Annotated in this window: 55 protein-coding genes (2 of these 55 cut by a window edge); 26 read left to right on the forward strand and 29 right to left on the reverse strand. The window is 73.6% G+C overall.

What is annotated here, in order from left to right; all coding sequences use genetic code 11:
- The 9 genes from ACLJTM_RS33400 to ACLJTM_RS33440 all read right to left on the reverse strand — a co-directional run.
- Positions 1–1,305, reverse strand: the 5' portion of a protein-coding gene (locus ACLJTM_RS33400; protein ID WP_411107569.1) for an FAD-dependent monooxygenase. It extends 174 nt beyond the left edge of the window; the window shows 1,305 of its 1,479 coding nt (coding positions 1–1,305); it begins with the start codon at positions 1,303–1,305; the stop codon falls past the left edge of the window.
- Between the two features lie 2 nt (positions 1,306–1,307).
- A complete protein-coding gene (locus ACLJTM_RS33405) occupies positions 1,308–2,249 on the reverse strand; it encodes an aromatase/cyclase (protein WP_411107570.1) in 942 nt (313 codons plus the stop codon).
- A 50-nt stretch (positions 2,250–2,299) separates the two neighbouring features.
- Positions 2,300–3,088: a 3-oxoacyl-ACP reductase FabG gene (gene fabG, locus ACLJTM_RS33410; protein ID WP_411107571.1), complete on the reverse strand. Its 789-nt coding sequence runs from the start codon at positions 3,086–3,088 to the stop codon at positions 2,300–2,302.
- A gap of 12 nt (positions 3,089–3,100) precedes the next feature.
- Complete coding sequence (locus ACLJTM_RS33415) at positions 3,101–3,370, reverse strand: acyl carrier protein (protein WP_411107572.1); 270 nt, start codon at positions 3,368–3,370, stop codon at positions 3,101–3,103.
- Between the two features lie 55 nt (positions 3,371–3,425).
- Entirely contained in the window at positions 3,426–4,640 is a 1,215-nt protein-coding gene (locus ACLJTM_RS33420; RefSeq protein WP_411107573.1) for a ketosynthase chain-length factor, read from the reverse strand.
- On the reverse strand, positions 4,637–5,908 hold the full coding sequence (locus ACLJTM_RS33425) for a beta-ketoacyl-[acyl-carrier-protein] synthase family protein (protein ID WP_411107574.1): 1,272 nt from the start codon (positions 5,906–5,908) through the stop codon (positions 4,637–4,639). The genes ACLJTM_RS33420 and ACLJTM_RS33425 overlap by 4 nt, the downstream gene beginning before the upstream one ends.
- The gene (locus ACLJTM_RS33430) at positions 5,905–6,234 is read right to left on the reverse strand and encodes a TcmI family type II polyketide cyclase (RefSeq protein ID WP_411107575.1); all 330 of its coding nucleotides are present in this window, start codon (positions 6,232–6,234) and stop codon (positions 5,905–5,907) included. Before ACLJTM_RS33430 ends, ACLJTM_RS33425 begins: the two co-directional genes overlap by 4 nt.
- Positions 6,235–6,512: 278 nt before the next feature.
- Entirely contained in the window at positions 6,513–7,205 is a 693-nt protein-coding gene (locus ACLJTM_RS33435) for an antibiotic biosynthesis monooxygenase (RefSeq protein WP_411107576.1), read from the reverse strand.
- Positions 7,206–7,253: 48 nt separating this feature from the next.
- On the reverse strand, positions 7,254–8,726 hold the full coding sequence (locus tag ACLJTM_RS33440; RefSeq protein ID WP_411107577.1) for an FAD-dependent monooxygenase: 1,473 nt from the start codon (positions 8,724–8,726) through the stop codon (positions 7,254–7,256).
- A gap of 166 nt (positions 8,727–8,892) precedes the next feature.
- Between ACLJTM_RS33440 and ACLJTM_RS33445 the strand changes: the two genes are divergently transcribed.
- Entirely contained in the window at positions 8,893–9,432 is a 540-nt protein-coding gene (locus ACLJTM_RS33445) for a nuclear transport factor 2 family protein (RefSeq protein WP_411107578.1), read from the forward strand.
- Between the two features lie 72 nt (positions 9,433–9,504).
- On the opposite strand, the gene ACLJTM_RS33450 is transcribed toward ACLJTM_RS33445, so the two are convergent.
- The 8 genes from ACLJTM_RS33450 to ACLJTM_RS33485 all read right to left on the reverse strand — a co-directional run bounded on the left by ACLJTM_RS33450 (position 9,505) and on the right by ACLJTM_RS33485 (position 18,331).
- The gene (locus ACLJTM_RS33450) at positions 9,505–10,266 is read right to left on the reverse strand and encodes a pyridoxamine 5'-phosphate oxidase family protein (protein WP_411107579.1); all 762 of its coding nucleotides are present in this window, start codon (positions 10,264–10,266) and stop codon (positions 9,505–9,507) included.
- A 2-nt stretch (positions 10,267–10,268) separates the two neighbouring features.
- On the reverse strand, positions 10,269–10,439 hold the full coding sequence (locus ACLJTM_RS33455; protein WP_411107580.1) for a hypothetical protein: 171 nt from the start codon (positions 10,437–10,439) through the stop codon (positions 10,269–10,271).
- Positions 10,440–10,443: 4 nt separating this feature from the next.
- Entirely contained in the window at positions 10,444–12,006 is a 1,563-nt protein-coding gene (locus tag ACLJTM_RS33460; protein ID WP_411107581.1) for a condensation domain-containing protein, read from the reverse strand.
- Between the two features lie 303 nt (positions 12,007–12,309).
- A complete protein-coding gene (locus tag ACLJTM_RS33465; protein WP_411107582.1) occupies positions 12,310–13,119 on the reverse strand; it encodes a 4'-phosphopantetheinyl transferase family protein in 810 nt (269 codons plus the stop codon).
- Between the two features lie 76 nt (positions 13,120–13,195).
- On the reverse strand, positions 13,196–15,112 hold the full coding sequence (locus tag ACLJTM_RS33470; protein ID WP_411107583.1) for an acyl-CoA dehydrogenase: 1,917 nt from the start codon (positions 15,110–15,112) through the stop codon (positions 13,196–13,198).
- Positions 15,109–16,053 carry an aromatase/cyclase gene (locus ACLJTM_RS33475; protein WP_411107584.1) on the reverse strand — a complete coding sequence of 315 codons (945 nt, stop codon included), beginning with the start codon at positions 16,051–16,053 and terminating at the stop codon, positions 15,109–15,111. Before ACLJTM_RS33475 ends, ACLJTM_RS33470 begins: the two co-directional genes overlap by 4 nt.
- 557 nt (positions 16,054–16,610) lie before the next feature.
- Positions 16,611–17,408: a thioesterase II family protein gene (locus tag ACLJTM_RS33480; RefSeq protein WP_411107585.1), complete on the reverse strand. Its 798-nt coding sequence runs from the start codon at positions 17,406–17,408 to the stop codon at positions 16,611–16,613.
- 101 nt (positions 17,409–17,509) lie between these two features.
- A complete protein-coding gene (locus ACLJTM_RS33485) occupies positions 17,510–18,331 on the reverse strand; it encodes an AfsR/SARP family transcriptional regulator (RefSeq protein WP_411107586.1) in 822 nt (273 codons plus the stop codon).
- A 343-nt stretch (positions 18,332–18,674) separates the two neighbouring features.
- Here ACLJTM_RS33485 and ACLJTM_RS33490 point away from each other — a divergent pair, with 343 nt between their 5' ends.
- A complete protein-coding gene (locus ACLJTM_RS33490; RefSeq protein WP_411107587.1) occupies positions 18,675–19,028 on the forward strand; it encodes a hypothetical protein in 354 nt (117 codons plus the stop codon).
- A 209-nt stretch (positions 19,029–19,237) separates the two neighbouring features.
- On the forward strand, positions 19,238–20,266 hold the full coding sequence (locus ACLJTM_RS33495) for an AfsR/SARP family transcriptional regulator (protein WP_411107588.1): 1,029 nt from the start codon (positions 19,238–19,240) through the stop codon (positions 20,264–20,266).
- A gap of 252 nt (positions 20,267–20,518) precedes the next feature.
- On the opposite strand, the gene ACLJTM_RS33500 is transcribed toward ACLJTM_RS33495, so the two are convergent.
- The 5 genes from ACLJTM_RS33500 to ACLJTM_RS33520 form a co-directional block, all read right to left on the reverse strand.
- Positions 20,519–21,379 carry an AfsR/SARP family transcriptional regulator gene (locus ACLJTM_RS33500; protein ID WP_411107589.1) on the reverse strand — a complete coding sequence of 287 codons (861 nt, stop codon included), beginning with the start codon at positions 21,377–21,379 and terminating at the stop codon, positions 20,519–20,521.
- 505 nt (positions 21,380–21,884) lie between these two features.
- Entirely contained in the window at positions 21,885–22,502 is a 618-nt protein-coding gene (locus ACLJTM_RS33505; protein WP_411107591.1) for a ScbR family autoregulator-binding transcription factor, read from the reverse strand.
- 11 nt (positions 22,503–22,513) lie between these two features.
- Positions 22,514–24,106: an acyl-CoA carboxylase subunit beta gene (locus ACLJTM_RS33510; RefSeq protein WP_411107592.1), complete on the reverse strand. Its 1,593-nt coding sequence runs from the start codon at positions 24,104–24,106 to the stop codon at positions 22,514–22,516.
- 126 nt (positions 24,107–24,232) lie between these two features.
- On the reverse strand, positions 24,233–24,439 hold the full coding sequence (locus tag ACLJTM_RS33515) for an acyl-CoA carboxylase subunit epsilon (protein WP_411107593.1): 207 nt from the start codon (positions 24,437–24,439) through the stop codon (positions 24,233–24,235).
- Positions 24,440–24,654: 215 nt separating this feature from the next.
- Positions 24,655–25,332, reverse strand: a complete 678-nt coding sequence (locus ACLJTM_RS33520) for a ScbR family autoregulator-binding transcription factor (RefSeq protein ID WP_411107594.1) — start codon at positions 25,330–25,332, stop codon at positions 24,655–24,657.
- A gap of 154 nt (positions 25,333–25,486) precedes the next feature.
- On the opposite strand from ACLJTM_RS33520, the gene ACLJTM_RS33525 reads away from it, so the two are divergent.
- Positions 25,487–26,413, forward strand: a complete 927-nt coding sequence (locus tag ACLJTM_RS33525; protein ID WP_411107595.1) for an NAD-dependent epimerase/dehydratase family protein — start codon at positions 25,487–25,489, stop codon at positions 26,411–26,413.
- On the opposite strand, the gene ACLJTM_RS33530 is transcribed toward ACLJTM_RS33525, so the two are convergent.
- Complete coding sequence (locus ACLJTM_RS33530) at positions 26,358–27,659, reverse strand: cytochrome P450 family protein (protein WP_411107596.1); 1,302 nt, start codon at positions 27,657–27,659, stop codon at positions 26,358–26,360. The two genes, ACLJTM_RS33525 and ACLJTM_RS33530, sit on opposite strands and share 56 nt — an antisense overlap.
- Positions 27,660–27,947: 288 nt before the next feature.
- Between ACLJTM_RS33530 and ACLJTM_RS33535 the strand changes: the two genes are divergently transcribed.
- The 4 genes from ACLJTM_RS33535 to ACLJTM_RS33550 all read left to right on the forward strand — a co-directional run bounded on the left by ACLJTM_RS33535 (position 27,948) and on the right by ACLJTM_RS33550 (position 31,617).
- On the forward strand, positions 27,948–28,970 hold the full coding sequence (locus ACLJTM_RS33535) for a ScbA/BarX family gamma-butyrolactone biosynthesis protein (protein ID WP_411107597.1): 1,023 nt from the start codon (positions 27,948–27,950) through the stop codon (positions 28,968–28,970).
- A gap of 111 nt (positions 28,971–29,081) precedes the next feature.
- Complete coding sequence (locus ACLJTM_RS33540) at positions 29,082–30,563, forward strand: multicopper oxidase family protein (protein ID WP_411107598.1); 1,482 nt, start codon at positions 29,082–29,084, stop codon at positions 30,561–30,563.
- A gap of 253 nt (positions 30,564–30,816) precedes the next feature.
- The gene (locus ACLJTM_RS33545) at positions 30,817–31,059 is read left to right on the forward strand and encodes a DUF6059 family protein (protein WP_411107599.1); all 243 of its coding nucleotides are present in this window, start codon (positions 30,817–30,819) and stop codon (positions 31,057–31,059) included.
- Between the two features lie 123 nt (positions 31,060–31,182).
- On the forward strand, positions 31,183–31,617 hold the full coding sequence (locus ACLJTM_RS33550) for a hypothetical protein (RefSeq protein ID WP_411107600.1): 435 nt from the start codon (positions 31,183–31,185) through the stop codon (positions 31,615–31,617).
- 201 nt (positions 31,618–31,818) lie between these two features.
- Here ACLJTM_RS33550 and ACLJTM_RS33555 read toward each other — a convergent pair whose 3' ends face one another.
- Complete coding sequence (locus ACLJTM_RS33555) at positions 31,819–32,166, reverse strand: hypothetical protein (RefSeq protein WP_411107601.1); 348 nt, start codon at positions 32,164–32,166, stop codon at positions 31,819–31,821.
- Between the two features lie 189 nt (positions 32,167–32,355).
- On the opposite strand from ACLJTM_RS33555, the gene ACLJTM_RS33560 reads away from it, so the two are divergent.
- Entirely contained in the window at positions 32,356–32,658 is a 303-nt protein-coding gene (locus ACLJTM_RS33560; protein ID WP_411107602.1) for a hypothetical protein, read from the forward strand.
- Between the two features lie 83 nt (positions 32,659–32,741).
- On the forward strand, positions 32,742–33,161 hold the full coding sequence (locus tag ACLJTM_RS33565) for a hypothetical protein (protein WP_411107603.1): 420 nt from the start codon (positions 32,742–32,744) through the stop codon (positions 33,159–33,161).
- Positions 33,162–33,227: 66 nt separating this feature from the next.
- Here ACLJTM_RS33565 and ACLJTM_RS33570 read toward each other — a convergent pair whose 3' ends face one another.
- Positions 33,228–34,838, reverse strand: a complete 1,611-nt coding sequence (locus ACLJTM_RS33570) for an alpha/beta hydrolase (RefSeq protein ID WP_411107604.1) — start codon at positions 34,836–34,838, stop codon at positions 33,228–33,230.
- Positions 34,839–35,245: 407 nt separating this feature from the next.
- Here ACLJTM_RS33570 and ACLJTM_RS33575 point away from each other — a divergent pair, with 407 nt between their 5' ends.
- Positions 35,246–35,701, forward strand: coding sequence for a GNAT family N-acetyltransferase (locus ACLJTM_RS33575; protein WP_411107605.1), 456 nt, complete (start codon positions 35,246–35,248; stop codon positions 35,699–35,701).
- A 9-nt stretch (positions 35,702–35,710) separates the two neighbouring features.
- Here ACLJTM_RS33575 and ACLJTM_RS33580 read toward each other — a convergent pair whose 3' ends face one another.
- Both ACLJTM_RS33580 and ACLJTM_RS33585 read right to left on the reverse strand, forming a co-directional pair.
- A complete protein-coding gene (locus ACLJTM_RS33580) occupies positions 35,711–36,160 on the reverse strand; it encodes an ATP-binding protein (RefSeq protein ID WP_411107606.1) in 450 nt (149 codons plus the stop codon).
- A 69-nt stretch (positions 36,161–36,229) separates the two neighbouring features.
- Entirely contained in the window at positions 36,230–36,577 is a 348-nt protein-coding gene (locus ACLJTM_RS33585) for an STAS domain-containing protein (RefSeq protein WP_411107607.1), read from the reverse strand.
- 334 nt (positions 36,578–36,911) lie between these two features.
- Between ACLJTM_RS33585 and ACLJTM_RS33590 the strand changes: the two genes are divergently transcribed.
- The 7 genes from ACLJTM_RS33590 (at position 36,912) to ACLJTM_RS33620 (ending at position 43,697) form a co-directional block, all read left to right on the forward strand.
- Entirely contained in the window at positions 36,912–38,489 is a 1,578-nt protein-coding gene (locus tag ACLJTM_RS33590) for a PP2C family protein-serine/threonine phosphatase (protein WP_411107626.1), read from the forward strand.
- Positions 38,486–39,565 (forward strand): B12-binding domain-containing protein, encoded by a 1,080-nt coding sequence (locus ACLJTM_RS33595; protein ID WP_411107608.1) that lies wholly within the window; start codon positions 38,486–38,488, stop codon positions 39,563–39,565. Before ACLJTM_RS33590 ends, ACLJTM_RS33595 begins: the two co-directional genes overlap by 4 nt.
- On the forward strand, positions 39,562–39,996 hold the full coding sequence (locus ACLJTM_RS33600; RefSeq protein WP_411107609.1) for an STAS domain-containing protein: 435 nt from the start codon (positions 39,562–39,564) through the stop codon (positions 39,994–39,996). Before ACLJTM_RS33595 ends, ACLJTM_RS33600 begins: the two co-directional genes overlap by 4 nt.
- A gap of 53 nt (positions 39,997–40,049) precedes the next feature.
- Positions 40,050–40,538: a MarR family winged helix-turn-helix transcriptional regulator gene (locus ACLJTM_RS33605; RefSeq protein ID WP_411107610.1), complete on the forward strand. Its 489-nt coding sequence runs from the start codon at positions 40,050–40,052 to the stop codon at positions 40,536–40,538.
- A gap of 466 nt (positions 40,539–41,004) precedes the next feature.
- A complete protein-coding gene (locus ACLJTM_RS33610) occupies positions 41,005–41,736 on the forward strand; it encodes a hypothetical protein (protein ID WP_411107611.1) in 732 nt (243 codons plus the stop codon).
- Positions 41,737–41,842: 106 nt separating this feature from the next.
- The gene (locus ACLJTM_RS33615) at positions 41,843–42,688 is read left to right on the forward strand and encodes a hypothetical protein (protein WP_411107612.1); all 846 of its coding nucleotides are present in this window, start codon (positions 41,843–41,845) and stop codon (positions 42,686–42,688) included.
- A 103-nt stretch (positions 42,689–42,791) separates the two neighbouring features.
- Complete coding sequence (locus tag ACLJTM_RS33620; protein WP_411107613.1) at positions 42,792–43,697, forward strand: YihY/virulence factor BrkB family protein; 906 nt, start codon at positions 42,792–42,794, stop codon at positions 43,695–43,697.
- On the opposite strand, the gene ACLJTM_RS33625 is transcribed toward ACLJTM_RS33620, so the two are convergent.
- Positions 43,694–43,981 carry an STAS domain-containing protein gene (locus ACLJTM_RS33625; RefSeq protein ID WP_411107614.1) on the reverse strand — a complete coding sequence of 96 codons (288 nt, stop codon included), beginning with the start codon at positions 43,979–43,981 and terminating at the stop codon, positions 43,694–43,696. The genes ACLJTM_RS33620 and ACLJTM_RS33625 overlap by 4 nt on opposite strands.
- Positions 43,981–48,309 (reverse strand): SpoIIE family protein phosphatase, encoded by a 4,329-nt coding sequence (locus ACLJTM_RS33630; protein WP_411107615.1) that lies wholly within the window; start codon positions 48,307–48,309, stop codon positions 43,981–43,983. The genes ACLJTM_RS33625 and ACLJTM_RS33630 overlap by 1 nt, the downstream gene beginning before the upstream one ends.
- Before the next feature lie 327 nt (positions 48,310–48,636).
- On the opposite strand from ACLJTM_RS33630, the gene ACLJTM_RS33635 reads away from it, so the two are divergent.
- The 8 genes from ACLJTM_RS33635 to ACLJTM_RS33670 all read left to right on the forward strand — a co-directional run.
- Positions 48,637–48,993 carry an STAS domain-containing protein gene (locus ACLJTM_RS33635; protein ID WP_411107616.1) on the forward strand — a complete coding sequence of 119 codons (357 nt, stop codon included), beginning with the start codon at positions 48,637–48,639 and terminating at the stop codon, positions 48,991–48,993.
- A gap of 236 nt (positions 48,994–49,229) precedes the next feature.
- Positions 49,230–49,745 carry a hypothetical protein gene (locus ACLJTM_RS33640; protein WP_411107617.1) on the forward strand — a complete coding sequence of 172 codons (516 nt, stop codon included), beginning with the start codon at positions 49,230–49,232 and terminating at the stop codon, positions 49,743–49,745.
- Positions 49,746–49,827: 82 nt separating this feature from the next.
- Entirely contained in the window at positions 49,828–50,673 is an 846-nt protein-coding gene (locus ACLJTM_RS33645) for a DUF4097 family beta strand repeat-containing protein (RefSeq protein ID WP_411107618.1), read from the forward strand.
- 97 nt (positions 50,674–50,770) lie between these two features.
- Positions 50,771–51,748, forward strand: coding sequence for an ATP-binding cassette domain-containing protein (locus ACLJTM_RS33650; protein WP_411107627.1), 978 nt, complete (start codon positions 50,771–50,773; stop codon positions 51,746–51,748).
- Positions 51,745–52,533 (forward strand): ABC transporter permease, encoded by a 789-nt coding sequence (locus ACLJTM_RS33655; protein ID WP_411107619.1) that lies wholly within the window; start codon positions 51,745–51,747, stop codon positions 52,531–52,533. The genes ACLJTM_RS33650 and ACLJTM_RS33655 overlap by 4 nt, the downstream gene beginning before the upstream one ends.
- 336 nt (positions 52,534–52,869) lie before the next feature.
- Positions 52,870–53,466, forward strand: a complete 597-nt coding sequence (locus ACLJTM_RS33660) for a TIGR03086 family metal-binding protein (RefSeq protein ID WP_411107620.1) — start codon at positions 52,870–52,872, stop codon at positions 53,464–53,466.
- A gap of 436 nt (positions 53,467–53,902) precedes the next feature.
- Positions 53,903–54,418 carry an XRE family transcriptional regulator gene (locus ACLJTM_RS33665; protein WP_411107621.1) on the forward strand — a complete coding sequence of 172 codons (516 nt, stop codon included), beginning with the start codon at positions 53,903–53,905 and terminating at the stop codon, positions 54,416–54,418.
- Positions 54,419–54,592: 174 nt separating this feature from the next.
- Positions 54,593–55,146 carry the 5' portion of a hypothetical protein gene (locus tag ACLJTM_RS33670; protein WP_411107622.1) on the forward strand. The gene runs 139 nt beyond the window's last position, so 554 of the gene's 693 nt are visible here — the first part of the coding sequence; it begins with the start codon at positions 54,593–54,595; its stop codon lies off the right edge, out of view.

Below are 55,146 nucleotides of genomic sequence, written 5' to 3' on the forward strand. Positions count from 1 at the left end.
GACGGCGAGCGGCTGCCCGGCCCCGCCGCGCAGGTCGAGCAGGACGCCCCGGCCCTCGCGCAGCAGCCGCGTGGTGCTGGTCGCACCCGCGTCGTCCTGCAGCGCCGTCTCCGGCAGCCGCAGCCCCGCCAGCGGGTGGCCGGGGCCGCCCACGTCGTAGCGGACGTCGAGGCCGCTGATCATCCCCGCCAGGTGGGCCCGTACGTCCTCCTCGGCGATCAGCTCGCCGAGTACGGTGCGCAGCGGCTCCACCTCGGGGCCGCCGAGCAGCATCAGGGCCTGCGCCCGGATGTTGGCCAGGACCCGGCGGCCGACGGCGTGCCGCTCGGAGTCGTAGGTGTCGAGCAGTTCGGCGGGGGCCGCGCCGCGCACGTGCAGGGCGAGCTTCCAGCCGAGGTTGAAGGCGTCCTGCAGACCCAGGTTGAGGGCCTGGCCGCCGATCGGCATCTGCCGGTGGGCGGCGTCCCCCGCGAACAGGACGCGGCCGTGGCGGTACCGGTCGAGCTGGCGCGAGGCGTCACCGAAGGAGTTCACCCACAGCGGGGTGCCGCCGCTGATGTCCTCCCCGGTGACCCGCTTCCAGACGACCGCGATCTCCTCGAACTGCGCCTCGCCGGTGCGCGGCTGCGCGGCCGAGCCGAACTCGTGGACCATCACGCGGGTCACCCCGGCGGGGTTGCGCCAGGCGATGGCCAGGCCCCGCTCCAGGCGCTGGAAGCGCCGGTTGGGGATGTCGATGCCCTCGACGTCGGCGCGCAGCAGCTCCCGGCCGGCGTCCTCACCGGGGAAGTCCGCGCCCAGCAGGGCCCGTACGGTGCTGTCCTCGCCGTCGCACGCCACCAGGTAGCGGGCGCGCAGGCGCAGCACCCCGTCGCGGCCGGCGGCTTCGGCCTCGACGGACCCGGACGCCCCGGGGGTCTGGGTGAGCGAGGTCAGCTCGTGGCCGCACCGGATGTCGGCGCCCAGCGAGATCGCCCACTCCTCCAGTACGCCCTCGGTCTTGGTCTGCGGGACCTTCCACTGGCCGGAGTGCGGGCTCGGACCGGTCAGGTCCAGGGGGATCCCGCCGAAGTGGCCGCGCGGCTCGACCGGCGGACGGCCGAGGTCGGGCAGCAGGCCGAGGACGTCGAGGATCTCCATCGTGCGGGCGTGCAGGGTGGAGGCCCTCGACTCCGTGCTGGGGGCGCGCCGCTTCTCCAGCACGACCACGTCGGCGCCGCCGCGGCACAGTTCGCCGGCGAGCAGCAGCCCGACGGGTCCGGCGCCGACGACGACGACATCGGCCTCCAGCAGGTCCGCGGTCATGGTCAGGCCTTCTGCTCGGCGTAGGCCTTGGCGTGCGCGAGCGTGGCGCTGCTGTTGGTGCTGAGCGCGGTGTGGACGTAGGCGCGGGCGTCGGCCACGGTGGCTTCGGGGCCCAGGATCCGCGCGATGTTGTCCGTGTTGAGGGTGACGGTGTGCTGCGAGGAGGCGGTGAAGCCCTCCGCGTTGTCCTCGAAGGTCCACTCGCCGGTGTGCAGGGTCATCAGCGCGGGAAGCGTGACCTGCTTGTAGGCGATCTTGTGGTGGGGGAAGACGACCCGGTACGACTTGGTGGTGTGCACCGAGCCGTCCTTGGCGCGGGTGTCCATCTCCAGCTCCTGCAGGCCGGGCGTGTCCTCGGCGAGGCGCACGACGGCGACGTGCGGGAGCCGCTCCGCCCACCGGTCCGCCTCGTTGATGAAGTCGAAGGCGTCCTTGGCGTTGCCCGCGATCTGCACCGTGTCCACGAAGGAGAAGGTCAGCTCCTCGGTCTCGGCGGCGTGGGCGAGCTCCACGTTCGTCTTGAGCGCCGCCAGCTCCGAGGTGCTGTTCTTGTCCACGGCCCGCTCGATCCACAGCAGGTCGTGCGGGTCGTCGTTGATGGCGCTGTAGTCGTGCAGCAGCCGGACCCGGGACTCGTCCGCACCGAGCTCCTCGATGATCCAGGTGCCGCCCATGTGCTTGACCGGCTCGGCCGGGACCTCCTGCCGGAAGGTGATGCGCAGCCCCTCGGGGTCCAGGGTGCGGCGCGAGGTCCAGTTCTTGGGCTGGCCGTTGGCCGTCGCCCAGATCCGGATCTTCTCCTCGTTGCCCTCGGCCTCGACCTGGTCGACGTGGATCGTCGGCGGGAAGATCCGCGGCCAGTTGGTGACGTCCGCGAGCAGCTGGTAGACCGCGGCGGCGGGGGCGCCGATGGTGATCTCGTGCTCGACCTCACGCGTCGTCATGACGACTTGACTCTCTTTCTCCTGGGGGAATGCGGTACTGCGCGGGGCGGCTAGAAGTTGCCCAGGCCACCGCAGACGTTGAGCGCCTGGGCGGTGATGGAGGCGGCCGTGTCGGAGGCCAGGTAGCCGACCAGGCCGGCGACCTCCTCGGGCGTGGAGTACCGGCCGAGCGGGATCTTCGACTGGAACTTCTCGAGGATGGCGTCCTCGGAGGTGTCGTACGCGGCCGCGTAGCCCTGGCGGACCCGCTGCGCCATCGGGGTCTCCACATAGCCCGGGCAGACCGCGTTGACGGTGATGCCGGTGGGGGCGAGCTCGTTGCCCAGCGCCTTGGTGAAGCCGACGACGCCGTGCTTGGAGGCCGAGTACGGGGCACCGAGGACGACGCCCTGCTTGCCCGCGGTGGAGGCGATGTTGATGATCCGGCCGCGGTCCTTGTGGCGCATGCCGCCGGTGGTCAGCGCGGCGCGGGTCACCCGGAAGACGCTGTTGAGGTTCGTCTCGATGACGTCCTCCCACAGCTCGTCCGCGATGTCCGCGGTGGGGCCGCCGCCGGACCGGCCGGCGTTGTTGACCACGACGTCGACGGTGCCGAAGCGGTCGACGGCGGACTGTACGAAGGCCTCGACGGACGCGGTGTCGCGGACGTCGACGACCGCGCCGTCCACCTCCAGGCCCTCGTCCTGGAGCTCCTTCACGGTCGCCGCGACGTTGTCGGCGTTGCGGGCGCCGATGAAGACCCGGTGGTTCTGCGAGGCGAGCAGCCGCGCCGAGGCGAGGCCGATGCCGCTGGTCGCGCCGGTGATGACGGCGACGCGGGGGGTGGTGTCCTGTGCCATGTCGGTTCCTCCTCAGGCAGCCGTGGCAGGCGCGAGCTGCGCGTTGACGACCTCGATGAAGGCGCGCGGGGTGTTCGCGTCGTTCACGGCCTCCTCGTCGAGGGAGATGCCGTACTCGCGCTCGATGAGGCTGCCCGCCTCCAGAAGCGCGAGGGACTCGTAGCCCAGCACGTCGAACTCGGTGTCGAGGATGTCGCCGTCCAGGTCGACGCCCTCGGCCACGCCCGCGGCTTCGCGCAGGGTGCGGCGCAGGTCGTCCGGGGTGAATTCCTTGGTGGCCATGGTGGAAGCCCTTTCCTTGCGTGGTGGGGTGTCAGGGGGGGCGTACGGCGCGGCGCTATCGGGCGGCGCGCACGACCATCGCGGAGTTGAAGCCGCCGTTGCCGCGGGCCAGGACCAGCGCGGAGCGCACCGGCGCCTGCCGCGGCTGGCCGACGACCAGGTCGAGCGGGTAGTCCGGGCACGGCTGGGTGTGCACGGTCGGCGGGATGACGCCGTCGCGGATCGACAGGAAGGCCGCCGCCAGGTCCAGCGACGCGGCCCCCGAGTAGAGGCGGCCCGTCATCGTCTTGGGGACGGTCACCGGTACGGCGCGGTCTCCGAAGACCCCGCTGATCGCGGCCGCCTCCTCGCGGTCCAGGGCAGGGTCCCCGGCGCCGTCGGCGAAGACCACGTCCACGTCGCCGGCTTCGGCGCCCGCGTCGGCGAGGGCGATCCGGATGGCCTTGCCCAGGCCCGGCTCACGGCCGCTGCCGGGACGCGGGTCCATCGTCGAGCCATAGCCGGCGATCTCGCCGTAGATGTGCGCACCGCGCGCCCGGGCCGCCTCCGCGTCCTCGACGATGAGGATCGCGCCGCCCTCGCCGGGCACGTAGCCCCGCGCGTCGCGGTCGAAGGGCAGGTAGGCGCGGGAGGGCTCGTCGCTGGTGCTGAGCTTCCCGGTCGACAGCTGCGCCACCCAGCCCCAGGGGCAGATGGAGGCGTCCACGCCGCCGGAGACGATCAGCGCGGTGCCCTTGCGGATCTGCCGGCGGGCGTGGGCGACGGCGTCGAGGCCGCCGGCCTGCTCGCTGACGACGACCCCGGCCGGGCCCTTCATGCCGTTGCGGATCGAGATCTGGCCGCTGTTGACGGCGTAGAACCAGGCGAAGGACTGGTACGCCGACACGTACTGGCTGCCGCGGCTCCACAGGCTCTGCAGCTCGCCCTGGCCGAACTCGAAGCCGCCCGCGGCGCTGGCCGTGATGACGCCCATGTCGAAGTCGGGCAGCTCCTTCGGGTCGACGCCCGCGTCCGCCAGCGCCCAGTCGGTCGCCACCAGCGCGAGCCGGGTGACCCGGTCGGTCTGCGGCAGCAGACGGCTGGGCAGGTGCTCCTCGGCCTGGAAGCCGGGCACCTCGCCCGCCAGGCGGGCCGGGTAGGCGGACGGGTCGAAGCGGGTGATCCGGCCGATGCCGTTCTTCCCGCCGACCGTCGCCGACCAGTAGTCCTCGGTGCCGAGCCCGTTGGGGGAGGCGACGCCGAGACCGGTGACCACCACCGACGTGGTCATACGAGGCTCCTTTCAGGGCTGGCCAGCACCATGGCGCTCTGGAAGCCGCCGAATCCGCTGCCGACCGTGAGGACCGCGTCGACCAGCTGGTCGCGTGCGGTGACGGGGACGTAGTCGAGGTCGCACTCCGGGTCGGGGGTGTGCAGGTTGGCCGTGGGGGGTACGACGTCGTACTCCATGGCCAGCGCCGACGCGGCGATCTCGATGGAGCCGATCGCGCCGAGCGAGTGCCCGACCATCGACTTGATGGAGCTGACCGGGGTGCGGTACGCGTGCTCGCCGAGGCTGCGCTTGAAGGCGGCCGTCTCGTGCCGGTCGTTCTGCTTGGTGCCCGAGCCGTGCGCGTTGATGTAGTCGATCGCCTCGGGGTTCAGGCGCGCCTCACCGAGGGCGAGGTTGATGGCCTCGGCCATCTCCAGGCCGTCGGGGCGCAGACCCGTCATGTGGTAGGCGTTGCTGCGCGTGGCGTAGCCGGCGATCTCGGCGTAGATGTGCGCGCCGCGCTTCTTCGCGCTCTCCAGCTCCTCCAGGACGAAGAAGGCGGTGCCCTCGCCGAGGACGAACCCGTTGCGGGTGCCGTCGAACGGGCGGGAGGCGTGCTCGGGGTCGTCGTAGCGCGGCGTGGTGGCCTTGATGGCGTCGAAGCAGGCCATCGTGATCGGCGAGATCGGGGCGTCCGAGGAGCCGGCGATGACGACGTCCGCCGAGCCCTCGCGGACGAGTTCGACGGCGTAGCCGACCGAGTCGATGCCGGAGGTGCAGCCGGTGGAGACCACGGTGCTGGGCCCTTCGGCGCCGACGGCCCAGGCGACCTCGGTGGCGAAAGAGCTGGGCACCATGTGGTTGTAGAGGTGCGGGACCGCGTAGGTGTGGTCGACCAGGTCCAGGCGGCCGCCGTCGCTGACGACCCGGTACTCCTCGTCGAGGCCCATCGTGGCGCCCACCGCACTGCCGACGGTGACGCCGATGCGGTGCGGGTCGATCCCGCCCAGCTCGATGCCGCTGTCGGCGACCGCGCCGCGCGAGGCGACCACGGCGAACTGCGCGGCCCGGTCCAGGCGGCGGACCTCCTGGGGGGTCAGGCCGTGCGCGTACGGGTCGAAGTCGACCTCGGCGGCGACCCGCGAGCGGAACTGCGTGGGATCGAAGAAGGTGATCCCGCGCGTGGCCGTACGGCCCTCGCTCAGCAGGTTCCAGAAGTTCTCCTTGCCGACCCCGCCGGGGGCGATCACCTCGATCCCGGTGATGACAACACGTCGCCGGGTCACGCGGAACCCTCCCAGTTGTAGAAGCGGGTGGCCATGGCATCGGCCGGGGACCGCCAGGTCTTCGGGTCGTAGGCCTCGATGAACGGCTTCAGGTCCTCGCTGATCCCGACGAAGCGGGGGTCGCCCTTGGCGGCCTCGATCAGTTCACCGCCGTTGTCCTCGTCGAAGTCCTGGAGGTGGAAGTACAGGCCCCGGTACGAGAACAGCTGGCGGCGCCGCGTTCCCATGCGCTGGGGCATGTCCGTCGCGTCGAATGCGGAGAACAGCTTGGCCACGTCATCGGCCTGAGTGGCTGCCATCCGGGCGACGATCAGGGTGCTGTGCATACGGTTGAGCTCCTCAGCGGTTGCGTGGGAGGGTTCGCGCAGCAGGCGTGGTCTGCGCGGCGGCTGGATTGGTGCGCCGTCGCCCTCGACGGTGCGGCCCGGCGATAGCGCCCCGCACGGGGGATGCCTGAGTTCCACCGGAGCCGTGTGTGCGCCCGCGGCAGCGGGCAGTGTTCGCGCCCGCGGCAGCGGGCAGTGCACCGGACGCCCGGTCCCCGCACGGGGAACCGGGCGTCCGGGGGGTGTGGAGCCGGCCGCGCCCTGGCGGGCGCGGCGGATCACTCGCCCGCAGCGCGCGTGTGCACCACGTTGTAGGTGTTGCCGTCCACGGAGGTGGCGACGGCGTCGATGCGGGCCTGGGCCTTCTGGCGGCCGATCGGCCAGGTCTGGGCGTCCTGGTCGCGGTGGGCCTCGTAGGCCTCCTTGGTGTCCCACTGGAAGTAGGAGACGACGAAGGAGCCCTCCAGGCCGCGGGCGCGCAGGCCCTTGAGGACGACGTGGGCGCGGAAAGCCGGCGCGTCCACGATGCCGGCCTGGCCGGCGCCGAGGGCGTCGATCAGCTCGTCCTGGTTCTCGGCCTCGACGCCGTACACGGTGATCGAGGTGTAGACGCCCAGGTGCGGGCCGATCTCGATGGTGTCGGAGCCCGGGCCGGGCAGGGCGTAGGCGACCTCGTTCTGCAGGAGGCGGATCGAGGTGGTGATCTCGCCGAAGACCGGGAGGGTGCGGTGCTTGAACTCGTCGGCGGAGTAGCGCTTTTCGAGGTCCTCGCCGCTGCGCCACTGGATGAAGTTGGCGGTGCCCGGGCTGTCGACGCCCGCGTGCACGGTGCTGGACATCCAGCCCTCGTAGGTCGCCGCGTCGACGATCTTGCGCATCTCCCGGATCAGGCTTTCCTGCTTCTCAGGAGCGTCGGTGGTGAAGAGGTTGAGGACGGTGAGGTGCTTGTCCTCGAGGGAGATGGTGGGCATGGTTCCTTCGCTTCCTTTGAGTACGGACGTGAGCGGGGCGGATCGCGCTCAGTTGGCGGGACCGAACCAGCGGGTGAGGGTGTCGTGCAGGCCTGCGGAACCGGAGCCGGCAGGGGCGACCCAGGCGACGTAGCCGTCGGGGCGCAGCAGGATGCCGTCCACGGGGGCGTCGCAGTCGACCTGGTCGGCGGTGACCACGTCGACGCGGTCGGACCAGCCGGCGGCCGCCTCGCGCAGGCCGTCGTCGCCGCCGAGGGCGAGGAGCACGGCGCGCCCGCCGTGCAGCAGCGCGAAGCTGGAGGTCTTCTCGCCGTCGACCACCAGGTCCCGGTCCGGCAGGCGCCGGCCCAGCAGCGGGTGGTCGCCCTCGCCGAGGTCGTGGCGGATGTCGAGGCCGGTGACCATGCCGACCAGGTGGCGGCGCACCGACTCGTGGTTCTCCACCAGCTCGGTGAAGACCTCGCGCATCGGGTTGAGCTCGTCGCCGCCCAGGTAGAGGGTGCGCTGGGCGAGGGTGTTGGTCAGGATGCGGGCGCCGACCGGGTGGCGTTCCGCGTGGTAGGTGTCGAGCAGTCCCTCGGGGGCCTGGCCCTTGATGTCCAGGGCCAGCTTCCAGCCGAGGTTGACCGCGTCCTGCACGCCCGCGCTCATGCCCTGCGCACCGATCGGCAGGTGGATGTGCGCGGCGTCGCCGGCCAGGAAGATCCGCCCCTTGCGGTACGCGGCGGCCTGGCGGCTGACGTCGGTGGTCGAGCTGACCCACAGCGGCGTGGCGCCGCTGATGTCCTCGCCCGACAGCCGCTGGAAGGCCTCGGCGACCTCCTCGAAGGTGATCGGGTCCGGGCTGGTCCGCAGGGGCTCGTTGCGGTCGAAGTAGATGATGCGGCTGCGCTCGGGGCCCATCGGGATGACCATGACCATGCCGCCGGGGACGCGCTCGCCGCTGAAGCGGGGGCGCAGCTGGATCCCGGTGACGTCGGCGAAGCGCAGTTCGAGGGTGGCCTCGGTACCGGGGAAGTCGATCCCGGCGATCTTGCGGACGGCGCTGCGGGCGCCGTCGGTGCCGACCACGTGGCGGGCACGCAGGCGCACCGGGCCGTCCGCGGTGTCGGCGAGGACCGTCACACCGTCCTCGTCCGGCTCCAGGCCGGTGACCTCGACGCCCCGGCGCACCTCGGCACCCAGCTCGCGGGCCCAGCCGCCGAGGATGCCCTCGGTGCGTGCCTGCGGAATGCCGCGGGCGCCGTAAGAGCCGCCCTCCAGCACCTGGTAGTCGAGCGGTACGCCCCCGAAGTGGCCGAACGGAATGACTCCGACCTCGCCGAACCGGGGGATCAGTCCGCGCTGCGAGAATTCCTCGATGGTGCGCGCCGAGAAACCGAGAGCACGGGACTGCTGAATGGGTTCGGTGAGTTTGTCAAGGACCGTCACCGAGACTCCATTGAGCCTCAATTCGCCTGCGAGCATAAGTCCGGTGGGACCGGCTCCCACGACGATGACGTCTGCATCAAAGGTGTCCATCTGCCCTCTTCCCGCTGGTGTTCGGCCAGTATTGCGAGGGCTTGCCCGGGTCGTAAATAGGGTTCAGTACAGGCCTTGGACAAGCAATGACAGAAAAGCGTCGGGTACGTCAGATCTTTGACAAGCGGACTTGCCCAGGCAGGGAGGCGCGACGGCATTATCAGTCATGAACTCCACCCGAATTACGGACGAATCCACCATCGAATCACAAGCTGCCGCCCCGACGGAATCCGCCGGCGGGTCCGGCGCGGAATCCGCCACCGAAGCACGGGCTCAGGTCGCGGACCTGCTCGCCCACTACCTCCTGTCCCTCGACAGCATCGATGCAGAGAAACTGGACGACGCCTGGGCGGCGGACCTGTTCACCCCGGACGCGGTGGTCGCGTTCCCGATGAGCCGGCACGAGGGCATCGAAGGCATGGTCGAGTACCACGACTCCGCCCTCGCGGCCTTCGCGCGCACCCAGCACCACGGCTCCGCGCCCCTGGTGACCCTCGACGGCGACCGCGCCGTGCTGCGCGCCAACCTGATCTCCACGCACGTGCACCACGCGCGGCACGCCCGCCCGCAGGGCGAACTGCCGCCGCTCTTCGCCACCGGCACCTTCGTCGACGGCGAGGCCCGGCGCACCCCGCAGGGCTGGCGGCTGAACCTGCTGTCCTTCCGGCTGCTGTGGGCGGACGGCAACCCGCCGCCGGCCGCCTGAGCCCCACAGCACGAAGCGCGGCGGCGCCGGGGAGGACCCCGGCGCCGCCGCGCGCGTCAAGACTGCGGGGGATCAGACGTTGAGGCTGAGCACCCGGTCGACCTCGATCTCGATGACCACCCGGCCCGGCGGGTCCGGCGGCGCCGACCAGTACCGCTTGGCGTAGCGCTTCGCGCCGTCCGCGATCCGCGCCGGGTCCGTCACCACCGTGCCCCGGCCCTCCAGGGTCACCCAGGTGAAGCCGTCCACCTGGCACAGTGCGACCCGGCCGCCCGGGTCCGCCAGCAGGTTCCGCGCCTTGCGCGAGGAGGCGACCGTCATGACCCGCACCAGGCCGGCCGCCGCGTCCCAGGTGAACCGTACGGGCGCCGTGTGCAGCGTCCCGTCGGGGCGGACCGTGGTGAGCGCGCCGACGTGGCGGGGGTCGTTCAGGAAGGTCCCTGCGCCGGCCGACACCGTCGGTGCGGCGGAACCCTGTTCGGACAGCGACATCGTGTGTGGATCCTTCTTCCGCTGGAGCGTGGTGCCGGGGGACGGGGAGCGGGTGGCCGCCGCGGCGGGCCGCCCGGCGCCGCGGCCGGTACGGGAGTCCGTACGCGGGCCGGTACGGGAGTCCGTACGCGGGCCCGTAGGGGAGTCCGTACGGGAGGCGGTGCGGCGGCCCGGCCCGACCGGGCCGCAGACCGCGCGCCACACCGCCCGGCGCAGGTGCGCCGCCCGCGTACGGGCCGGCGCCGCCCGGCGGGCGGCGGGCCGCGGCGGGGGCAGCTGGGGGAGTGGGGGGAGCTCCCAGCGGCGGCCGGCGAGTGAGGGCGCGGAGGTCTCGTACGGCATGGCTAGTCGATGCCCCGCACGATCGTGAAGTCGGCCTCGTCCTCGTCCGCTCCGGCGAGCCGGAGCGGAGGCGCGACCCGGACCGGAACCATTCCGAACGCGATCATTTCGACCTCCTGGAACTCTTCACTGATGCCGTACACGGGCGCCTCCTTCACGGTCGGTCGGCCCACGGTGTCAAGGTTGGCTCGTGGTCCGCTCGACGACGGATCGGCCGCCGGTCGCGGCCCGGCTGAGCTCCTCGCCGCCCCCGCCCCCGGCGGACGGCCGGTCCCGCCGGGCGATGCGCGGCGGCTCGTCGTCGGCGAGCAGCGCCAGCACCTGGGCCACGGTCGTCTCCTCTCCCGCGGCCGGCAGGGCGCGCAGCAGCCGGGCGCAGTGCCCGACCAGCCGCCGCGCGTCGGCGCCGGAGATCCGGGCGCGGTCGTGCACGGCGGCCAGCGTCAGGGTGCCGTCGCTGCCGCAGTGCGCCAGCAGCGCCACCGGGAAGACGGTGTGCGCGCCGCTCGCGCGCAGCGGGTCCACCCGGATGCCGTCGGCGGCCAGCCGCGCCTTCAGCTCCGCGGGCGCACGCGGCGCGGTCTCGACGGCGACCAGGCTGTCCAGCAGCCGCCCGTCCGCGGAACGCCCGGTCCACTCGTGGATCTGACCCGACGTCACCCACTCGTAGGGAGCCATGTCCAGCGCCCGGTCGCGCAGGGTCCTCAGCAGACGGCCGAGTGCGTGCCCCGGATCGACCCGCAGGGCCATCGGCAGACAGCTGCGCATCGGCCCCGGCAGCCGCTCGACCGCGTCCAGGGCGATGCCCCGCCCCGAGACGGTGACGCCGAACCCCACCAGCGCGGGCCCGGTGACCTCCGCGGCCCGGTACAGCAGCAGCGCCCACACGGCCTGCAGCGCACTGGAGTCGGGCACGGCCTGGGCGGCGGCCCAGCGGTGCAGCCGGTCCGCCTCGACGGCGCTCAGCCGCGCCTCGGCACGGCCGCAGCCGCTCTCCTGGGTATCGGGCCCGGGCAGCGCGGGCAGCACCACGGGCGCGCCCTCGGGCAGGGCACGGGTCCAGAACTCCCGGGCGGGACCGGTGTCCTGACGGTCCAGCCAGCCCGCCCAGTCCCGGATGTCGGGGCGCCGCTCGCCGCCGGCCAGGGCGCCGCCCGCCAGGTAGGCCCGGTAGAACTCGTCCAGGAGCACGAACACGCTCCAGGCGTCGAGCAGTCCGTGGTGGAAGGTGACCAGCACCCGCGTCACGTCCGCGGCGGCCCCCTGCCCCGGACCCGGCCGGGCCCCGGGCCGGTGCGCCGGATCGTCGACGAGGGTGACCCGCAGCGGGCCGGGGCTGCGCAGGTCGAAGCCGCGCAGCCGGTCCCGTTCCAGCAGCTCGTCCCAGTCGACCGTGCCCGCCGGGTGCCGCACCACCTCGGCGCAGGCGTGCTCGTGCAGGACGACGCGCGGCCGCGGGCCGTGCTCCACGGCGGCCCGCAGCACCGTCTCCCGGTCCACGACCGCCTGCCAGGCCGCGGTGAACCGGCCGGTGTCCAGCGGTCCCCGCCAGCGCCAGGACAGCTGCTCCACGTGCCGGCCGCCGCCGCGCCCCGACAGGGATTCGAGCAGCGGGTCGCCCAGCAGCCGGCCCGCCGCCGCGGACGGCTCCGGCGGGTGGGCGGGCACGGCGGAGCGGCGGACGGGGGCCCTGCGGCCCCGGCGCCCGTGCGCCGGGCGCGGTCGGTCCGGCCTCGCCATGGCACGCCCTCCTTCTGGCCCCCGGATGCTCCCGTACGGGCCCGGACCAGCCGGAACCCGGGGAGCGGCGCCGCTCGGGCGCCCCGAGGGCGCGCTGCTCCCGGGCCACCGTGAAACAGCCCGCTGTCACGCCGCTGACACGGGGCTGACACGGATGGAGATCCGGTGGAGGGCACCTCGCGGACGGCCGGAGAGGGGCGGGGCGGGGCGGGACGGGCTGCATCGGGGCGGGTCGTTCGGCGGGCGCGCCCTGCGCGTCCCGTCCCGTTCAGCCTCCCCCTGCGCGTCGGCGTCCCGTCCCGTTCAGGCTCCCGTCCCGCTCATCGCCGACAGGAAGCCGCGGTCGAGCATGGTCCCCGCGCAGGTGTCCCCCGAGGAGCCGAGCCCCGCGTCGTGGCAGGCCACGCTGAGCAGGTAGCGGCCCAGCACCGCATGCGTGGCGAAGCCCCACTCGCCGCGGGTCGCCTCACTGCCGTCCGGGGCGAGCAGCAGACCCCCCTTGCTGAACCCGAACTCCCGGAACCCGAGCCGCAGTCCCTGGCCGAGCGCCTTGCTGTAGGCCTCCTTCAGCGTCCACAGCCGCAGCGCGTGCGCGATCCGCTCCTCCTCCGGCAGCCCGGCGATCTCCTCGGCCTCGGCCCGGGTCAGGATCTGGTTCTCCAGCAGCTCCAGGCGCACCGACCGGTCCGCCGGCTCCACGTCCACCCCGATCCGGCCGGTGCGGCTCAGCCCGACCGCCATCAGGTCCCCGGTGTGGGACAGGCTCAGGTCGATCTGGTCGAAGCCGCGCAGGTACGGGCGCCCGCCCAGCCGGTAGGCCAGGTCCAGGTCCTCGGGCGGGGTCCCCAGGGCGGCCGCGGCCGTGTACTTGATGAGCAGCCGGGCCGCCGCGAAGCGGTAGCGCACCGTCGCGTCGGGGGTGCGCTCGTAGCGGTCCCAGTCCCCGCCGAGCAGTTCCCGCAGCCGGGGCGTGGTCAGCACACTGGGCAGCCACTCGCTCCACGTCGTGTGGACGACCGCGTTGCCGAACTCCGCCAGATTCTCGCGCACCCCGTGCCACGGACCGGCCGGCCGCGACACGTGGACGGGATCGGCACATCTGACCTGGTCCATCGTCGTCTCCCTGCATGTAGTCAGAACCGCCCGCCCCCAGACGGGGACGGGCGGCAACGGGACGGGGCCGCGGGTGTCAGCCCGCGAGCCCCGTCCCGTACAGATCCAGGCTGCGCCCCTCGCGGCAGCGGCCCAGCACCTCCTCCAGGACCGGTTCCACGACCCCGGCGGGCACCTCCGCCACCGAGGCGCCGAGCCTGCGGCCGATCCGGCCGAGCGCGAGCACGGCCCAGGCCGGGTCCTCCAGGAAGGAGCCGCTGTCGGCCTGCCCCTCCCAGACGCCGAGGACGGCCGCCGCGGCCAGCACCAGGGCGTAGCGGTCGGCCAGCGCACAGGCCTGCGGGCTGAAGCCCGTGGCGGTGTCGCCCAGCGCCGCGCAACGGGTGCGCAGCACCCGCAGCTCCCCGACGAAGGTCTGCGCCAGGTCCGCGAGCGCCGCCCGCACGCCCCCCTCGGGGCCGCGCGCCGCGTCCAGCCGGCCCGCGGCGCCCAGCAGCGTCGCCGTCAGCAGGTCGTCCCTGCCGGACAGGGCCAGCCCGGCGTGGTCGAAGGGCGGCAGCGGCGCCCCCGGCCGGAACAGCTCCGGGGGCGGCTCCTGGGTGCGGAACCACGCCGTGCGTGCCAGCACCGGCAGTTGGGGCACCAGCACCGCCTGGCACACGGCCGTCCCGGCGTGTCCGAGCCCCGCCACCGGCAGGTCCCGTACGAGTTTCTGGAAACCGCCGTACACCGGCCCCCGGTCGTACCCCCGGCCGCCGAGCACCGTGGCCAGTTCCTCCAGGTTCTCCCGCAGCATGTCCGGCATCGTGTACTTGACGGCGGCCGCCAGCAGGTACGCGTCCTGGGGCAGCAGGCTCAGCGCGCGCAGCCCCGTCACGGCCATGCTGTCGCAGGCCAGCAGGTCCGCGAAGACCCCGGCGAGCACCTTGCGCCAGCGTCGGGCCGGCTGCCCGTCCGGGCGGCCCTCGGTGGCGGCGCGCACCGCCTGGCGCAGCACGCTGTCCACACCCGCGAGCACCGTGCCGGGCACCAGGCAGTGGCTGATCTGGAAACTGCGCAGCGCCAGCGGCACGCCGGCGCCCCGGGCGCCGACGAGCGCGCTCTCCGGCAGGGCCGCACCCGCCAGTTCGAGACCGGAGAAGCGCACCCCGCGCATCCCCGGCAGCTCCACGCGCGCCAGACGGCGGACCTCGCCGGAGGCGGGCCCCTGCGGGCCCAGCAGCAGGACGGAATGGCTTGCCGGGCCGCCCTCGCCCGTCCGCGCGTACATGACGAACGCATCGGCCCGGTCGGCATGGATGACGACCGCCTTGCGCCCGTCCACCACGAACCCGCCGCCGGGCGCCGCGACGGCCCGGAACTCGTCGCGCAGCACGCTGTTGGCGTGCGCCAGCTCCCGGTGCACGATCGTCACCCGGCCGCCGCCGAGCAGCAGGCCGGCCAGCTCCCGGCGCTGGCGCACGTCACCGGCGGTCCACACGGAGGAGGCGGCGAACAGGGAACTCAGGCCGAAGCCGAAGCCGAGCGAGAGATCGCGGCGGAACAGCGGCCGCAGCACCCGGGCCAGCTCCTCCAGGTCCGTCAGCCGCCCGCCGAGGTCCCGGGGTACGAATTCGGCAGCGAGCCCGGTCCGGGTCAGCAGCTCCTCGGTGGCCGCGGGCATCTCGCGGGCCTCGTCGGCCCGGAGCAGCGCCAGGTGCCCGTGCGGGTTGCCCGGATCGTAGGGATCCCCGAGCAGCGCCTCCAGGCGGGCGGCGCGCTCGGGTTCACGGATGTCCCGTACGGGTGCGCGGGTGTCCCGTACGGGGGCCTGCGGGGCCGCCGGGGCGGCGGCCGGGGCGGTGCGGGGCCCGCGGGGGGCCGCCTGCGCGACCGCGCCCGCCGCGGCGGCGGCCGGGGCCGCCGGTGGGCGCGCGCCCGCGCCGGGGCCCCCGACCGCGCCGGCGTCCGCGGCCGCGCCGGCATCCGCGACCGTGCTCAGGACCGTGGTCACAGGACCCGGACCGCGCCGGCGGCGTGCTGGGCGGCGTGCCGCAGGACGGACAGCCCGGCCTGGCCGAGGGCGTCGCGCACGTGCCGTCCGGCGGCCGCCGTGTCCGTGCCCTCGCCCAGCACCTGCTCGATGGCCTCCGCGCGCAGCAGCACCTGGTGCCGGGCCGTGACATCGACGCCCGACTCGTCGGGTTCGACCGACCACTCGCCGGTGTGCGCGGCCAGCAGCGGAGAGGTCTCCGTCTGCTTGTAGACGATCCGGCCGGCGGCCGGGAAGCAGATGCGCACCGACTCGGTGCTGTGCGCGCTGCCGTCGATGGACAGGCTCCCCATGCGCATCACCTGGACGCCCGGCTGCTCCTCCGTCAGCTCCAGCTCCCGTACGTGGGGAAGCGCGCCGGGCCAGTCCGCGGCCCGGTACAGGAAGTCGAAGATCAGCTCGGCGGGGGCGTTGATCCGCACGGTGTCCTCGAAGGACAGCACGAGCTCGCCCAACTGCGCCCACGGGGCCGTCAGCTGGCGCAGCTGCGCCCGGCTGTTGGCCCGGATCGCCTCCTTGACCCACGCCACGTCGGCGGGATCGTCCCCGGGGACGGTGAACGTGTGCTCCAGGGTCACCCTGGAGCGGTCGCCCAGGGACTCCACCGTCCAGACGCCGCTCATGGAGTCGGTCGGGGCGGCGGGCACGTCCTGGGTGAACTCCACGCGCATCCGCTCGACGTCCAGGCGGCGGCTGGTGACCCAGGACTTGATCTTTCCGTTCGCGGTGGCCCACATCCGCAGCCGTTCCCGCGTCCCGTCGAAGTCCAACTGCTCGACGTGCACGCAGGGCTGGAAGAACAGCGGCCACTGCGTGGCGTCGGCGATCAGCCCGTAGAGCACCCCGGCGGGAGCCGCCGCGGTTGCCTCGTGGACCGTGTGGTGCACTCGCGCGTCCGACATCTTCCACACCCTTCATCATTCGAAGCGGCGCCGCCGTGCCGGCCGGGTGTCCGCCCGCGGCCGGCCCGATGCCGCCCGTACCGGTGCCGCTCACACCGGAACCGGCAGGCATTGCCGACGGTCCTGCGCTCGATGGCCGTGTCCACGAGCCTGTCCGGAACGGCTCGTGGTCCGCTCGCCCGGTGCTGGAGCCCAGCCTGACCGGACCTCGAACCGGCTGCCCCGGTCGCAGGGCGCCCGGGGACGCAGCCCCAGGCCACCGGGCGGCCGGAGGATGCGCGGGGGTGCGGGAGGGCGGCGGCGGGCTCCAGCGGCCCTCCACCCGCGGCCCCCAGACTCGGCGCGCGGGGAGTTCCGCCGCCGGCCGGTGAGACCGCCCGGACCGGTACGGACCCACCCGGGCCCCAGCCGTCCACCAGGCCACCCCCGTGCCGGTGGGCGGCTCGGGGCTGCCCTGCCGGCCCGGGCCGGGCACGCCGACGAGCCGCCCCGGGAGACCCGGAACGGCTCGTACCCGCGGCGGACGGGCCCCTGCCCCGGGCAGGGCCCGGGGCCCGTCAGGGCAGGACGCGCTCCCGGCAGGCTTCGCCGATCAGCCGCGGCAGGGCCTCGTCCCCCGCGAAGAAGTGGTCGCCGGCGACCGTACGCGCCTCGATCCGCCCGGTGGTCCACTGCCGCCACTCCCGCAGCGCCGCCGGCACGGCCAGCGGATCGTCGCTGCCCGCGAAGGCCAGCAGGGGGACGTCGACGGGGCCCCCGGTCGCGGGGTCCAGCGCCGCCTGCCGCAGGGCCTTGGCCAGCCGCAGGTCATCGCGCAGCACGGGCAGGACGCTGCGCCGCCACAGTCCGCCGGGGTCCGCGACGGGGCCCTGCGGCAGGGAGCCCAGGTCGCCGAGGAGCGGCAGCAGTTCCTCGTCGGGCAGGTCCGCCGCGCCGATCAGCGCGGTCGTCGCGTGCGGCGGGAGGCAGGCGCCCACCGCGAGGAACAGCGGCGGCGGGGCGCCGGCGTCCGCCAGCGCCCGGGTCAGCGTGTAGACGACGAGCGCGCCCAGGCTGTGCCCGTACAGCGCGTACGGGCCCTCCTCGGCGGCCTTGAGCAGGGGCCCGAGGAGGTCGTCCAGGAGGGCGGCCCGGTCCGTGACGCGCGGCTCGCGACGGCGGTGCTCCCGGCCGGGCAACGGCAGCGGGACCACGTCGACGGCGTCACCGACCGCGGCGGGCCAGCGGCGGTAACTGGACACGCCCGCGCCCGCGTGGGCGAGGCAGTGGAGCCTGACCCGCCGGTCCGCCGGCTCCACCGCCTCCCGGGCGCCCGTCACCCGTACCGTCTCGTCGAGCTCCGCCGGGGAAGTCATCCGCCGCTCTCCTCCTGGGAAGCTGTGCGCACGGCACGGCGGCCGCGCGGCACAGTAGTCGCAGCCCGAGCCTCACCCGCCCGCCTTGAGCACCACTGGACTCAGGCCGCGTACAGGTCGAAGGTCGAGGTGCGCCGCGGCCCCGAGATCACGTCGAGGCGCGGGTCGACCGCGAGCATCGCCTGGTGCAGCCGCTGCAGCTGCGGCGAGGGCTCCACCCCGAGGTCCTCGATCAGCCGCTGGCGCAGCCGCCGGTAGACGTCGAGCGCGGAAGCCTGCCGGCCGGAGCGGTAGAGCGCGACCATCGCCTGCGAGTGCAGCCCCTCGTGCTGGGGGTGACGGGCGATCACGTCGGTGAGCTCGGCGATGAGCTCGACGTGCCGGCCCAGCCGCAGGTCGGCGTCGATCCGGCGCTCCCGGGCCACGAGCCGGCTCTCCTCCAGGCGCATCACCTCGATGTCGAGGATCGGGCCCACGCGGACGTCGACCAGGGCGGGCCCCTCCCACAGGTCGAGTGCCTCGCGCAGGCACTTGGCCGCCTGCCCGTCCTCGCCGTCCTCGAAGGCCTGCTGGCCCTCGGCCACCAGGCGCTCGTAGGTGTGGACGTCGACCGCTTCGGTGGGGACCTGCAGCAGGTAGCCCCCGTACCGGGTGACGAGCACGTCCTTGGCCGTGCCGGGGGTGTCCGGGCCCATGGCGGTGCCCAGGCGGCGGCGCAGCTGCAGGATGTACGTCTGAAGGGTGGTCAGTGCGCTCTGCGGCAGGTCGGTGCCCCAGATCTCCTCCATGAGCGTGGGTACGGGCACGACCCGACCCGGGTAGAGGGCGAGCAGCGCCAGGATCTGGCGCGGCTTGCCGGCCGTGGGGACGATCGACACCCCGTTGACTTCGGCATTCAACGGACCCAGGACTTTTATCTTCATAATTCCCTCCGCGCCTTGCCGGCCGCCGTCGTTTCCGAGCCGGTTCCGAGGCTTTCGATACTGTCGCCTTCCGGCCTTTTTTGTCATCGCCGTCGACCGCAGACGAGGGGCACCATATCTTCCGGCGATCCGCCCACATCCGAAAATCGACCCCGTCTTGAGCGGCCTTCCAAGAAACCGCCCGAAACGGTGCTGACGGGCCGCTGACAAACTGCTGACGAAAACTGTGCGGACCGGTGCCGCGCGGGGAAAATCCTTTTCCCCGCGAAGGTGCGCTGTTAGCCTCGCCCCTTCGTGACGGCCGCCTGACCGGGCGGCGGTCCCGGTCGCAGGGGGTGGCGGGGTGTACGGCACGCGGAACACGAAGGTGCAGGCGGCGGGGTGCGTACGGGCCGGGGATCCGGCGGAGGCGGCCGGGGCGGCGGAGGCGACGGGGGCTGCCGGTGCGGCCGTTCCCGTGCCGTCGCCGGTCTCGGTCGCGCTGCGCCCGGTGAGGGCGGTGGAGCCGGTGGTGTGTGGGGAGCCGGACCGGCCCGACGCCGCCGGCCCGGCGGCCCGCGGACCGCTCGGCTGCCTGAGCGCAGCCGCGGACCTGCCGGGACTTCCGGACCCCAAGACCCTGCTCGGGCTGCTGGGGGCCTGGCACGGGCGCGGCGTGCAGGTCGGCTTTCCGGAGCTGTCCGGACGCCGTCCCTGACCCCGCCCCCATCCCGTACTCGACCCGGCCCCCGATCCCGTACTTGAGAAACCTTCCACAACGCCCTGTGAGTCGCTGGTGAAAATCCCGCCGCGCTCGGGGGGGCGGCTACTGTCGTATACGGGAGGAAAGACCCGCGGCTATTCGGGGGGAATGCCGAGTACGGATCTCCGGCCGCAGACTCGTCGAATGTCCCGTGCGAGGATGAGATGGAGTTTCGCATTCTTGGCCCCGTCCAGATCTACGACGAGCGCAGCAATGTGCGGATCGTGCCGACGGGCGCCAAACAGCGCGCCCTGCTGGGCGCACTCGTCGTGAAGGCCGGACAGGTCGTTTCCGCGGACCGGCTCGTCGACGAGCTGTGGGGCGAACACCCGCCCGCCAATGCCGCCAACGCCCTCCAGGCCCACGTGGCGCGGCTGCGCCGGCTGCTGCCGGTCTCCGCGCCCGGTTCGGGCGAAGCGCATCACGAGTGGCTGGTGACCCGCCCGCTGGGCTACGTCCTGCGCCTGGGCCGCTCGCGGACCGACGCCGAGCGCTTCCGCCTGCTGACCGCCGAGGGCAGCGCGCTGGCCGCCACCGACCCCGCCCGCTCCGCCGACGTACTGCGCGAGGCGCTGGCGCTGTGGCGCGGTCCGGCACTGGAGGGCAGCGAGCACGGGACGATCTGCTCCGCCGAGGCCTCGCTGCTGGAAGAGGGCAGGCTCGTCACCCTGGAGACCCTCTTCGAAGTCTGCCTGCGCGCGGGCCGGTTCGGTGAGATCACCGGCGAACTGGAAGAGCTGACCATCCGCCACCCGCTGCGGGAGCGGTTCTACGAACTGCTGATGACCGCGCTCTACCGCAGCGGCCGGCAGGCGGAGGCCCTCGGCGTCTACGACCGGGCGCGCCGCCGGCTGGTGTACGACCTCGGCCTGGAGCCGGGGCCCGTGCTGCGCGGCCGGATGGAGGCGATCCTCCACCACCACGATCCGGACGCCGTGCGCGAGGCCCGGTCCGCGGCCGAACCGGCCGCGGACGCCGGGCGGTCGCCGTGGGGGTCCGGTCCCGGCCTGGACGTCCTCGACGCCGTGGACGCCGGGGGCTTGCCCGGCGCCGACGCGGGGGAAGCGGGCGTCCGCCTGCTGCGGGAGGAGATCGTCCGGCTGCGGCGCCACGTGGAGCGGCTCTCGCGCGAACAGCGGGAGCTGGTCAGCCGGTTCGACCGGCTCACCACCGCCCGCGCGGCGGGACTCTAGCAAGCGCCCGCCCGACCGGACCGCCCGATCGGAGCGCCCGACGGGACCGCCCGACCGGACAGCCCGATCGGAGCGCCCGACCGGAGCTCCCGACCGAAGCGCCCGACCGGACCGCCCGGGCGCGGGGGGCGGGGTCGGGCGGCCCGCAGCAGCAGAACACCCTCCCTCCGCCCTGCCGTCGGGCAGGTCCAGGAGGAAGGGTGTGCGCCAGGAGGCCGTCGGGCCGCAGTCGTCCCGACCCGGTGGGCCGGGTCAGTTCACCCGGGCGACGAGCCGCCCGCCGGACGCCGCGGCCGCTGCCGCAGCCGTACCGGCCGCCACCGCGCCGGCCGGCGCCGCGGTCTCCGGGTGGGCCATCAGGATCGAGCGCTGCAGCCTGCTGAGCGCCGCGGACGGCTCCAGGCCCAGTTCCGACACGAGCGTCGTGCGCAGCCGCTGGTAGACGTTGAGCGCCTCGCCGCGGCGGCCCGAGCGGTGCAGGGCCAGCATGAACTGGCCGTGCAGGCTCTCGTGCATCCGGAACTGGTTGACCAGGACCGTCAGCTCCGACAGCAGCTCCCGGTGGCGCCCCAGCCGCAGGTCCGCCTCGATGCGCTGGTCGAGCGCGCACAGCCGGGCCTCCTCCAGCCGCTTGGCCTCCATGTCGATGCGGCTGCCCGGCTGTACGTCGGTCAGCGCGGGTCCGGTCCACAGCGAGAGCGCGTCCGCCAGGCGCCGGGCCGCCCCGTTGTAGTCCTCGGCGTCCATGGCCCGGTAGCCGGCCCCCGCGCGGCGTTCGAACTCCCGGTAGTCGACCGTGCCGCCCCGGGTCTCCAGGCGGTAGCCGCCGGGGAGGGTGGCCAGGATGTCCTTGGCGCTGCAGCGCTCGTTCTCGTCGCGGCTGAGCGCCCCGGCGATGAGTTCGCGCAGCTGAAGGATGTAGGTCTGCAGCGTGGTGCGGGCGCTGCGCGGCGGGGTCTGGCCCCAGAGCTCCTCGATCAGGACGGCCACGGGGACCACCTGGTCGGCGTGGAGCGCGAGCAGGGCCAGCACATGTCTCGGCTTCGGCGCCGTCGGAGTGATCGACACCCCGTTCTCGCGCACCGACAGCGCACCCAGCACTTCGATGTCCACGTTCTCCCCCAAAGTTCAGCCCGGAGGCCGGTTCCCGGCCTACGCGTTTCCGACCGCCAGGGCCCGGTGCGCAGCTACACCGGACCACTTGATAAAAAAACAGCACAGTCGGTTTGTCAACACCAGGCGGGTTAATTTCGGCCAAGAGCACTCCCCGGCGGCCACTTCCGCCCCGTCCCGGTGGGGACGATTGCGCTGGCCACGATCCATTTCCGGGCGTCATGAACACCAGCAACCGAAGGAAAATCGCCATGAGTTGGCCGGATTCTCCTGAGCCCCGGCAGACGAACGCCCCGGCGCCGCGAGGGCGGGCGTACCGGGGCAGCACGAGGGCCCGCCCGGCGAGTGATCTCCGGGCGGGCCGCAAGGGGCACAAGGGCCGCTGGGGCCGTGAGCAGCCGTGAGGGGCCGTAGGGGGGCCGGGACGGGCCGGGACAGGCCCTGAAGGGGCCGGGGCAGGCCCTGAGGGCCCCAGGAGGGCCGAAAAGAGACCGGTCGGGCTGTTTCAGGCGAGGATGGTCCCCGACGCCTGGAGGGCGCCGAGGAGCCCCGGCGCGGCGAGCGAGGGCAGAAGCAGCTGCCAGAACTGGGTGACCGTCTCCGGGGCGATCCAGCGGGCATCGCGGGCGCACAGCACCTCGAAGCCCACCGTGGCGGCCACCACGGCCGCCGAGGCGCTCCCGAGGCCGACGCCCGGGCGCAGTTCGTCCGCGCCGCCGGCCCGCGCGATGGCCCCCTCGACCCAGCTCTGCCAGTGCAGCCGCAGATCGGTCTGGGGCGGGCGGGCCGTGTCCCCGCTGAGCACGAAACCGGCCCGCAGCACCACGTCCTCGCGCAACCCGCGGGTGAGCCCGTGGGTCGCGTCGACCAGTTGCTGCAGGCCGCTCTCCGCCTGCCGCACATGCTCACCGACGGCCCGCAGGCGCACCAGCGCCGCGTCCTCCACCGCGTCCGCCAGTGCGGCCTTCGAGGCGAAGTGGAAGTGCAGTGCGCCGTTGCTCACCCCGGCCTGCGTGCTGATCGTGGTGAGCGACGCCACCGTGAAACCCTCGCGGTCGAAAATCTCGGCCGCACACCTGATCAGGGTTTCCCGGGTGCGCACCGCGCGTTCCTGCTTGGCCATCAAGTGCTCCGTTACTGCGGTGGGTTGCCGTGCTTGCGAGAGGGCACGTCGGCATGTTTGGTGCGGAGCATCGCGAGGGCGCTGATGAGCACCTCGCGGGTCTCGGCGGGGTCGATGACGTCGTCGACGAGGCCGCGCTCGGCCGCGTAGTACGGGTGCATGAGTTCGGCCTTGTACTCCTTGACCATGCGCGTACGCATGGCCTCCGGGTCGTCGGCGTCCGCGATCTGCTTGCGGAAGATCACGTTGGCGGCGCCCTCGGCGCCCATGACGGCGATCTCGTTGGTGGGCCAGGCGTAGGTGAGGTCGGCGCCGATGGACTGGGAGTCCATGACGATGTACGCGCCGCCGTAGGCCTTGCGCAGGATCAGGGAGATCCGCGGGACGGTGGCGTTGCAGTAGGCGTAGAGCAGTTTGGCGCCGTGGCGGATGATGCCGCCGTGCTCCTGGTCGACGCCGGGCAGGAAGCCGGGGACGTCCAGCAGGGTGATGATCGGGATGTTGAAGGCGTCGCAGAGCTGGACGAAGCGCGCCGCCTTCTCCGAGGCGTGGATGTCCAGGACGCCCGCGAGCGCGGACGGCTGGTTGGCGACGACCGCGACCACCTGGCCGTTGAGCCGGCCCAGGGCGCAGATGATGTTGCGGGCCCAGCGCTCGTGGACCTCCAGGCAGTCCCCGTCGTCCAGGAGCTCCTCGATGACCTTCAGCATGTCGTACGGGCGGTTGCCGTCCGCCGGCACCAGGTCCAGCAGCACGTCCGAGCGCCGGGTCTGGGGGTCGGTGCACGGCGTGCACGGCGGGTACTCGCGGTTGTTCTGCGGGAGCATCGACAGCAGGTAGCGGACCTCGGCGAGGCAGGTCTCCTCGTCGTCGTACGCGAAGTGCGCGACACCGGAGGTCTCGGCGTGCACGTCCGCGCCGCCGAGGCCGTTCTGGGTGATCTCCTCACCCGTCACCGCACGGACCACGTCCGGCCCGGTGATGAACATCTGCGAGGTGTCGCGGACCATGAACACGAAGTCCGTCAGCGCCGGGGAGTACGCGGCGCCGCCGGCGCACGGGCCCAGCATGACCGAGATCTGCGGGATCACCCCCGAAGCCCGGGTGTTGCGCTGGAAGATGCCGCCGTAGCCCGCCAGGGCGGACACGCCCTCCTGGATGCGGGCGCCCGCACCGTCGTTCAGCGAGACCAGCGGCGCACCGGCCGCGATGGCCATGTCCATGATCTTGTGGATCTTCGTCGCGTGGGCCTCGCCCAGCGCCCCGCCGAAGATCCGGAAATCGTGCGCGTACACGAAGACCGTCCGGCCCTCGACCGTGCCCCACCCGGTGATCACACCGTCCGTGTAGGGCCTCTTGTCCTCCAGCCCGAAACCGGTCGCCCGGTGCCGGCGCAGCTGCTCGACCTCGCTGAACGAGCCCTCGTCGAGCAGCAGCGCGATGCGCTCGCGCGCCGTCAGCTTGCCCTTGGCGTGCTGCGCCTCGGTCGCCCGGTCGCTCGGCCCCGCAAGGGCCTGGGCGCGGACCGCGTGCAGCTCTGCCACCCGTCCGTGCGTGTCCGCGGCCTTCACGGAAGCCCGAGGAATGTCCTTCACCACTGTCATGACACGTCCCTCCTCAAGGTGCGGCCCGACCGACGACCTCACCGTAACAAACCGTCGGCGCGGTTTGTATAGACGGGAGCATGGCGCGCACACGAATCAGCCATGGAACTGGCGCTGTTGCCGGCCTTACTGCCAGCTGTACGGGGAGCGGTATGCCGCGGCAGACCGCTCGGGGCGCCACGATGGACTGCCGGGCAGTTCCCCGTCGTCCTCATCGGCTCCCCGTGCGGCGAGCAGCGAGCACAGCACGACGGTGACCGCAGCCAGTTCGTCATCCTCGGCCCGGCCGCGCTCGATACGCAGCGCGAGCATCCCGGTGTCCGCATCGCTCATTCCCGCACCTCCTCAGGCCTGTGCCCACCGTCGGCCAACCGACTCAAGAGCCGCTGGAGAAGTGCTGGGAGGGGAATACGGCGGGACTCCGCGGCCGACGGGCCGCGGAGTCCTCGTTCACGCCCTGCCGCCCCGTCCCGCCGCGCGGCGCCCGAAGCCCGCCGGGCCCCGGGCGCGGCGCATCAGCCGGACGGGCGGGGCGCCACGCGTCGGGCTCAGGCGGCCGGGTCCGTCTCGGCCGCGTCCCGTTCAGCGGTGAGGCGTTCGCTCTCCTCGCCGAGCTGCACAGCCCGTTCGGCGGAGACGACAAGGCTGTTCAGCACGGCGGGCACGGCGATGCTGGGCAGCAGGTGCTCGAAGAGTGAGACGACGCGCTCCTCCAGGTCCTTGCGGTCCGAGAGCATCTGCGAGTAGATCTGCACGCCCGTCCAGGCGCCCGAGAAGAGCCATGCGCTCTCGGCGGGTTCCACATGCGGCAGCAGTTCACCCTGCTCTTTGGCCTGGGTCAGCACGTACTCGGTCGCCTTGATCCACTCGGTGAGGGCCGTGGTTCCGAAGACCGCCCGCATGTCCTGTTCGAGGGAGAGCCGCGCCACGGCGCTGACCATCGGGTTCCGCCGCATCTGGTAGGCGACCACCAGCCCGGTGTCCACCAGTTCTTGGAGCTTGCAGCGACTGGGCGCCACGGCCACGGTCGCGAACTGCTGACGCAGCACACCCTCGGCCAGCGCCTGTTTGGACGGGAAGTGGAAGTAGAGCGCTCCCTTGGTGACGCCAGCCCGGGTCAGGACCTCGCCGATGGTGGCGGCCTCGTAGCCGCGTTCGTCGAACACCGATGCCGCCGCGTTCAGAATGGCCAGCTTGGTGCGGATCGCGCGCTCCTGTCGCGCCACGATGCCTCCAGAGGTCGTTGCCGTGAGCATTACGAAGAAATGGCTGGCCCCCCCTGGAAACAAAACCAGTTGGTCCGTATTTTTGCAGGGTGGTCGTGCGCGTGTCAAAAGTCGGGCATCCCAGAGCGCTCCCACCCAGCTTCAGGAGTCCGAAATGCCGTACAACGTCCTCATCACCGGGTCCCAGGGGTTCATCGGCAGCCATGTGGTACGTGAGGCGCTGGCCTGGCCCGACCTCCACCTCCGGCTGATGCGCCGCCCCGGCGGCCCTCCGCAGCCCCCCACCGACCGCATCCACACCGTGGTGGCCGACCTCACCGACCCTGATTCCCTGCGAGGGGTCTGCGAGGGCGTCGACGCGGTCCTCCACTGCGCTTCGGCCGTCGGCGGGGACGAGGACGCCCTGCGCGCCGTGAACGACCTCGGCACGCGCCACCTGCTCGCCGACGCCCGCCGCCACGGCGTACGGCGTGTGGTACACGTCGGCACCGCATCCGTGCACGGCCGCGGGCCGTTCCGCCAAGCCGAGGTCCATGAGCTGCCGCTGCGGCCCGCATCCCCCACCAGCGCCTCCCGGGCCGCGGCCGAAGCCCATGTCCTGGAGGCCGGCGGCGCCGTCCTGCGGCCGCACCTCGTGTACGGCACCGGGGACCGGTGGGTGGTGCCGGGCCTCGCCGGACTCCTGCGGTATCTGGGCACCGCGGTCGACACGCCGTCGGTGCACTCCGCCGTCGAGGCCGGGGCGCTGGCGTCCGCCGTGGTCGCCGCCGCCATGACCGACCGCGACCCGGCCGGGGTCCACCACGCCGGCCATCCAGTGCCCCTCGGCGGCGCCGCGCTGATGGACCTCGTGCACCGTGAGCTGGACCTGCCCGTGCGGGAGCTCCTGGACCCTGCCGCGGCCAGGGCCCGCGTCGACGGGGTCCCTCAGGCTCTGCACCACCTGGACATGCTCCTGGTGGACCACTGGTTCGAAGGCGCCGCCCTCTGGGAACTCCTGGACCTCGATCCGGGCCCGTCGCCCCTCACGGGCCTGCCGGCGCACCTGCCGTGGTACCGGGAGCTGCTGCACTCGCGGTGAGCGCACGGGCCGCCGACTGCCCGAGGTGGACGGGCAGTTCGCGCGGCCCGTTGGAGATGAACGACTCCAGCGGGCGCAGCTCCGCGGTGGGAACGGCCAGGGCAAGGTCGGGGAAGCGGGCGAACAGCTCGCGCAGGGCGATCCGGGCCTCCAGCCGGGCGAGCGGGGCGCCGAGGCAGTAGTGCGTGCCGTGGCCGAAGGCCAGGTGCGCGCGGCGGGTGGGGCGCGTCACGTCGAAGCGGTCCGCGTCCTGCCCGTGCACCGCCGTGTCGCGGCCGGGGGAGACGAAGGAGATGACGAGGGGGTCCCCCGTGCGCACGGTGGTACCGCCGATCTCCAGGTCCTGTACTGCGTAACGCAGGATTCCGTTGGCCCCCGGGGCTTCCGCCCGCAGGGCCTCCTCGACCGCGTCCTCCCAGGTGGCTGCACCGCTACGGACGAGTGCGAGCTGCTCCGGGTGCTCCAGGAGCAGGCGCACCGCGTTGCCCAGCAGGTTGACGGTGGTCTCGTAGCCCGCCGTGTAGAGCAGGATGAGGTTGTCCAGCAGCTCCTTCTCCGTCAGCCGGCTGCCGTCCTCGTCGCGCACCCCGATCAGGGCGCTGGTCAGGTCGTCCCCGGGTCGGCTGCGCTTGCCGGCGATCAGCGCCGTCATCGTCGCGTAGAGGTCGATGCCATTGCGCTGCATGTCCTCCAGTGAGGCCGCCGTGTCGAAGAATCCGCCGATGATCCGGCGGAGCGCCGCACGGAACTCCTCCGGGATGCCGAACAGTTCGGCGAGCACCCGGGCCGGCAGGTGCTCGGCGAACGCCTGCCGCAGGTCCACCGGCCCGTCCGCTGCCTGCTGTTCGAGCTCGTCGAGCAGCAGGCGGGTGATCTCTTCGATGCGCGGGGCGAGCAGGGCGGTGCGGCGCGCGGTGAAGGCGGAGGCCACGAGCCCGCGCAGCCGTGTGTGGTCCGCCCCGTAGGCGGTCACCATGTTCTGCACCGACACCCAGATGGCGAGCGGCCAGGTCTGCGCTATCTCCCCGTCGATCCACGCGGGCCAGTGCCGGTTGGCGTCCTTGGACACGCGCGGGTCGGTGAGCAGCTCCTTGATCAGTTCTGTATCGGTCACCGCCCAGGCCTCGACGTCCCCCGGCAGCACCACCCGGGTGAGGGGCCCCCGGGTGCGCAGCAGCGCCGCCTCCCCCTGGATGTCCCGGCCCGCCGGGTCGATGGCGTACGGGCACTGCTGCTGACGGGGCATCAACGTCTCCAAACGGGCGGGGCCGGGACCGACCCTAGAATAAAACCGGCGACCCGGTTTTACAACGGCGTTCACACAGGGGATGCGATGTCGCGACCCGAGGAGGCGGGGATCCCTGGTACCGGAAGGATCGCCGCCGGTTGCGCGGTGCGTCCGCGCCTTCACACCGCGCACATTTTTCCGTCACACCACGTAGAAAAAAAACCGGGGCGTCTGTATCTTATGGCTCCTGACTTCCTGCGTCATCCGACAACCACAGAGCGGCGTGTGGAGATAGGTGGAGCGAGCATGACCCTCCTGACGATTCAAGAGGAAGACCTCGGCATACCGGGGCAGGGGCGCAGGTTCCGGTCCCCGACGGGGCTTGACGTCCTTCCGCGCCTGACCACCACGGTCCCCCGTGAATACGTCCACCGGGCGAGCCACGCCGAGGTGTTCCTGACCGGCTGCGAACAGCTCGACGAGCACACCTTCGCCCTCACCGGCCAGTGGCCCCGCGCCCACACGTTCTTCACCAGCGTGGACGGCACCCAGCACGACTCGATGCAGGCCGCGGAAACCATTCGTCAGGCGGGTCTGTTCCTCGCCCACGCCGAACTCGGGGTCCCCCTGGGCCACCACTTCCTGCTGTGGGACCTGAACGTCACCACATATCAGCAGAACATGGCGATCGGTTCCGGTCCCAGCGACCTCACCCTGCGGGCGACCTGTACCGATGTCGTGCGCAAGGGCAAGCGGCTCGCGGAGTTCCGCATGGAGATCAGCGTCGAACGCGACGGACGCCTGTGCGCCGTCGGTGGCGGCCGGTTCGCCTGCATCTCCGACCTGACGTACCGCCGGCTGCGCGGAGCGGCGGGGTCGGCGACCCGGACCACCCGCACCCGGCCCCTCGCCAAGGTCCTGCCGGCCGTCGTGGGCAAGGCCCTGCCGCGGGACGTGGTGCTGTCCCCGACGGAGGAAGCGCACAGCTGGCTGCTCGACCCGGACCCGCAACACCCCATTCTCTTCGACCACGGCGGAGACCACTTCCCGGGCATGGTCCTCCTCGAAGCGGCCCGGCAGGCCGCCGGAGCCCTCTGCCACCCGGCGGCCCTGACCCCGGCCTCCGTCTGCACCGACTTCCACCAGTACGCGGAGTTCACCTCCCCGGTCCGCATCCAGGCCGCGGCCCTGCCCTCCCGGGCCGCCGACTGGGCCAGTGTGCAGGTCACCGGTACACAGGGCGGGCGGAGCGTCTTCAGCGCCCTGATCTCCGGCCCGCTGGACAGACCCGGGGCCGGATCGGCTGCCCCGGCCCGCCCCCGGCCTTGAGCCGCGCCGTCTCACCGGCCCCACCAGTGCAGCTCTAGCGGCCTGTGCTGGAGTCGGCGCAGTCCGCGGCCGTCCGGCCGTACGGCACGACCTCCGACCGAGGAGAAGGCCATGGCCACCCGACGTACCGTGCTCGGCGCAGCCCTTGTGACGGCCGGCACGGGCGCGTTCACCGGTGCCGCCCTGACGCCGCTGCTGGGCAGGTCCGAAAAGGGGCAGGCGACCTCCCCCGCCGCGCAGGCGGCGGTCCCCGCCGGGCCCCCGCCCATCGAGAAGTTCAAGCTGGCGATGCCCACGATGCCGGTCCTCGCGCCGTCCTCGACCACCGACGGCGTCGACCGCTACGTGATGACGATGCGCCGGGCCCGCAAGGAGATCATCCCCGGCTTCCAGACCGAGGTCCTCACCTACAACGGCCACTTCCCCGGTCCCGTCATCAAGGCCCGTACCGGCCGCACCGTCTCGGTCCGCCAGCACAACGGCATCGACATGCCCACCTCGGTCCACCTGCACGGCGCCTCCGTGCTCCCGCAGGACGACGGCTCGCCGATGGAGACCATCGCCCCGGGCGCCAACCGGACGTACACGTACCCGAACAAGCAGCCGCACGCCTCGCTCTGGTACCACGACCACGCGCACCACATGGAGTCCGAGCACGTCTACCGCGGCCTGTCCGGCTCCTACCTGATCACCGACCCCGTCGAACAGGCCCTGCCGCTGCCCTCGGGCGCGTACGACGTCCCGATCGCCGTCCGCGACGCGGCCTTCGACGGGCAGGGCCAGCTGCGCTACGCGATGAACGACTTCGACGGCCGCACCACCGTCCTGGCCAACGGCAAGGCCTACCCGTACTTCCAGGTGGCCGCCCGCAAGTACCGCTTCCGGTTCCTCAACTCCGCCAACCTGCGCTCCTTCAGCCTGCGGCTGGCCGACGGCAGCGAACTGGTGCAGATAGCCTCCGACGGCGGACTGCTCCCCAAGCCCCACCGCACCGCCGAGGTGCCGCTGTCGCCCGGTGAGCGCGCCGACGTCGTCATCGACTTCTCGCGCTACCCCGTGGGCACCAGGATCGTCCTGGAGAACACCAACCTCGGCGGCGGCCTGCCCGAGGACTTCGGGCAGGTCCTGCGCTTCGACGTGGTCCGCACCGCCGCGGACAACAGCTCGGTCCCGGCGGTCCTGCGCACCATGCCGGCGCTGCCGGCGCCCACGGCCCAGCGGTCGGTGGTGATGCGGATGGACGAGAGCGGCGCCGCGGACGCCCTCGCCTTCCTCAACGACAAGGTCTACGACCCCAACCGCATCGACGAGTACGTCCGCCACGGTGCCAGCGAGGTCTGGACGATCAGCAACGTCAACACGTTCATGCCGCACAACTTCCACCTGCACCTGGTGCAGTTCCGGGTGATCGAGCGCAACGGACGCCCCCCGGCCGCCGACGAGGCCGGCTTCAAGGACACCGTCTGGCTGATGCCGGGGGACACCGTCAAGATCCAGGCCACCTTCGACACCTACCGCGGCCAGTACCTCTACCACTGCCACCTGATCGACCACTCGGCCATGGGCATGATGGGCCAGTTCAAGATCAGCTGACGGCGGGGCCGGACGGCATCCGCAGGGGCCCGGGGCATCCGCCCCGGGCCCCTGCGCGTTCCGGCAGTCCTCGCCCCCCGCCCCACCCCGCCGCGACTGCACCCCGATCCCGCCCCGAGCCCGCCGCGATCGTGACCCGAGCCCGCCGCGACCCGTTCTCGGCCCGGTCTCCGCCGGCGTGCCGAAAGGTCAGTGGTGCGCCCTGTGCCGCGTACCCGCGCCACCGCGACGACCGATCGGAGTGAGGCCCGCGATGCGACCCTCCCTTGCCCGCCGCCTGCTGCGCTCGCTCTACGGGAGCCTGGTGGCCTACGGCACCCTCTACACGGGCGGCGAACCCAAGGGCGCGGTCGGCGGGCTCCCCGAGCCGCCCCCGCCCCCCGCCCCGCCGCGCGGCCTCACCGGCCCCGGCCCCGCCCATCCGGAACGGGTCCGGCCCGACATCCCCCTCACCCCCCTGGAACGCGCCCTCCAGCGCGAACTGCGGGTGCGCTGAGCCGCGTCCGGCCCCGTACGCCACGCCGCGATGCCGGCGGGAAGGGCGGGGCGCCGGCGCTCTCGCCAGGCCGGGTGGGTGCGCGGCATGATGCCGCCCATCGATCGAACCCTTGGGGGGACCATGCGTACCGTGCGCGTCCTGGCCGCGGCCCTCGTCCTGTGCGCAGCCCTGGCCGGCTGCTCCGGCGGCAGTTCCGACCCGGGGCCGGAGCCGGCGCGCCCGTCGGCGTCCGGCCCGGCGTCCGGCCCGGCGCCGGGCCGGACGTCCGACCCGGCGTCCGACCCGGCGTCCGGTTCGCCGTCCGCCTCGGGGGCCGGTCCCGGCGGGGCGCCCGGGCCGGGCGCCGACGCGCAGAAGAAGGCCTGCATCGAGGCCGTCGCCGACCAGGCCGCGCAGGACCCCGGCCTGCTCCGGACGGAACCCCGGCCCGCCGGCTGCGAAGGGCTGGAGGACGCCGCCTACGTGGAGGCGTACTACGAGGCCCTGCGGAAGGCGGGCGAGGAGGCCGCCGGGAAGGGCGGGGCCGCGCCCTCCGCAGGCTCCGCCGGCGGGTGACCGGGACCCTCCCGCGCACGGGCCCGGTCCGCGGCCCGCCGCCGGTGCCGTGACCGGAAGGGTTCACCGGGTCGCGGCGCCCGGCACGGCGCCTCGCGGCGAGGTCAGACCACGCCCGTACGTCCGGTACGAGACGTGCCCTCCGCCTTGCGATCCACCGCGCCGGACACCGCGACCCGGCAAACCCTTCCGGTCACAGCACTAACCGGCGGCCAGGTCGGGGCCGGGCAGCAGGGTCTCGTCGAGGTGGTGGCCCAGTTTCTGCAGGCCGCGGACGACGGCGACCGCCCGCTCGCGGCGTTCGGCGACCTCGGGGGGCTCCACGGCGGGGCCCGGGTCGGTCGCCGGGTCGGGCGGGGGAGGGGTGACGGCCATCACCGCGTCCCAGGCCTCACGGGCCACGAGTTCCGCCGTCCGGTCGTCGATGCGGCCGTCCGCCGAGCGGGTCCGCGCGGACGGATCCGTACGGTTCAGGTACGCGTCGATGGCCGCCCGTGCCGCGCGGACGTCGGCCGGCTCGCCCGGGTCCCGTTCGGGTTCTGTCGTCATGGAGGCACCGTAAGCGTGCACGGCCGCTGCCGGGACGGCGCCACGCAGCCCGGCCCCCGACCTCACCGTGCAGGGCGGGCGGTTCGCCGGCCCGGCCCTGCGCGGCGGTCACCCCCGCGCATGCAACGGGCCCTGCCGGGTACGCGCGCACGCGCAAGAGCGGCGGCGGGTGTGGCACGGGGGTGCGGTGTGGCAAGGGCACGGCTGACGGTCCGGGAGGCGGCCGCCTGGGACCAGCTGGTCGCGGGCCTGCGGGACGAGTCCCTCGGCGCAGGCGCCGAGGGGCCGGGCAGGCGGGCCGGGCAGCAGCTGCCGGTCGGGCTGCTGCTGGTGCTGGGAATCCTGCTGTGCGCCGCCCTGGTGGTACTGCTCGCCGCCGGCATGAGCGGCGAAGGCCGCCTGGTCTGGGCCGGGGTGGTCGTGTGGATCGCCGCGATCGTGTCCCTCTCCTACGTACTGGGCCACGGCCCCCACCCGCCCTGCCGGCGGTGAACGGCGCCCGTGGCCGCAAGCCCGTCGGCCGGATGTCCGCCGCGCGGGGGCAACCTCGGCGAAATGCTGGGCACCCGTACGGCATGACTCCCCTCCACCCGCAGCAGACCCGGCCCGTCATCCCCGCCGCCACCGCAGCCGCCGGCGCACCCGCCCCCGCAGCCGCCGCCGCCACCGCAGCCGCCGGCGCACCCGCCCCCGTACCCGGGTTCGCGCCCGCCGCGGAGGAGGGGGTGCGCCTGGTCGGGTTCACCACGGCCGGACCGGGCGGCGCGATGACCGACGAGGTCGGCGTCATCACCGGTGAACTCACCCTCGCCACCGAGGACCTGGCCGACGGCACCGCCGCCCTCACCGTCCAGTACACCGGCGCGGAGGAGTGGTACACCCTGGCCGGCAGCCCGGTGCCGCTGCCCGAGGCCGGACTGGCCCGCCTCCACGAGGCAGCCCTCGCCGCGATCGGCGCCGGCGGCGGCGCGCACGCCCCGGCCCCGCCCGCCTGAGGGGCCGCAGGCCGGGCCCGCAGCCCGTGGACGGCTGCGGCCCCGGCCTGCGGCGGGCCCGGCACGTCAGCGGAGCGCGGGGATCACCTCGCGCGTCTCGTCGGCCGCCACGCCCGTGGCGCGGCGGCCGAACGCACCCGGCGGCGCCTCGTCCGCGCAGACGGTGCCCCGCGCGGGCAGCGCCCGGTGGGCGAGGTAGTCGTTGACCAGGGCGCTGATGCACGCACTGCGGTTGTATCCGGTGTGCCCCTCGGCGGCGAAGGTCAGCAGCCGTCCGTTCTCCAGCGTCCCGGCGAGGGCCACGGCGTCCTGGTACGGGGTGTCCGGGTCCCCGGTCGTGCCGAGGACCAGGATCGGGGCCGAGCCGGCCGCCCGGTAGGAACCCTCGAAGCGGCTCGGACGCTCCGCCGGCCACTGGGCGCAGGTGGGCGCGTGGTTGTGGTCGTAGGTGGGCGGTCCCAGGCCGATCGCCGGTCCCAGCAGCGGAGCGGCGGCGACGTGGGCGCCGACCAGCGTGCCCAGGAGCAGCCGGCTGGTCGGGTAGACCCGGTCCGCGCACTCGACGGCCGTGTTGACGTTGAGGAAGTCGAAGGACGCGGGCGAGGGCGGGGACAGCAGGAACGAGGTCTGGCGCGCCTGGGCCGCCCGCAGGGCCTCTCCCAGGTAGGGCCAGACCTCCTTCCCCGAGTTGATGTTGAACATCAGGCGGTAGGCGAGGGTGTAGCCGGTGGCGGGACGTCCGCTCGCCGTGACGACCGGGTCGGCGTCCAGCGCCCGCTTGAGCTCCTCGAAGGCCTCCCGCGGCCTGCCGTCGCCGAACCCGCAGGCTGCGGCCTCCCGCGCGCACCAGTCCAGGAACCGGCCGACTGCCGCGTCCAGGGCGACGAACTGCCCGGTGTCGTACGCGTACGGCAGGTCGGCGTAGCGCCGCGGGTCGTAGGCCCCGTCCAGGACCATGGCGCGGACGCGCTGCGGGAACTGCGCGGCGTACACGGTCCCCACGTAGCTGCCGAAGGAGCGGCCGTAGAAGGACAGCACCTCCTCGCCGAGGGCCTGCCGGAGCAGGTCGATGTCCTTCGCGTTCGATCCGGTGCCGAGGAACGGCACGAGGTCCCCCGACCGCTGCCGGCACGCGGTGGCGAAGTCCAGGCCCTGCCGGACGGCGGTGCCCAGGGCCCCCGGGCCGGGGACCCCGCGTGCCGAGTCGACGGCGGCCGCGTACTCCTGGTCGTTCCAGCACTCCACCTGCCCGCTGCGCGCCACGCCGCGCATGTCGTACCCGACGACGTCGAAGGCGTCGCGCAGCGAGGCGGGAAGCGCGTCGTAGCTGTTGCGGGCGAAGTCCACACCGGGGTTGCCGGGCCCGCCCGGGTGCAGCAGCAGGACACCGGTGCGGTGGGCCGGATCGGCCGCGGGCCGCCGGGTGACCGCGAGCGGGATCGTCGGGCCGGCGGGCCGGCGGTGGTCCAGCGGCACGAGGGCGGTCGCGCACTCGAAGCCGTCGCCCTGGTCGCCGGTGCAGGGTCCCCAGGACAGGACCGGAACGGGCGGGGCGGCAGGGGCGGTGGCCGTGGCGGCCCCGGGGGCGGCCCCGACGAGCGCGGTGACCGCGACCAGGACGAGGGATATCGCCCACGCCACTCGTGTGCGGGGGCCATCAGCCGAACGGGTCTGCATGCAGTGATCCTCCGTCATGGGGTGGTGCGGGACGGGCGCCGACGCAGGGGCCGGACGCTGCCCGCGGCGGCCCACCGGAAGGTGCTTCCTGCCTACCACCGGAGGGGGCGGCCGACTACCACCAGCGGCGTATCCGGGCCGATGTACCGCTCGGGCCGCCAGCGCCTGCCGAGACGCCCGCGGGGCCCCGTCCGTCCGCCCCCTCCGCGGCGGCTGACCGCCCGTCACGGGTCCGCGGCCGGCGGACCGGGCTGCGCCGCGGAGGGTGCGGCCGGGCCCGGCGGGCACGGCAGGGCGGGGGCCGGGCGCCCGGCGTTCCGGCGCCGCTGAGAACATGCAGGTCAAGGTCCCGACCGCCACCGGGCGGCCGGAGACCGACCCGCACCTCGTCACAGGAGCAGCGCACCATGTCCCAGATCACCGTCCGTGCCGCCCGGCCCGAGGACTTCGCGCAGTGGCGCGCCCTCTACCGCGGATACGCGGACTTCTACCGGGTGGAGCAGACCGAGGAGGCGGCCGAGACCGTCTGGACCTGGGTGAACGACCCCGGCCACGAGGTCGAGGCGCTCGTCGCCGAGGACGCCGGCGGCCGGCTCCTCGGCCTGGCCCACTACCGTCCGTTCGCCCGGCCGCTGTCGGCGACGGTCGGAGGCTTCCTCGACGACCTGTTCGTGGCGCCCGAGCACCGCGGTTCGGGCGCCGCCGACCTGCTGCTCGGCGCGCTGCGGGAGATCGCCGCGGAGCGCGGCTGGAGCGTGGTCCGGTGGATCACCGCCGACGACAACCACCGGGCGCGGTCCAAGTACGACCAGGTGGCCGCGCGGACCATGTGGGTCACCTACGACATGGCGCCCGGCCGCTGACCCCGCGGATCAGGTGAGGCGCAGCACGGTGCTGATGGTCTTGCCGTCCGGGCGGCTGCTGATGCCGATGTGCTCGGTGAGCCGCTGGATGAGCGGCCAGCCGTAGCCGCCGGGATGGTCCGGGCTGCCGGTGCGCGAGGAGGGGGCACGGGGGCTGGCGTCGCTCACGGACAGGTACAGGGCGTCGTCCGCGATCTCGGTGTGGAAGGCGGTGATGCCGCCGCCGTGGCGGACCGCGTTGGTGACGAGCTCCGAGACGACCAGGAGCGCGTCCGCGGCCGTGACGCTGTCCAGGCCGATGCCCGCGTGCTCCAGCAGGCGGCAGACCCGGTCGCGGGCGGCGGCAGCGCTGGCCGGCGGGGCGGGGACAGCGCTGGCCGGCGGGGCGGCGGCCGGGGGGCTGCCGCCCTTCTCGCGGGTGGATCCGCCGGGGTCGCCGGCTGCTGTGAGCGGGTTCATACCGTCATCGCCTGCCCGCGGTCGGGCCGGCCATGCCGTCGTTCGCCCATCCGGAGCGCAGCGCCCGGCTCAGCATGCCAGCGCGGCCTTCAGGCTGTCCGCCATCCGGAACGCGGCACCTGTTCCGGTGACGTCGAACAGACGTCGGACGGCCATCTGCAGCGGGCCGGCGAGGACCAGGACCGACCCCGCCGCCGCATGGGCCTGCTGGGCTTCGAGCAGGGCGTGCAGGACGGAGGAGTCCGCGAAGCACGTCCGGGACAGGTCGACCACGGTGCGCGGTGCTCCGCCGGCCGCCGCCTCGGCGAGCACCCGGGCGAGGTCGAGCGCGCTCTCCTCGTCGAAATCACCCCGCAGGTGGACGACGGCCGTGCCTTCGTGCGTGGTCGCGGTGACCACCGGTTCGTCTCCGATCACCTCGGCATCCTCCTACATCGGGGGCCGGATTGTCGCCCGAGAGGCGGACGGCCGCCCCACCGCACCGACCTGAGGAGGAGATGTGTCCGTTCCGTGTGCGAGCCGTGGCGGACGGCGCGGCGAGCGGGGCACGGTTGCCAGCGGCGTCACCGATGGAGGATGGTTGCCGGAGGGCAAGGGTTTTTCCTTCGACGTAAAGAGGTGAGGGGTTCGCGCAGCGAGCCTTCAACGTTTGGTGAATACCAACCAGGCAACTTCCGGTCCGACCGCGGTGGCCATCCCGTGGAGTGAGGCCCCCTACCCGGTGCTCGTGGCGGACGCGGGGTCGGACCTCGTGTACGCCAACGAGGCCGCGGGCCTGGTCTTCCCGGGCGCCCGCCCGGGGACGCCGATGGCCGACGCGGTCCCCGCCTGGCTGTCCTCGGCACACGAACGCTGCACCCGGGCGCACAGCGCCTCCCCGGCCGGCGCCCGGCAGCGGCCGGACGACCGACCCGCCCCGATGGCCGAGGGCCCGGTCGGCGACCGCGCCTACGAAGCCCATCCGACCCTGCGCGACGACGGCACGGTGCTGTGGTGGCTGGTCGACGACACCGACCACCGACTGGCCCGGCAGGCCCTGCAGATGGAGCGCGCCCGCACCGCGTTCCTGACCCGGGCCTCCAACCTGCTGCTCTCCTCGCTGAACCTGGAACGGTGCATGGACGTCACCGCACAGATGGCCGCGGAACACCTCGCGGACGCCGCGCTGGTGATCGCCCCCTCGCACGGCCGTGAGCTGCCGGTGGTGTGCTGCCTGCGGGGCGGAACACCGTCGGCGACCCGCGTCAGGGCCCACCCCGAAGAGGTACCGGGACTGGAAGAGGCGCTCCAGGGCTTCCCGCCCGTCCCCTCCCGCTGGATCGATCCCGCCACCGCACCGGCCTGGCTGATCCCCGAGGGCTTCGGCGCGGTCGGCTCGATCGTCATCACCCCGCTGCCCGGCCACGGCGTGCCCGCGGGCGCCCTCGTCCTGCTGCGCCGCACCGGCGCCGCCGCGTTCACGGAGGACGAGGAGGTCTTCGCCCGCCTGTACGCGGCCCGCGCCGGCGCCGCCATGTCCGCCGCACGCCTCTACGCCGAGCAGTCCTCGATCACCGACACCCTGATGCGGGAACTGCTGCCCCCCGCCCTGCACCAGGTCTGCGGTGTGGAGTACGCGGGCGGCTACCGGCCCTCGAAGGACCACGAGCGGGTCGGCGGGGACTTCTACGACGTCCACCCCGCCGCCGTGGAGGGCGAGGCCTCCCTCGTCGTCCTCGGCGACGTGTGCGGCAAGGGCCTGGAGGCCGCCGTGATGACGGGGAAGATCCGCAACACCCTGCACGCGCTGCTGCCGATGGCCGACGACCACCAGCGGATGCTGAGCCTGCTGAACACCTCGCTCCTGAACACCCACAACGCCCGGTTCGCCACCATGGTGCTGGCCTCGGCGGTACGGGAGGGGAACGCGGTACGCATGAGGCTGACCAGTGCCGGCCACCCCGCCCCGCTGATCCTGCGCTCCGACGGCCGCATCGAGGAGGCCGCCACCCGCGGCACCCTGGTCGGGGCGCTGCCCGCCGTCACCGCCGACACGGCGGAGGTGACGCTCGCGCCAGGCGAGTGCTGCGTCCTGTACACGGACGGCATCACGGAGGCCCGCGGAGGCCCGCTCGGCGGGGCGATGTTCGGCGAGGAACGCCTGCGCCGGACCCTCTCGGAATGCACGGGCATGCCCGCCGAAGCGGTGGTGGAGCGGGTGCAGATGCTCGCCACCCAGTGGGTGGGGAGCGGCGGGCACGACGACATGGCCGTCGTGGTCGTCTCGGCCCCCCGCACCAACCACCTCAGCGCCGTCGACGGCCGCACCCGGGGCCAGTTCACCGCATGAGCCGGCCGGACGCCGCCACCGCCCCGGAGCAGTTGGTGCAGCACGTGTGGGAGACGGTCATCGGCCTCGACGAGGCCGCCGCGATCACGGCGGTGCTGCACGCACTGGACGAGGGCCTGGACCCGGAGAGCGCCCTGCTCGACGTGCTCGCCCCCGTCCAGGGGCGGGTGGGCGAGGAATGGGCCGCCAACCGCATCACCGTCGCCCAGGAGCACGCCGCGACCGCGATCAACGAGCGGGCCGTCGCCGCGGTCGCCCGGCACCCCGCGGCCCGGACGACCCCCACCCGCGGCCGGGTCACCGTCGCCTGTGTGGACGGCGAATGGCACGCCCTGCCCGCCCGGCTCCTGGCCGAGACGCTGCGGCTGCGCGGCTGGAGCGTCGACTACCTCGGCGCCCACGTCCCCACACCCCACCTCATCGCGCACCTGCACCGCACCGGGCCGGACGTCGTGGCCCTCTCCAGTTCCCTCCCCACCCGCCTGCCCACCGCGCACGCGACGATCACCGCCTGCCAGGCCGCGGGTACGCCCGTCCTCGTCGGCGGGGCCGCCTTCGGGCCCGGCGGCCGCTACGCCCGCCTGCTGGGCGCGGACGCCTGGGCCCCCGACGCCCGGACCGCCGCCGACGACCTGGCCCGCCGCCCGCTGCCGCGCCCCCAGCCGGACCACCAGCCCATCGACGACCTGCCCCACCTGACCGACCAGGAGTACACGCTCGTCACCCGCACCCGGCCCCAGCTCGTGCGGACGGTCTTCAGCGGGCTGGAGAGCGCCTACCCGGCGATGCGCGCCTACGACGAGGTGCAGCGCGAGCGCACGGCCGAAGACCTCTCCCACATCGTGGAGTTCCTCGGCGCCGCCCTCTACACGGGCGACGAGGAACTGTTCTCCCGGTTCCTGCAGTGGACCGCCGGCGTCCTGTCCGCCCGCGGTGTCCCCTCCGAGTCCCTCCTCCCGGCCCTGGACCTCCTGGGCCGGGAGCTGAAGGACTTCCCCCGCGCCGTCGACACCCTCGGATCGGGTGTGGCCGGCCTGACCTGTACCCCTCCCACCGCCGCAGGGATCGCCCCATGACCGACCTGTCCTCCGGCCGGCTCCACCTGACGTGCGTCGACACGCAGGACACCGTGCGCATCGAGCTGCGCGGGGACCTCGACCACCACGGTGGCGACGTCCTCCTGGACGCCGTCAGCCGCGCACTGGCCGACCAGCCCCGCCTGAAGGAACTGCACCTGCACTGCGCCGGCCTCGCCACGATCGACTCGAGCGGGCTGTCGGCGCTCCTGATGGTCCGACGGCACACCGCCGCGGCAGGCGTACGCCTGCACCTCGACGACCGGCCCGCTCGCCTGGAACGAATGCTGCAGGTCACCGGTACGCTGGGGCACTTCACCGTCCCGGACGCGGGGAACCGGCAGGCCGGCTCCCGCACGGCAGAGAGACAGTCCGCCGCACCGGAGGAATCGATACCCGCCCGCTCCGGCAGTACGGACACCAGGACCTGAGGACGGAACGCTCCGGCGCCGCCGGACACGCCGCCCGTGCGGAGGGAACGCAGATGGCGCCACCGGTCCCCGAACCGCCCGGGACCCACCCCGACGCGGCACGGTCGGTCAGCGACATCGTCGAACTCCTCGACGTCATGTGGGAGAACGCCCGGCAGGCCACCGCCCCCGCGCCGGCCTCCCCCTCGCAGCTGCGCCTGATGTACCTGGTCGACCGCCAGCCCGGCATCCGCATGCGCGCCCTGTCCCGGCTCCTCGGCGCGGGAGCCCCCTCCGTCACCCGGCTGTGCGACCGCCTGGAGGCCATCGGCTTCCTGGAGCGGCACCCCTGCCCGGACAGCGGCCGGGAGCGGGCGCTCGGGCTGACCCCGGCCGGGGCCTCGCACCTCGCGCGGATACGGGAGAACCGCGAGCAGGCCCTCATGCAGGCCCTCGACTCGATGACCTCCGAACACCGGCGCGCCCTGGCCACCGGGCTCGCCGCCCTGCACCTCGGCATCACGGCCGCGGGTGCCTCCCGGCGGCCGGGCCCGGCGGCTTGATCCGGCCGCCCCGACCCCGTACCGGGGCAGGCCACCGCCGCGTCGTCCGGTCCGGGAGGTTCTTCGGTAACGGGTGAAAGCGGATATCCGGGGTAGCAGGGGCACAGCCGGGACGGTCGCCGTGACGCAGCAGGGGACCTGCTCACCTCCAACGATCGACGGCCGTCCCGGTCCCGGGCCGCCGTGCGCGGACGCGACCGGGACGGGGCGCGGAGCGGCCGGCGCACGTACGCGAGAATCATGAGCACCCGCCCGACAGGGCGGGCAGCGCCGTTCAGGCCCACGGCGACGGAGACCGCAGACCCCTGGAGCCCGCGGACGCGGCCGGGCCCCGGGACCGGCCGGGGTGCGGGTCGGTCGCGGGAGGGGTTCTGCGGTGCGTCGCGGTGGCGGCGCGGTGGCGGCGCCGTCGAAGGGGGCCCGCTCGTGGTACACAGCGCACTGTCCGAGCAATGAGGAGGATCCGATGAGCGCCGCCGACGAGGGACGGCAGTGGCCGGACGAGGTCAGTGTCGACAATGCGAGGACGACGCTGCTGCAGCTCCTCGCACGGGCGGGCGTTCCCTCCGATGACGCGCGGCAGCTGATCGGCCTCGTGGAGGCGGGCGCGCTGGCCCTCGCGCACGAGGAGTTGGGCACCGGCGGCCGCAGCGCGCCGGGCGACAAGGGGCCGGCGTACGAGTCGGGCTGGCTCGACGGCGCCGGCGGCCTGCTGGACGAGCTCGGCGCGCTCGCCGAACAGGCCCTGGTCCGGGTCGTCGGCCCGGACGGACACCAGGGACCGGCGGGGGAGTACCCGCGGGCCGGGCGCATGGAAGTGGAGCGGGCGCGGGTGGCGCTCACGCCCCTGTACCTGTCGTTCACCGTGGACTCGGAACTGGACCCCGAGGTCACCGAGGACGTGCTCGTCGCCGTCCTCGGCACGATGAGCCCCCGGCAGCGGGCCGGGTACGCCGGACGGCTGACCGCATTCGCGGACGCCCACCGGGCCCGCCTGGAACGGCTGTTCGCGGCCTTCGGGCCGGGCAGCGCCATCACCATGCACGGCCGCTACTCGCTCGTCCACTCCGTCACGAGCCTCGCCGTGCTGGAACGGCTCCTCACCGCCCCCCGGGAACTGCGGGAGGAATGGGACGCCGCGGAGCTGCCGCCGGCCTGGCTGGACGGCCTGACGACCGCCTGGAACGCCTCGGCCTGAGCGCCCGCCCGCCGGGGGTCCGGCCCTCCCGGCCCTTCGGCCCGCGGGCCGGACACTCCGGGCGGATCCGGCCCGATCGGGCCGCCACCGCCTAGGCTTCGGGACCGTGGCACAGGCCGAGTTGCGGACCGCCGAGGGCGCCGGACCCTTCACCACCAGGCGCACCTGGCGGCTGCCCGACGGCGGCGAGGCCGTCTGGGAGTCGCGCCCGGCCCGCCGCCGGGGCGTCCTTGCGGTCCGCGCGCCCGGAGCGCCGACCGCCCGCCGCACCCGGGCCGACGCCGTGGCGCTGGCCCGGCTGCGCCGCCTGAACTCCCTGGCCTCCCTCGCCTTCGTGATCGGCGGCGCCCTCTTCGCGGCCGGCGCGGCCGTCGCCCTGTTCGGGTCGGGCAGCCCGACCACGAGCGCCGCGATCTACTTCGCCGGCGGCCTGTTCTTCAACACGGGCGGCTACCTCGGCCTGCTCCAGGTGGTCAACGCCCCCCGGCACGTGCCGTCCGGGGCGGACACCCTCGTCACCCGGCCCTGGCGGTGGTGGAGCTACGAACCGATGCACCTGGACTGGATGTGCGTGTTCGTGCTGTTCGCCGGCACGCTGGTGTTCGCGGTCAACCTGCTGGACTCCTTCCTCCAGGGCCTGAGCGCCCAGCAGGCCAACCGGCTGGTCTGGGCCCCCGACGTGATCGGGTGCGTGCTGTTCCTGACCTCCGGGCACCTGTCGTTCGTGGAGGTCTGCCACGGCCGGATCCGGATCCTCGCCCGCGACCTCGGCTGGTGGGTCGTCGCCGTCAACCAGCTCGGCTCCGTGCTGTTCATGGTCGCCGCGCTCGCCGCGTTCACCCCCCGGGCGACGGGCAGCGAACTCGACGCGGGCATCGCCGACTGGGGCACCCTGCTGGGCGCCCTCTGCTTCAGCGTCGGCGGCGTGCTCCAGTACGCCGAGCGGCCCTGAGGCCGCCGACGGGGCCCCCTGCCCGAACCGTGGCCCGCCGGCGCGGGCCGGGCAGCCCGCGCGGACTCCGCGTGAGGCAGGCCCGGCCGGGCAGGAGGGCGGTGTGGCAACGAACACCCTCCGCACGCCCGGCAGCACCCGGGGACGTACCGACACCCTCCTGGTGCGCACGCACCGGGCCCTGCGGCGCGCCGCGGTGCGGGTCTGGGAGGAGAACGTCGCCGACTCGGCGGCCGCCCTGACCTACTACGCGGTGCTCGCCCTGGTCCCCGCCCTGCTCGTCTCGGTCTCCCTCGTCGGCCTCGCCGGAGCCGGCACCCGCGCGAGCCTGATCACCCACCTCACCTCGTACGCGCCGCCCCAGTCGGCCCAAGTGCTCAGGGAGGCACTGGAGGGACTGACCGCGGAGCGCTCCTCCATGTGGATGCTCCTCATCAGCGGCGCCCTGAGCGCCCTGTGGTCCGCCTCCAGCTACCTGGCGGTCTTCCGCCGCGCCCTGCACACGATGCACCGCGTCCCCGACACCCGTACGCCCCTGCGCGCCGCGCACATCCTGCTGCTGACCGCGGCCGGACTGCTGGCGCTGCTCGTGGCAGGCGCGGCGACGCTGGTGGCGGGCGGGCCCCTCGCCCGCCGCGCCGGAGCCGCCCTCGGATTCGCGAGCGCCGACACGATGGCCGTCCTGCGCTGGCCGGTGCTGCTGGCCGTCGTCACCTCGCTGATCCTCATCCTCTTCGGGACGGGGCCGGCGCGGACGCGCGGGATACGGCGGGGCCTGCCGGGAGGCGTCCTGGCCGCACTGCTGTGGCTCGGAGCCTCCGCCCTCTTCACCCTCTACACGGGCTTCGGGACGTACAGCCGGCTGTACGGGTCGCTGGCCGGGACGGTGGTCTTCCTCGTGTGGCTGTGGTTCACCAACCTGGCGCTCCTGACGGGCGCCCAGTTCAACGCGGTGCTCGCCGCGGACCGCGCCGCCGCCGGGCGGCCGCCCGGCCAGGACGCCCCCTAGGGGGCATGGACGGTGGTGAGGTCCGCGAGACCGGAGATGACCAGGACCGGCTCCAGGAGGGCGTTGGCGACGAGTTCGATGCGCTCGGCGTGCGTGAACAGCACGCTGAGCCCGGCGCTGTCCAGGTACTCGACGCCCGTGAGGTCGAGGACCAGGGGTCCGGCGGTGCCCGCGAGGGCGGCCGCCAGCTCCCCGGTGTTGCTCATGTCGATCTCGCCGACGGCGGTCAGCAGCGCGGTGCCGTCGGGCCGCCGTCCGGGAGTGAGGGTCAGGGCAGTGGTCATCAGACGATCCTCGTATGCATGTCGACGGTGGTGCCGGACGGGCCGGGAGTGATGGTGACCTCCTGCATCAGGGCGCGCATCAGGCCCATCCCGCGGCCGCGATGCGGGTTCAGCTCCGGTTGCGGGGCCTTCCAACAACCGGTGTCGGCGATGGTCAGGCGCACATTGTCGACGTACGCCTCCGCCCGGAAGCGGATGGCGTCGCCCGGGGCGTCGCGGTGGCCGTGCTCGATCGCGTTGGCGCACGCCTCGCCCGCGGCGACCAGGATGCTCTGCACGGTGGCGGGGGGCAGGTCGCACTGGCCGAGCCAGTCGCGCAGCGTCTTGCGGACCGGGGCCAGCTGGGACGACTCGGCGGGGAAGGACATCTCCAGTGGGGCCGGGTGGCGGTAGAGCAGCAGGGCGACGTCGTCGTCGTAACCGTCGGCGGGCGCCAGCCGGGACATGACGTGCGTGGCGAGGTCGTCGACCGAGGTGTCCCGGCCGTCCTGGAGGGCTGCGCTGGCCTGGTCGATGCCCGCGCTGAGCGGGCGGCGCCGGCGCTCGACGAGCCCGTCGGTGTACAGCAGCAGGGTGGACCGCGCCGGTATGGTGCAGGCGGCCTCGGGGCGCCGCCTGCCGGGCCGGACGGCCAACGGCAGGGAGCGGCCGTCCTCCAGGAGCCGGGTGGCGCCGTCCGGGTGGACGAGGATGCCGGGCGGATGGCCGGCGCTGGAGTACGTCAGCTGCCCGGTGCCGGCGTCGAGGACGCCGCAGAACACGGTGGTGCAGGCCGCGCCCGGAACGCCGGCGGCGAACTGGTCCAGGGCCATCAGCGTCCGGGCGGGACTCGCGTCCTGGAGCAGCAGGGCCCGGCAGGCACTGCGCAGCTGGCCCATGACGCTGGCCGCTTCCAGGCCGCGGCCGACGCAGTCCCCGACGACGATGCCGATGCGCCCGTCGGGCAGGGTGACGGTGTCGTACCAGTCGCCGCCGACCTCCAAGGGCCGGGTCGCGGGCTCGTAGCGGACGGCGAAGCCGTCGGGCAGCCGGGCCGGGCCGAGGATGGCGCGCTGCAGGGCGATGGCGGTCTCGCGCTGCTGGTCGATCTGGTGGGCGCGGTGCAGCCCCTGCGCGAGGTGCCCGGCCAGCAGGGACAGCAGCAGCTGGTCCTCGCCGGTGAAGGGCCGGTTCTCGCCCAGGTCGATCCACAGGGCGAGCGGGCCGTCGGGGAACTCCAGCAGGATGCCGGCGCCGGTGGGGTCGGCGGCCGGGGTCAGCACCGGCCCCCGGCGCAGCGCATCGAGCGACTCCTGACGCGCGGCGGACAGCCGCGACCAGGAGAGCGAGCTGTCGGTGGAGGTCAGGGAGGGTTCGTCGCCGTGGTCGAAGACCGCGGCCAGGACCCTCCGGGCGCGCCACAGCTTCCGCAGCTCCTCCAGCGCGCCGGCCAGCGCCTCCGGAAGGCTGGCGGCCCGGGACAGGCAGGTGCCGAGGGCGGCCAGGGCGCTCTCGCGCTGGATGGCGTAGTGCTCGGCGGTGACGTCGCGGAAGGTGCCGACGGTCACCCGGCGCTCGGAGTCGGGGTCGACGACCTGGTTGAAGGTGGCCGTCGCCCACAGCCGGTGCCCGTCGCGATGGGTGATCGGGATGGTGTAGGAGCCCTTGGGGCTGCCGAGCAGCAGTTCGAAGGCCTCGCCGACCTGCTGGTGGGCTTCGGAGTCGGTGACGGCGTCGGGCCACCACGGGTGGACCGGCCGGTAGGGCAGGCCTTCGGGTCCGTAGCCGAGGATGTCGGTGAACGCCGTGTTGATCTCGATGACGGCGCCGTCCTCGTCGCAGACGAAGAAGGCCTCCTGCAGGGAGTCCACCAGGGCGGTGCGCCAACGGGCGTGCCGGCCGCGCAGCCGGGCCAGCTCGATGTTCGCCCGTACCCGGGCCAGGAGTTCGGCGGCCGCGAACGGTTTGACGAGGTAGTCGTCGGCGCCGGCCTGCAGGCCCTCGATGGAGGCGTCCTGGCCGGCGCGGGCGGACAGCAGCAGCACGGGGACCGCCGCGGTGCGCGGATCGGACCGCAGCGCCGTGACCAGGGCGAGCCCGTCCAGGTGCGGCATCATGACGTCGCTGACCACCAGGTCGAAGCCGCCCCCGCGTACGGCGGCCAGGGCCTGCCGGCCGTCGGCGACCGAGCTGGTCCGGTAGCCGGCGCCGCGCAGCAGCCGCACGAGGTACTCGCGCATGTCGGCGTTGTCGTCAGCGACCAGGACGCGGGCCGCCGGCGCCGTGGCGGCGCTCCCGTCGTCACTCCCGTCGGCCTTCCTGTCGGCGTTCCCTCCGGTGCTTGCGCCCACGTTCGCGCCGGCGACCCCGGCCGCAGTCTCCGCGGCCGCCTCCGGCCCGGCCGCGTCCCCCTCGCCGGGCAGCCAGCGCAGGGCCTCCTGTACGAAGGGGCCCGTCGCGGCGGGGGCCGCGGCGGAGCCCGGCTTCGCCAGGACGGAGCCGGCGGGCAGGTGCGCCGAACCGAAGGGCATCCGGACGGTGAACCGGGTGCCGCGGCCTTCGGTGGACGTGGCGCTTATCTCGCCGCCGTGCAGGGCGACCAGTTCCTTCACCAGGGCCAGGCCGATGCCGCTGCCCTCGTTGGAGCGGGAACGAGCCTTCTCGATGCGGTGGAACCGTTCGAACAGGCGGGGCATCTCCTGCGCGGCGACACCGATCCCGGTGTCCTCGACGGTCACCACCGCGGCGCCGTCCGCGCTCTCCACGGCCACCCGGATCGAGCCCTCGAAGGTGAACTTCAGTGCATTGCTGAGCAGGTTGAGGACGACCTTCTCCCACATGCCCCGGTCGACGTGCACCGGCTCGGGCAGCGGGGGGCAGTCGACACGGAAGTCCAGGCCCGCCCGGTCCACGGCGGAACGGAAGACACTGGCGAGTTCACCGGTCACCGCGGCCAGGTCGACCGGCTCGTAGTGCGCCTGCATCCGGCCCGCCTCGATGCGGGAGAAGTCCAGCAGCGTGTTGACCAGCTTGCCCAGCCGCAGCCCGTTGCGGTGGACGGCCTCCAGCTCCTCGCGCACGTCCGCGTCCGCGTCCGCGAGCCGCCCCCGCAGCTCCTCCACCGGCCCCATGATCAAGGTCAGCGGGGTGCGGAACTCGTGGCTGATGTTGGAGAAGAACGCCGTCTTCGCCCGGTCCAGCTCCGCCAGTTCCTCCGCGCGCCGCTGCTGCGCCTGGTAGCTGCGGGCGCTGGCCACCCCGGCGGCGACGTGCCCGGCGACCAGTTCCACGAAGCCCCGGTACCCGTCGTCCAGGGCCCGGTACCGGTTCACACCGACCACCATGAACCCGTACGGGGCTCCGCCCTGCTGCCGCAGCGGCACCACCAGGGCCTGGAGGGGCGCCCCGACCCCTTCCTCCGCCGGCAGGCCTACGAACACGGCGTCGTCGTCCAGGGCCACCAGCACGGACTCGCCCCGGGCCGCGGCGGCCGCCGGCCACACCGTGTCGGAGCCCGGCGGGAGGTGTTCCACGGCGGCCGGGTGGCCGGGGCGGATCCCGGTGGCGGCGACCAGCTCGGCGCCGGGGGCGGCGGCGTCACCGGAGGCGTCACCGGAGGCGTCACCGGCGGCGACACCGGCGCCGTCGCCGGCCCCGGCGCGGAAGAGGTAGGTCAGCGTGAACGGCAGGTCGCGCGGGTTGCGGCCCAGCTGGCGGCGGGTGAAGTCGAGGGTCTCCTGCTCCGTGCGCACCACGCTGGGATCGGAGCCGAGGTCGCGCAGCGTGGCCATCCGCCGTTCGCCGATGACCCGTTCGGTCTCCTCGCTGACCACGCACAGCATGCCGACCACCCGGCCGTCGTCGTCCCGCAGCGGGCTGTAGGAGAACGTGTGGTAGCTCTCCTCCGGGTACCCGGAACGCTCCACGAACAGCAGCAGCGCCTGGTCCCAGGTCGCTTCGCCCGTGGTGAGCACGGTGTCGATGCGGGGGCCGATGTCGTCCCAGATCTCCGCCCAGACCTCGCGCGCCGGCCGGCCCAGAGCCCACGGGTACTTGCGGCCCAGGGTGTCGCGCCGGTAGGCGGCGTTGCAGAAGAAGGTGAGTTCGGGCCCCCAGGCCATCCACATGGAGAACTTCGACGACAGCAGGACGCTCACGGTCGTGCGCAGACTCTGCGGCCAGTTCTCGGGGTCCCCGAGCGGGGTGGCGCCCGCCCAGTCCACCAGGGCCAGGTCCCGGCCGACCACCGCATCGGCGGCGAACACCCCGGCTCCGGCTGCCCTTTCCGCCCCGGCGGCCGCTCCCGCTCCGGCTGCCGTTTCCGGTCCGGCATTCTCGGAACGCGTCACTGCCCACCCCTTCATCCACGACAGCCGATGGCCGGGCACCACGTGCCCGCATCCATTGTGCTGCCCCCCGGGAGCGCCCCGGCGCCCGCCCCGGCAGGAACCCGCAGGGCCGCCGGTCCGCCCGGAGCGGTTCGTTGACGTGATCCGTAGGATGGGACCGCCACGCCTGGTATCCGCGGGCACGGCCGACGAGGGCACGCAGGAGGCGCGATGACGGCCGGGTACGCCTTCCACCCGGACGCGAACCGCCTCGTCGGGCCGCCCGACCGCCCCGACCGCCCTGTCCGTACCGTCCCGCCGCACACCCGCCCCCGCCCTGGAGCACAGGTGACCGACCGCACTCTGACCGCCACCCGCCACACCCACTCGCGCGGCGCCACCGTGCTCGCGGCGGTCGGCGAACTCGACCACCACACCGCGCCGGAGCTCACCCGGGTCATCCGGGAGACGACGTTCAGCCCGGAGGTCCCGGTCCTGATCGACCTCTCCGAGCTCACCTACTGCGACTCCACCGGCATCACCGTGCTCGTCGGCGCCTACCACCGGGCTCGCGAGGGTGAGGTCCCCCTCTTCCTCGTCGGACTGAACGACGGCCTGATGCACGTCTTCCGCATCATCGGCCTGGACCAGCTCTTCACCTTCCGGCCCACCGTCGAGGACGCCATCAACGCCTTGCCGGCCTGACGGCACCGTGGCGTCACCCGGCGCCATGGGGCGTCACGTGACGCCACACGGTGCCATGTGGTGCCACCCGGCGCCATCTGGGGCCACTCGGAACAGGAGAGTGGCCGTGGCGGGCGCCGCGGCGCCACGTAAATAATCGGCATCGGTGCAGGTCAGGGCCGTTTCATGGCAAGCGGTGCCACTGAGGGACCCCTGCGGGGTTGCTCATGGCACCACATTGGTGCCATGATGGCGTCATGGACCTGACCCCCTATGTCGACACCCTCCGCCGCGATCTGGCGGTGGCCGCCGAGGCCGGCGGGGCGGACGCCCGCGAGCTGGCGGAGCGGCTCACCGCTCCGCTGGAGTCGGCGGCGCGACTGATCATGCTCAACGTGCTCTCCGCGGCAATGGACGAGATCACCCGCGAGGTCGCCCCCGGCTCGGTCGACGTACGGCTGCGGGGGCTCGACCCCGAGTTCGTGGTGACGCTGCCGCCCGCCGGGGGCAGCTCCGCCGAGCCCGCCGCGGCCGCCGAGCCGCGCCCGGTGCAGGCGCCCGCCGAGGGCGACGAGGGCGGCACCGCCCGCGTCAACCTGCGGCTGCCGGCCCACCTCAAGAACCGCGCCGAGGAAGCCGCGGGCCGCGAAGGCCTGTCGGTCAACGCCTGGCTGGTCCGGGCCGTGTCGGCCGCGGTCGACGCAGGGGGCGCGCCGCGCACGGCGGAGCGGCCCCGTACCACCGGGCAGGGCTTCACGGGCTGGGTCCGCTGACCGCGCCCCCACCCGCCCCGCTTCGCATCCACCGCGTCCCACCAGCAGGGACGACCCCAGGACTCACGAGGACGGTACAGCCATGCCTTCTTTCGACACCCCCGCACCGATTTCGGTCACCGCTCACGTGGACGCCGGCTCCATCCGGTTCAGCGCGGCGGAGCGCCCCGACACGGTCGTCGAGGTCCTGCCCCGCGACCCGAAGCGGGACCAGGACGTACGGGCGGCCGACCAGAGCGAGGTCACCTACGCGAACGGCGTCCTCACGATCCGGACGCCCAAGCAGCGATACCTCTTCGGGCGGACCGGCACCGTCGACGTGACGGTCGAACTGCCCGCGGGATCGCGCATCGACATGACCGGCGCCTGGGCCCAGGTGCTCGGCGAGGGCCGGCTCGGCGAGGTCCGTGTGAAGACCTCCTCCGGCGACGTCCGCCTCGACACCACCGGACCCCTCCAGCTGACCGCCTCGCACGGCTCGATCACCGTCGACCGGGTCGAAGGCACCGCCCAGATCACCACCAGCTCCGGCAGCCTGCGCGTCGGCAGTGTCGACGGCTCCGCCGTCCTGAAGAACTCGCACGGCACCACGACCGTCGGCGCCGCCACCGGCGACCTGCGGGTCAGCGGCGCCAACGGCGACATCGACATCGCGCGCGCCGAGGGGTCGGTAGCCGCCACCACCGCGCACGGGGCCCTGCGCGTCGCCGAAGTCGCCCGCGGCACCGTCCAGTTGGAGACCTCCTACGGCACCATCGAGGTCGGCATCCGCGAGGGCACGGCGGCCTGGCTCGACGTCAACTCCGAACGCGGCCAGGTGCGCAACACGCTCATGGCCTCCGAGGCGCCGGAGGGGACCTCGGACACGGTCGAGGTCCGCGCCCGGACCCGCTACGGCAACATCGACGTGCGCCGCGCCCAGGCCTGAGTACGGCCCCCGCAGCCCCTCCGCGAACCCGCACACCCCTTGTCCCTACAGCCTCCGAACGGAGGGCTCCATGCCTATTTCTGACATGTCCATGCCCATGCCTGCCCCTCGGCGGGGTGGCGCCCTGCAGGCGGCCGCCGCCGTCTCCGCCCTCGGTCTGCGCAAGTCCTACGGCGACAAGACCGTGCTCGACGGCATCGACCTGAGCATCCCGGCCGGATCGGTCTTCGCCCTGCTCGGCCCGAACGGCGCCGGAAAGACCACCACCGTGCAGATCCTGTCCACCCTGATTCCCGCCGACGGCGGACAGGCCCAGGTCGCCGGCCACGACCTGGCCTCCGCTCCGCAGGCCGTACGCGCCGCGATCGGCGTCACCGGGCAGTTCTCCGCCGTGGACGGCCTGATCACCGGCGAGGAGAACATGCTCCTCATGGCGGACCTGCACCACCTGTCCAAGCGGGAGGGGCGGCGGGTCGCCGCGGAACTGCTGGAGCGCTTCGACCTGGTCGAGGCGGCCAAGAAGCCCGCGTCCACCTACTCCGGCGGCATGAAGCGCCGCCTGGACATCGCCATGACGCTGGTCGGCAACCCGCGGATCATCTTCCTGGACGAGCCCACCACCGGCCTCGACCCGCGCAGCCGCCACACCATGTGGCAGATCATCCGTGAACTGGTCTCCGGCGGCGTCACCGTCTTCCTCACCACCCAGTACCTGGAGGAGGCCGACCAGCTCGCCGACCGCATCGCGGTCCTCCACGACGGGAAGATCGCCGCCGAGGGCACCGCGGCGGAGCTGAAGCGGCTGATCCCCGGCGGGCACGTCCGACTCCGCTTCTCCGATCCGGCCCTCTACCGCCACGCCGCCGCGGCGCTCCCCGAGGTGGCCCGGGACGAGGACTCCCTCACCCTGCAGATCCCCAGCGACGGCACGCAGCGCGAACTCCGCGCCATCCTCGACCGGTTGGACACCGCCGGCATCGGCGCCGACGAACTGACCGTGCACACCCCCGACCTCGACGACGTCTTCTTCGCCCTGACCGGCGGCACCGACCGACCCAAGGAGGACCTCCGATGAGCTCCCTCGCCCTCGCCGTGCGCGACTCGTCCACGATGCTGCGCCGCAACCTCCTGCACGCCCGGCGCTACCCCTCCCTCACCCTGAACCTCCTGCTCACCCCGATCATCCTGCTGCTGCTCTTCGTCTACGTCTTCGGCGACGTGATGAGCGCGGGCATGGGCGGCGGGGCCGACCGCTCCGCCTACATCGCCTACGTCGTGCCGGGCATCGCCTTGATGACCATCGGCGGCACCGTGGTGGGGACCGCGGTGTCCGTCTCCACCGACATGACCGAGGGCATCATCGCCCGCTTCCGCACGATGGCGATCCACCGCGGGTCCGTGCTCATCGGCCACGTCATCGGCAGTGTCCTCCAGTCGATCGCCAGCGTGGTCCTCGTCGGCGCGGTCGCCGTGGCCATCGGCTTCCGGTCCGCGGACGCGACGGCCTGGGAGTGGCTGGCGGCCCTCGGGCTGCTCGCGCTCGTCGCCCTCGCGCTCACCTGGATCGCCGTCGGGATGGGACTGGTCAGCCCGAACGCCGAGGCCGCCAGCAACAACGCGATGCCGATGATCCTGCTGCCGCTGCTCTCCAGCGCCTTCGTCCCGGTCGACTCGATGCCGGGCTGGTTCCAGCCGATCGCCGCCTACCAGCCCTTCACCCCGGCCATCGAGACCCTGCGCGGGCTGCTGCTCGGCAGCGAGATCGGCAACAACGGCTGGATCGCAGTCGCCTGGTGCCTGGGCCTCTCCGTCCTCGGCTACCGCTGGTCGCAGGCCGCCTTCCAGCGCAACCCGAAGTAGCGGGACCCGCGGCTGCCAGGCCCCGCGCCCCCGCCCCACCCGCCCGCCCGCCCCGGGGCGGCGTACCCGGCACCCGCCGGGTACGCCGCCTCCTCGGCGTGGGTCGGCGGTGGCGGCGCCCGGGCCCCGGGGCCGTCAGACGGTCAGGTCCCTCCGCCGCCTCCCGGCAGCAGGCGACCAGCCGCTCCCGGCCGCGCCGGCGGACCGGGGCGCTCCGGCGCGGCCGGACGGGCTCCGCGGCGGCCCGCGCGGCCGTCACGCCGCAGGCCGCGTCGCGATGAATCCGGGCTCCGCCGCCGGTCTACCCTGCAGACCCATCGTGCGGAGGAGCGGCAGATGACCGGTACGACGACTTTCGACCTCGGACCGCAGGCCCTGATCGTGGCCCGCCTCGTGGCGGGCGTCCCGGACGCGGCGCTCGCCGGCCGGACGCCCTGCCCCCGGTACGCGGTCGGCGACCTGCTGGGCCACCTCGCGGGCCTCGCCACGGCCTTCCGTGACGCCGCCCGCAAGGACCTCGGTCCGACCACGGACACGGCCCCCGACTCGGCCCCGCCGTCCCTGCCCGCGCAGTGGCGCGAGGAGCTGCCCCGGGTGCTCGGCGAACTGGCCGAAGCCTGGCGGGATCCGGCCGCCTGGACCGGCATGACCCGCGCGGGCGGCGTGGACCTGCCCGGTGAGATCGCCGGCCTGGTGGCCGCCGACGAGCTGGTGGTGCACGGCTGGGACCTCGCGCGGGCCACCGGCCAGGAGTACGCCCCCGACCAGGCCGCGCTGGACGCCGCGTACGGCTTCCTGCTGGCGTCGGCCGAGGACGGGGGCGGCGGCGACATCTTCGGACCGGCCGTGCCCGTACCGGACGACGCCCCGCTGCTGGCGCGGGCCGTCGGGCTGAGCGGGCGCGACCCCGGCTGGGCCCCGCAGTCCCCGTGACGCGGCCGCCGGCCGGCGTCTCCCGCGGGACCGCGCCGCGCGGCGTGGCGCAGGGCTTCCGTGGGCTGGGGACCCCCGTACCCCAGCCCACGGCCGGGGCCGCCCCGCTCCCGGGAACCGCGGCCCCTCCCCGTCGCCTTCCCGCCCACAGCAGCACCGGCATGCAGTCAACTAGACGTGCAATGTCCAGTGGATGAACACCAGTTCATCTAGCGGGCTAGATGGCTGGATGAACATACGTTGCCGCGCGGGTGGTCTGTCAAGCAGCTGACGGAGGATCAAGCGGCAGCGTGGCGTGGGTCACTTTCGAGGGCGCTCGCTAGCCCGGTAGACGCACTTCATTGCACTGTGGGACGAGATCCGTCTAGGCCAGTAGATAATGAGCGGCGGTTCGGCAGCGAACCGCAACGTCCAGCAGGAGACAGGAGCACTGACGGTGAAGGGTGAGGGAACGCCCGCCGGCCGGCGGGACACCCTGGGCGACCGCCTCGGCTTCTTGATCGAGACGATCCACCCGGCGGGCCGCGGACCGTACACGTACCAGGAGATCGCCGACGGTACGAGGAAACTGCCCGGCCCCTCCGTCTCCCACGGCACGGTCCAGACCATCCGCCTGAACAGCAATCCGAACCCCGGCATCGACTCCCTCCGCGCCATCGCGAACTTCTTCGGCGTCACGGTCGGCTACCTCGCCGACGGCGAGAACGCCCAGGCGATCGAGCAGCGGATCGAGGAGCGGATCGCACGGCTCCGTGAGGAGATGGGCAAGGCGGCCGCTGCCGACGAGTTCGCGCAGGTGCTGGAGGACGAGCAGGTCAAGGCCGCGGCTTTCCGCCTCAACGGGCTGTCCGCCGGATCCATGAGGTCCGTCACCGGCCTCATCAAGCAGCTCCGCAAAGCCGAGGGCCTGCCGGACGTGCATCCGCGCCGCCGCCGCCGCAAGGAACCGTAGGACGCGAATCAGCCATGTGACCCGCGTCAACACGGGTGATCCGGTCGGCCGATGCGCTCTTTCCAGCCGCCTGCGGTACATCCCGATACCCTCGCAACGCACAGGAGTTCGCAGGGGGCGCGCGGTGGGAAGCAGTCGGGCTTCCCCACGGGCCGACCGATGGGAAAGGTGACCATGCGGTGGTGGAAGCGCGCCGATGCGCAGTGCGCCGCCGTCGCCGACCGGCTCGTCATCCCCCAGCCCTTCGACCTCGAAGCCTTCTGCGCGGGCATAGCCGAACAGCGCGGCCGGCCCCTGGTCCTGCTGCCTCTCGACGGTCCGCCCGACCCGGCCCTGCCGTGCGGGATCTGGCTCGGCCTGGAGGTCGCCGACCTCGTCTTCTACGACGCGGTCGCGGCCGAGATCCTCAAGGTGCAGATCGTCCTCCACGAGATCTCCCACATGCTGCTCGGCCATGTCGCCCCCGAACTCGACATGCCGCACCAGCCGTCCGCCCACGAGATCGCCCGTGCCTCCGAGCACGTCCAGCGCCTGCTGACGCGCACGCAGACCGCCGTCTCCGGCCTCGACCGCCCCGACCTCCCGGTGGCCTCGGTCATCCGCGCCGAGGCCGCCCGGATCAGGAGCGTCGCCCGCCTCACCGAATCGATCGACGAGGAACTCGGCCTCGACATCGACCGACTCGCGCACCTCATGGGGCGGAGCAAGTTCGCCAGCCCCCAGGAACG

This window comes from Streptomyces sp. cmx-4-9 (genome assembly GCF_046548835.1).
Classification (GTDB): Bacteria; Actinomycetota; Actinomycetes; order Streptomycetales; family Streptomycetaceae; genus Streptomyces.

Excerpts from the sequence above, each read along its gene's own strand:
- ACLJTM_RS33405 (WP_411107570.1), bottom strand. The coding sequence starts at position 2,249 with ATGACGACGCGTGAGGTCGAGCACGAGATCACCATCGGCGCCCCCGCC.
- ACLJTM_RS33660 (WP_411107620.1), top strand. The coding sequence starts at position 52,870 with ATGACCGGTACGACGACTTTCGACCTCGGACCGCAGGCCCTGATCGTG.
- ACLJTM_RS33605 (WP_411107610.1), top strand. The coding sequence starts at position 40,050 with ATGGCGCCACCGGTCCCCGAACCGCCCGGGACCCACCCCGACGCGGCA.
- ACLJTM_RS33600 (WP_411107609.1), top strand. The coding sequence starts at position 39,562 with ATGACCGACCTGTCCTCCGGCCGGCTCCACCTGACGTGCGTCGACACG.
- ACLJTM_RS33625 (WP_411107614.1), bottom strand. The coding sequence starts at position 43,981 with ATGACCACTGCCCTGACCCTCACTCCCGGACGGCGGCCCGACGGCACC.
- ACLJTM_RS33510 (WP_411107592.1), bottom strand. The coding sequence starts at position 24,106 with ATGACAGTGGTGAAGGACATTCCTCGGGCTTCCGTGAAGGCCGCGGAC.
- fabG (WP_411107571.1), bottom strand. The coding sequence starts at position 3,088 with ATGGCACAGGACACCACCCCCCGCGTCGCCGTCATCACCGGCGCGACC.
- ACLJTM_RS33440 (WP_411107577.1), bottom strand. The coding sequence starts at position 8,726 with ATGGACACCTTTGATGCAGACGTCATCGTCGTGGGAGCCGGTCCCACC.
- ACLJTM_RS33580 (WP_411107606.1), bottom strand. The coding sequence starts at position 36,160 with ATGAACCCGCTCACAGCAGCCGGCGACCCCGGCGGATCCACCCGCGAG.
- ACLJTM_RS33575 (WP_411107605.1), top strand. The coding sequence starts at position 35,246 with ATGTCCCAGATCACCGTCCGTGCCGCCCGGCCCGAGGACTTCGCGCAG.
- ACLJTM_RS33435 (WP_411107576.1), bottom strand. The coding sequence starts at position 7,205 with ATGCCCACCATCTCCCTCGAGGACAAGCACCTCACCGTCCTCAACCTC.
- ACLJTM_RS33485 (WP_411107586.1), bottom strand. The coding sequence starts at position 18,331 with ATGAAGATAAAAGTCCTGGGTCCGTTGAATGCCGAAGTCAACGGGGTG.
- ACLJTM_RS33465 (WP_411107582.1), bottom strand. The coding sequence starts at position 13,119 with ATGGACCAGGTCAGATGTGCCGATCCCGTCCACGTGTCGCGGCCGGCC.
- ACLJTM_RS33650 (WP_411107627.1), top strand. The coding sequence starts at position 50,771 with ATGCCTGCCCCTCGGCGGGGTGGCGCCCTGCAGGCGGCCGCCGCCGTC.
- ACLJTM_RS33535 (WP_411107597.1), top strand. The coding sequence starts at position 27,948 with ATGACCCTCCTGACGATTCAAGAGGAAGACCTCGGCATACCGGGGCAG.
- ACLJTM_RS33505 (WP_411107591.1), bottom strand. The coding sequence starts at position 22,502 with ATGGCCAAGCAGGAACGCGCGGTGCGCACCCGGGAAACCCTGATCAGG.
- ACLJTM_RS33475 (WP_411107584.1), bottom strand. The coding sequence starts at position 16,053 with ATGTCGGACGCGCGAGTGCACCACACGGTCCACGAGGCAACCGCGGCG.
- ACLJTM_RS33420 (WP_411107573.1), bottom strand. The coding sequence starts at position 4,640 with ATGACCACGTCGGTGGTGGTCACCGGTCTCGGCGTCGCCTCCCCCAAC.
- ACLJTM_RS33530 (WP_411107596.1), bottom strand. The coding sequence starts at position 27,659 with ATGCCCCGTCAGCAGCAGTGCCCGTACGCCATCGACCCGGCGGGCCGG.
- ACLJTM_RS33450 (WP_411107579.1), bottom strand. The coding sequence starts at position 10,266 with ATGCCGTACGAGACCTCCGCGCCCTCACTCGCCGGCCGCCGCTGGGAG.
- ACLJTM_RS33430 (WP_411107575.1), bottom strand. The coding sequence starts at position 6,234 with ATGCACAGCACCCTGATCGTCGCCCGGATGGCAGCCACTCAGGCCGAT.
- ACLJTM_RS33555 (WP_411107601.1), bottom strand. The coding sequence starts at position 32,166 with ATGACGACAGAACCCGAACGGGACCCGGGCGAGCCGGCCGACGTCCGC.
- ACLJTM_RS33545 (WP_411107599.1), top strand. The coding sequence starts at position 30,817 with ATGCGACCCTCCCTTGCCCGCCGCCTGCTGCGCTCGCTCTACGGGAGC.
- ACLJTM_RS33525 (WP_411107595.1), top strand. The coding sequence starts at position 25,487 with ATGCCGTACAACGTCCTCATCACCGGGTCCCAGGGGTTCATCGGCAGC.
- ACLJTM_RS33640 (WP_411107617.1), top strand. The coding sequence starts at position 49,230 with ATGGACCTGACCCCCTATGTCGACACCCTCCGCCGCGATCTGGCGGTG.
- ACLJTM_RS33495 (WP_411107588.1), top strand. The coding sequence starts at position 19,238 with ATGGAGTTTCGCATTCTTGGCCCCGTCCAGATCTACGACGAGCGCAGC.
- ACLJTM_RS33595 (WP_411107608.1), top strand. The coding sequence starts at position 38,486 with ATGAGCCGGCCGGACGCCGCCACCGCCCCGGAGCAGTTGGTGCAGCAC.
- ACLJTM_RS33445 (WP_411107578.1), top strand. The coding sequence starts at position 8,893 with ATGAACTCCACCCGAATTACGGACGAATCCACCATCGAATCACAAGCT.
- ACLJTM_RS33610 (WP_411107611.1), top strand. The coding sequence starts at position 41,005 with ATGAGCGCCGCCGACGAGGGACGGCAGTGGCCGGACGAGGTCAGTGTC.
- ACLJTM_RS33460 (WP_411107581.1), bottom strand. The coding sequence starts at position 12,006 with ATGGCGAGGCCGGACCGACCGCGCCCGGCGCACGGGCGCCGGGGCCGC.
- ACLJTM_RS33550 (WP_411107600.1), top strand. The coding sequence starts at position 31,183 with ATGCGTACCGTGCGCGTCCTGGCCGCGGCCCTCGTCCTGTGCGCAGCC.
- ACLJTM_RS33570 (WP_411107604.1), bottom strand. The coding sequence starts at position 34,838 with ATGCAGACCCGTTCGGCTGATGGCCCCCGCACACGAGTGGCGTGGGCG.
- ACLJTM_RS33645 (WP_411107618.1), top strand. The coding sequence starts at position 49,828 with ATGCCTTCTTTCGACACCCCCGCACCGATTTCGGTCACCGCTCACGTG.
- ACLJTM_RS33540 (WP_411107598.1), top strand. The coding sequence starts at position 29,082 with ATGGCCACCCGACGTACCGTGCTCGGCGCAGCCCTTGTGACGGCCGGC.
- ACLJTM_RS33515 (WP_411107593.1), bottom strand. The coding sequence starts at position 24,439 with ATGAGCGATGCGGACACCGGGATGCTCGCGCTGCGTATCGAGCGCGGC.
- ACLJTM_RS33565 (WP_411107603.1), top strand. The coding sequence starts at position 32,742 with ATGACTCCCCTCCACCCGCAGCAGACCCGGCCCGTCATCCCCGCCGCC.
- ACLJTM_RS33415 (WP_411107572.1), bottom strand. The coding sequence starts at position 3,370 with ATGGCCACCAAGGAATTCACCCCGGACGACCTGCGCCGCACCCTGCGC.
- ACLJTM_RS33655 (WP_411107619.1), top strand. The coding sequence starts at position 51,745 with ATGAGCTCCCTCGCCCTCGCCGTGCGCGACTCGTCCACGATGCTGCGC.
- ACLJTM_RS33480 (WP_411107585.1), bottom strand. The coding sequence starts at position 17,408 with ATGACTTCCCCGGCGGAGCTCGACGAGACGGTACGGGTGACGGGCGCC.